Source organism: Salinicoccus albus DSM 19776, from assembly GCF_000385175.1.
Classification (GTDB): domain Bacteria; phylum Bacillota; class Bacilli; order Staphylococcales; family Salinicoccaceae; genus Salinicoccus; species Salinicoccus albus.
In genome coordinates this window covers 1-41,669 of sequence record NZ_ARQJ01000014.1, presented here as the reverse complement: position 1 = coordinate 41,669, position 41,669 = coordinate 1, and the positions used below count along the sequence as shown (strand labels likewise).

Below are 41,669 nucleotides of genomic sequence, written 5' to 3'. Positions count from 1 at the left end.
AAAGAAGCTCGGCATAGGAAAGGATTTAGCCAGACTGACCGCATATTGCGGTGACAGATATATTTGGGTCGCTACGAAAACGTGTCTTAAAAGAGCTATATCAAAAGAAAAACTAGCCCAAGCCGGGCTAGTTAACTGTCTAGAATATTATAATACTATTAATAGTTAACAACGTGAATTGAACCGCCGTATACGGAACCGTACGTCCGGTGGTGTGAGAGGGTAAGGCTATCTTACCCTACTCGATTGACAAAATTTAATGAAATAAATTAGATAAAATAAAGTATAGCATATTTAGCAATATTTGGTATAATTGTACTCGATTACATAAGTTAGTGACTTTTATGCAGGAGGTTATTTAATGAAAGAAAAATTGAATGTCCTATTAGACTTTTGGAAGAGTAAGCTCGGGAGAGTATTTGTTATTGTATGCGCCGCATTTTTACTGTTGCTCAGCATCAGTCTGCTATTGTACATTTCAAATTCTGTCCAGCTGGCAAATGCCCAGGGTGAGAGTGATACTTTATCGGCCGAGAACGAAGAGATTAATCAGGAGCTGGAAACAAGTAACAGTGAACGGGAAGCACTTCAGCAGGAATTAGATAACGTCACTCAGGAATTCGAAGCATATAAAGAAAAGATGCAGCCTTACGAGGAAATGGAAGAAGCAGAGGCAGAAAATAGGGAGCACAAAGCTGAAGTGGAAAAAGAAGAAAGAGAGGAAGCAGAAGCAGAAAAGAAAGCAGAAGAAGAGAAAGAACGTAAACAAGCAGAGGAAGAAGCACAAAAGGAGAAAGAGCAGGAAGAAGAAGAAAAGAGGAAGCAGGGGTACGATACAGGCATCACTTTTGAAGATTTAGCCAGAAATCCGGATCAATTTGAAGGGGAAAAGGTAAAATTCAATGGCAAAATCATTCAAGTAATGGAAGGGGATACTTATAACCAGATGCGATTAGCGGTAAACGATAATTACGACACGGTGATCTACATTGAAGTAGCTAAAGAGCTAATGGCGGATGGCCGCATACTCGAAGATGACTATATCACCATCATGGGGACCTCCTTTGGCCTGTTGGATTATGAATCCACAATAGGCGGCCAAATTACAGTTCCGGCAGTTGTTGTGGACGATTTTGAAATGCACTGGGGCCGTCTTCAAAATAAAAGTCAATAGTACGCTTCCTGCATATTCATATTGAAGAATCACACAACCTTTGGTTATATCGGTATGTTCATCGCGGCTGCTCTGCTGGTTCGCTGGGCTTATAACAAATTCACCAGGGAAAAACTGTTGTAGATTAACCGGTATTATATAAGAAGATAGTATGAAGGCTGAGTTCCATTTGGACTCAGCTTTTTAAATTGCAAAAATTTAACAAGTTTATAGAAAGCGCTTACATTTTATGTTATAATAGCATTATATTATCAAAGGGGTGATTTTTTGGGAAGGTTAGATGGTAAAGTTTCAGTGATTACAGGCGGCGCGGGTGGCATGGGAACGACTCATGCTAATCAATTTATCAAAGAAGGGGCTAAAGTAGTGATTGCGGATCTGGGCACTACTAATGGGGAGAAAGCAGCTGAAACGTTAGGTGAAAACGCCATTTTCGTAGAGTTGGATGTTACTGACGAGTCAAGTTGGAAAAGTCTTGTTGAAAAAACAGAAGATACATTCGGACCGATTAATATTTTGGTGAATAATGCGGGCATTGTCGCTTCTGCTTCGATTAAAGAGACTTCCTATGAAGATTACAAAAAAACCATAACAGTCAACCAGGACGGTATCTTCTTGGGTATGAAACATGTACACCCTTCACTTAAAAAAGCAGACAAAGGCTCAATTGTTAATATTTCATCCATTTCCGGGATTGTTGGAAACCCAGATAACAGTGCGTATGTCGCATCCAAGTTTGCTGTACGTGGACTCACCAAAGCGGCAGCTGCTGAGTTCGGCGCAGATAATATCCGTGTGAATTCTGTACATCCAGGCATAATCCGGACAGCTATGACCGAGCAGGAAGATGTCCAGGAAATGGTTCAGGCGATGGTGGAAATGGTTCCGCTCAAGCGTCTTGCTGAACCTGAGGAAATTACGGATTTGGTTGTCTATCTGGCTTCAGATGAATCCAGTTATTCAACCGGGACCGAATTCATTGCTGATGGCGGGTTAACTCAGATACGCTAAATCAGTCAGATAAACTTGATATGAGATGTTAAATAACCTCCTGCATTCCAGGAGGTTATTTAAGTGAGTTTATCTTATGAAGTCAGTTGAATGATCTGAAGCTTCTTTGGATAACTCGTCAACACCTTGGCGTTAACATTTACGTTAATATAGACTTCTTCCAGTACTTTTTCAATTATACTTAAGGCGTCCTTCAGATCATTCTACCAAAATCACAGCACTGGATAATATCAGAAAGGATGGTTGTTATGGTAAATATACCGGCTGGGGATTATAAATACGTTTTAAATGAAAATTTTTCTCCAGAATTTAACGGGCAGGAGTTGTCATATTTCAATACTGATAACATAAAAAAGGTGCTGGACTTTCAGAAAAAACATGAATTGTATACAAACACGCCGCTTGAATCATTGCCAGATCTAGCTGAGTATCTGAATATTGCTGATATCAAAGTAAAAGATGAGTCACATCGTTTTGGATTGAATGCTTTTAAAGTGATGGGTGGCATTTATGCAATAGCAAAATACTTGGCCGATCAATTGGGCAGAGATATTGAGAGTTTATCATTTCAAGAATTGCAATCCCCTGCGGTGAGGGAAGAAATCGGAAATATTACTTTTATCACTGCAACTGATGGTAACCATGGCCGGGGTGTCGCATGGGCAGCGAGAGTACTTGGACAGCAGTCAGTGATTTATATGCCTAAAGGATCCTTGCCATCCCGGTTAGAAGCAGTTCGGGATGAAGGTGCTCATGCTGAAATTACCGATTACAATTACGATGAAACCGTGCGGATGACTGCAGGGCTGGCAGAAGAAAATGGCTGGGTAATGGTTCAGGATACAGCCTGGGAAGGATACGATCAAATCCCGCTTTGGATTGTGCAGGGATATGCAGCGATCGCACATGAAATCATTCAGGAACTGGAGGAAAAGAATGCTGAACCCCCCACTCATATTTTCTTACAGGCGGGGGTTGGATCTTTTGCTGCCGCGATTGCTGCTTACTTTAAACAATATTACAAAGAAAATGCCCCGACATTTTTAATTGTGGAACCCGATCAGGCGGATTGCTATTATCAATCCTTTTCCAGTGTGAATGGAGATATGGAAATTGTAACTGGTGATATGGCTACAATAATGGCGGGATTGGCCTGTGGAGAACCCAATCCTCGTGCTTTTAGAATACTGAGTCAATACGCAACGGCCGCTTTTTCTTGCAGTGATCGTGTATCTGCTTTAGGTATGCGCATCCTGGGTAATCCGCTTAACAGTGATCCACGTATTATCTCAGGAGAGTCAGGCGCAGTGCCATTAGGGTTATTATACCATCTGCGTGCTGGTTCAGAGGAAGATTGTGCAGCGATCAATCTCGATGAGAATGCCAGAGTATTGACCATTAATACGGAAGGAGATACTGATCGCCAACATTATCTGGATATGGTTTGGGAAGGGTTTTATTAAAACAAAGTAAAGTGTAACTTATTATTTTTTGATATTTATACAAGAATACTATAACATGATGTTATGGTAGAAGGAATATTGGGAAATTAGGGAATATTGAATATTTTACTGGTTTTCCCTCGGGCCTCAGCGCTGCTTCACGTATTTTTTTGAGACTAAATGAGAGCGTTATCAAAATCTTTTGTAAGGAGGATACATAAATGTTTGTAGATGAATTTGTGTTAGAGTTTCCTTTTCTCGAGGATATTGTTGGAACGTTGAATAATTTTATCTGGACATACGTGCTGATTGCTCTGCTAATTCTTGGAGGGATATATTTTACAATTCGCTCTAATTTTGTCCAAATTCGAATGTTTCCGGAAATGTTTCGTGTCATCACAGAAAAGAAGAGCGATGGCACAGGGGTTTCAGCATTTCAAGCATTTACCATCAGTTCTGCTGCACGTTTAGGGACGGGTAACATTGCCGGGGTTGCCCTCGCAATCTCAGTTGGCGGCCCAGGTGCGGTTTTCTGGATGTGGGTGATTGCTGCGGTTGGGATGGCTACAGGATTCATCGAGAGTACCCTGGGGCAACTCTATAAGGTGAAAGACGGCGACCGTTACCGTGGAGGCCCTGCGTATTATATTGAAAAAGCATTGGGAAAACGATGGTTGAGCATCATATATGTCATATTGATCGTGATCACATTCAGCATGGTTTTTAATGCGTTACAGGTGAATACGATTACTGATTCATTTGAAACGGCCTTTGGGGCAGACCGTCTCCTCCTCGCACTGATTCTAGCTCTCCCTACTGCGTTTATCATTTTCGGCGGGGTTAAACGACTTGTCAAAGTGACTCAGCTGGTCGTTCCATTTATGGCGATCGCTTATATGGCCATTGCACTTTATGTTGTTGTCATTAATATTGATGCAGTGCCGGGACTGCTTGGTCAAATTGTGAGTGAAGCATTCGGCCTTTCTGAGATGATTGGCGGCGGATTTGGTGCGGCAATTATGGAAGGCGCCCGCCGCGGACTATTCTCAAACGAAGCAGGGATTGGGAGCGTTCCAAATGCGGCCGCGTCAGCGAATGTTTCCCATCCGGCTAAACAGGGGTTATTTCAATCCTTTGGCGTCTTTTTTGACACCATGCTCGTTTGTACCAGTACGGCACTGCTTATACTGTTATCCAGCGATGCGTTGCTTGCAGACGAACAAGGTGCAGCGATTACACAAGCGGCTATGAGTGAGCATGTCGGTGGATGGGCAAGCGCTTTTGTCGCCATCGCTCTTTTGTTCTTTGCTTATAGCTCTGTCCTCGGCAACTATTATTTCGGGGAAACAAATATCGAATTTGTGCGTCCGAACAGTCACTGGCTCACTGTTTATCGCATCGGATTCCTCATTCTCGGGGTAGCTGGCGGCGTTGCTACTGTCGAACTTGCCTGGACTATGGCCGACTTATTCATGGGTCTGATGGCCATTTTGCATATCATCGTTATCCTGTTTTTAACGAAAACAGCAGTCACCGTACTCAAGGACTACACCGAGCAGAAAAAACAAGGGAAAGATCCGAAATTTTACGTGGAAAAGTACCCGGAAATCAAAAATACTGAGTGTTGGGGCGGACAAGAAGAGAGTTCAAGTCCCCATCGGGAGTAACAGGTGTAGTTTTTAGTCAAAAGACTGAACATGGTGCTTCATTTGTTTGAAAGAGAAGCGGATTCAATACTTCATTGGGGAGAATATGATTTTCATTATTGAGAAGGGTTTTTTCCCAATTTACTCCAAAAGTTTTGTACCATCTTCTTGCCATCATCCAAATCCTTATGGAACTTTACTTTCGCATGTTTCCGTTCATTATTGATCTTCGTCAAAGTGTTTAATGAGAGCGCCTCATTGTTCAATATCTGATGGGCGGCCAGCTCCCCCTGGAAAATGGCGATTTTAGCGTTTTCAATCCCTGTAATATTCCCGGCGACATACAGGTTGGGGAGCTCGGTCTGCATCTTTTCGCTGTGAAGCGGGACGTAACCGCCGAGTGCTTCCGAATATATGTGTTTGAGATCCAGCAGGGAGGCTATTTCATTCAATGGTGCCAAGCCGTCGGAGAGGCAGACGAAATCGCAGTCGATGACTCTGTCTGTATCAGCAATCAAGGTGCCTGCTGCATCCGTTTTCTGTACGGTGACGGATTCGACTTTTTCAGTACCGTTGATGCGAATGATTTTTTCTTTGATGGAGATGGGCATTCCCATCGCTTTCACACCGTTTTTAGGAAACAGTTTAACGGCTGTGCTATGGAAAGGCCTGGCCGTTTCTGCAATGCCCGCGGCGAGGGAAAGCGGTTTTGACGGTGCGGATTTGCCGAGCGACATGAGGGTATTCAATGCTTCTCGCGGTGTGTCGCTGTTGATGAGGTTTTCCTGAGGCAGACATATTTTGGCAACTTCGATATCCGCATATCCGAGCTCAAGGCCAATGACCATGGACAAAGGATTAACGCCAACAATCACACCTTTATCGCCGGGTTTGACTCTGCTGAAATTAGTCAGTACCTGGGCGGCGCCGACTGTCATGACTCCAGGGAGATCCCACCCGGGCAAAGGTGTGGATTTTTCCCTGGCGCCGGTGGCAATAATCAGATGTTCGGATTTGAAATTGCCGTTTGTTGTATAAACCGTATAGGTTTCATCGAATTCTACATTATAAACTGAGGTGCTCAGTTTGATCTCAGTCTTCTCTTTGGTATCTTCATACAGTTCATCAGCCATCTTTAGACCGTTCCACCAACTGCCTTTCTCCTCTTCATACAGCTGGCCGAGCAGTCTCCCTCCCGGATGGAAGTACTCATCAATGATCAGTACCTTTTGTGAATGCTGCAATATCCTTGCTGCACTGAGACCGGCAGGACCGGCCCCGATGATAATTGTATCGTACATATCAACGCCCTCCCTTGATACGGTGGGGGAGTTCTGTCTGTTGTTCAATGCTCATACCGTGTCTCACGGGGGTCATACATGCCCGTTGGTTTCTCACGCCATTAATGAGGCATCTGCATTCTGAACAATGGCCGATATTGCAGTACAATCCTCTCGGTTTGCCATCTTTCTCATGGTATCGGAGGGTACGGATGCCATTGGCCAGGAGTGCAGCAGTCAAACTTTCTCCTGCGTTACCGTAGAGCGTCTGATCATTCCAGTTGAACGGCACGGGATTATGTTTTATCTCGCCTAAAATTTTATGATAGGTGATTCTTTCTGTCATCGCTCATCCTCCTCTGAAAGTGCGCCCATCGAAACGGTTCTGATCGGGGGCTGAGATTTTAAATGGACATAGGAAGGCGCCTCCGTGTTTTGATCCCCGGTGAGCTTTTCAAGGAAAGGACCGCAGGTTCTGGAATTACAAAAGCCCATGCCCGCCCGTGATTTCAGTTTGAGTTCCCTGGAATTATTCGTTCCGTTTTCTATGATATCCAAGATTTCCGAATAGTAGACATTTTCACATCTGCATACGATGAAATCATTGTCATTCTGCATAAATATCCCTTCTTTTAAATGATTTACATTTAAATAAGAAAAATATGTGCCAGCTATAAATCGAACTTTTTAATCTTTGCATATAGTGTCGGGCGGCTGATGCCTAAAGCCTGGCTCGCCTGTTCAATATTGTGGCCGTTCTGTGTCAGTACCTGGCTGATATAATCACCTTCTATTTTATCGACAAAGTCTTTCAGTCCAAGATTATCCTCTGTCCCGGGCATCGGCATGTGCTGCGCATGCGCGTCGACTTCTGTTAGATACTGTTCAAAGATGTCGAAATCCAGATTTTCTTCACTGGAGAAAATCACAAGCCGTTCCACCACATTGATCAGTTCCCTGACATTCCCCGGCCAATGATAATTTTTCAGCTGGCTGAGCAGCTGCCGGCTGGCGTATCTGGGATGCGTGCCATACTTCTCTGAGATACGGTGAAGGTAATAAAAGAAGAGGGACTCGATATCGTCAGGACGTTCTCTGAGCGGAGGTATCTGAATGTTGATGACGTTGATTCTGTACAGAAGATCCGCTCTGAAGTCATCTGAAGCCAGCAGATCGGCAATTTTTTTATTCGTTGCAGAGACCAATCTGAATTCCGCCTGCTTTTCCTTATTGCCTCCGAGTTTAAAGTACTGTTTTTCCTGCAGGACCCTTAAAAATTTCACCTGCATATCTGCCGGCATTTCACCGATTTCATCCAAAAAAAGTGTGCCGTTTTCCGCAAGTCCAATTTTCCCTGTGTTACCGCTTCTGTTCGCTCCTGTGAAGGCGCCTTTTTCATAACCGAACAGTTCAGATTCGAATAAATGCCTGGGAATTGCACCGCAGTTAATCGGTATGAAGTCTCCTTTTTCTTTACTCAGGTCATGGATGGCTTTTGCGAACAGCTCCTTGCCGACACCGGTATCGCCGGTAATCAATATCGTGGCATCGGTCTCTGCTGCTTTTTCAATCCGGGATTTCACCCGCTCCATCATCGCACTGCGTGAAATGATATTCCTGAAGCTTTCCCCGTTGTTCAGCTGATTCATACTGTCAGAAAGCACATTCACTTCACTTTTTAAGTCTTCGATCTGTTCTTCCTGTTTCTTCTGTTCAGTTACATCGACTTCCGATACAATCGCCCCTTCCACCCGTCCATCTATACAGATCGGCACGGATTTGATATTCACATATATGTCTTTCGTCGCCAGATGCTGTTTCTTTTCTATCCGTTTGTTCTCCCTCAGGGACTGAAGCATCACCAATTTATCTTCAGCAAATACTTCTGTAATTTTCTTTCCTACGACATAATCCACACTCATATCAAAAATTTCTGCGGCCCTCTCACTCCAGTAGATGACGTTTTCCGCTTTGTCGATAATGGTGAAAGAGTGGTTATGAAAATTGATGAGTTCATTCACTATTGCTTTATCCAGCATAAGATCCACACCTTTCTGTTAAGTTATTGATAATAATTATATATTTCTTAACAGATTGAATCAAATTTAATGGGAGTTCAGTATCTAAGACCCTGGCATATAAATTTCTTATGTATGGATAGAGAAAGCGGGGTGGAAATTTGACGACAGATTTAAGCGATGTTCTGGTTATTGGCGGTGGTGTCATCGGTGCCAGTATTGCCTATTATACCGCGAGGAAAGGGATGAAGGTCACCTTGCTGGAAGCGGCAACTGCGGCAGCCGGCACAAGTTCGAAGTGTGACGGCAATGTGCTGCTGATTGATAAAGAAACTGGTTTTGACAGTTATATGGCGATGAAAAGCCAGGGTCTGATCCAGGATTTATCCGAAGAACTGGAAATGGATTTTGAGTACCGGAGACCGGGCAGTATCTTCCTGTGTGCCAATGAAGATGAACTGGCGCAGGGATACAGGTGGGTGGATCAGCATAATGCCGAAAATGGGGAGCATGAATTTTTCAGAAAACTTTCCAAGGAGGACTTAAACAATGATTCCAAATATTTTTCGGATCATTTGGCCGGCGGCATCGAATGTACGAATGATTCGACATTGAATCCCTATATGCTGACATTCTCGTTACTCAATCAGGCCGGGCACCATGACTTTGATATATATGAGCATACGCCTGTCACCGGCATTAAAAAAGCTGATGATACTTTCCTGGTGTCCGCTCATGAAAAGGTGTTCAAGGCAAAGCAGGTGATCAATGCTGCAGGGGTCTGCGCACCAGAAGTCGCAGCGTATCTTGATATTAAAGTGCCGATCCGGCCAAGGAAAGGGCATATACTGGTTTCTTCAAGAACTGATCTCATGGGGACGAGAAAGATTCAGGAGTTCGGATACTTGATGACGAAATTCGGAAAGGAGCGGAAAGCGCATGAAGAGATGAACCGCTATGGTGTCGCCCTGGTTCATGAGGCGACCCACAGCCAGAATTTCCTGCTCGGCAGCAGCCGTGAATTTGCGGGTTTTGATACGACAGTGAATCATAAGGTCATCAGATTGATTGCCCAACGGGCGATTGAATATTTCCCAGCGATGAAGGACGTCAATATCATTCACAGCTATGCGGGATTGAGGCCATGGACACCGGACCATTTGCCCATCATGTCCGAAACCAGCGTGCCAGGATTTTTTGTTGCCGCGGGACATGAGGGTGACGGCATCGGATTGTCGGCAGTCACCGGGCTGTGGATGTCGCAGATGGTGACCGATTCCCTTGAAGACGATCTCAGCCCGCTTGACATCAACAGATTTCAGGAGGTGGGCGGTTGAAGTATAAAGCGAAACAATTTGTAACCATTGATACCCATACGGGCGGCAATCCGACACGTACGGTGCTGGCCGGGATGCCTGAGCTCGCGGGAGAAACCATACAGGAAAAGATGATGGATATGAAAGAGAATCATGATCATATCAGAAAGTTTCTCGTCTATCCCCCCAGAGGACATGACATCTCGAGCGGGACGATTTTACTGCCGCCGTTGAAACCGCAGGCAGACTTCAGTGTCATATTCATAGAAACCGGCGGTTATCTCCCGATGTGCGGTCACGATACCATCGGTACTTGTACTGCACTCGTGGAAATGGGGTACGTCGACAGGAAAGAACCCTTTACGTCTGTTGTGCTGGATACACCGGCAGGCATCGTAGAAGCTGAATGCGAAGTGGAAAATGGGAAAGTGCAAACAGTCACTTTCATCAGTACGGATTCGTTCCATCTGATGACTGTCTATGTCGATTATAAATCTCATAAGAATGTGAAAGTGGATATCGCCTACGGCGGTAATTTCTACGGCATACTCAGAGCCGGTGATTTAGGGCTGGCACTGGATGTGTCTGAGTCTCAGGAGATTGTTGGCACATCGATGGCTATCCGGGACATTATCAATGAAATCCATGAAGTGAGGCACCCGGAGTTCCCGTTTATCGACAAGCTGACCCATATGGAACTGTATCGTGACGGGAATATTGTCAAAAATACGGTCGTTGTGCCGCCCGGAGGCATTGACCGTTCACCCTGCGGCACGGGCACCTGCGCAAAAGCAGCTACACTATATGAAAATGGAGAAATTATGAGGGATGACGTTTTTATCCATGAAAGTATTACAGGATCACAATTCAAAGCCAGCCTCATCAGCTCTGAAGCTAGAGATGAATTCACATACCACAGGATTTCGATTACGGGTTCAGCATGGATTATGGGCAGGCATGATTTATATATGGATGCGGACGACCCGCTGCAGGCAGGATATTTATTAATACCGGAGATATAGAGGTGGGGAAATGATTGTGAAAGTGGTGAATGGGTTTGATATTCATATATACGGTCAGGTGCTGAGAATCATTGAATTCGATGAAATGAAAGTGAGTCCTGATGGATTTGATCTAAATCAGTTGCTTTTGAATGAACCTCGTGGCAATAAGTATATGAATCTGCTGACATTCAAGGAGACACCTTCGCTGATTCACGTCACGCTGGCGTCGGTGACAGGGGTAGAGAATGAAGATATACTGCTGAAGGTGTGCCTGAGGGCGTTGTTGGATCGGCACAGGATTAAAACGGAAAGTGAATATAGCATAAAAATCAATGGTTCAGTAAAGACATTTAAACATCAGGAATTGAACACAACCGCATTATTTGAAGTGAAGCATAACGGTACAGATTACACAATCAATCATAAACGCATCAAAACTGTTGAGACAGATCTGCAGCTGGAAATTCATAACATCAGTGCAATTAAAGAAGAAATAAATAAGCAGACAGACAGTAACTATGATTATTTGGTACTCGAGCATGACACACAGCATATTGCAGCAAACCGCAATGGGGATATTTTAGCGCACCCCGTACTGGAGGTGCTGTCCTTGCTTAATCATAAATTCGAGTGGCATGAGATCAGCATCTTCAACGGGGCGGATATCAGCATTCAGGATGGCCGGCTCGGGCATCCGTATCATCTCATATCGAATTCTCAATTCTATGTGGATGACACGGATATTTATCAGCAGGGCTTTGTCATCAAATAAATCTTACAAGGGGATGGGAAAATGGCAAGAGAGAAGAAACTGCCAAGTGTCAGGATAATGCTTTCCATAATGGTGTTATTCATCGTCATCATGTTTGGTTCAATCGTTATTTTGGAATTGCCGATCCAGCTGGCTTTGATTGTCGTCTGGTTTATGATCATGGCATTCGGCATCTACTTGGGATATACGTATCTTGAAATGGAGAAAGGACTTTTAAAGGGAATTTACGAAGGGCTGGGCGCCACACTCATCCTGATTTCTGTCGGCGCCCTGATCGGTTCATGGATTGCCGGCGGCATTGTACCGACCATGATATATTACGGGCTCAATATCATCAGCCCGGGGATATTTCTAATGGCAGCGATGATCATTTGTGCGATCACAGCGCTTTCCACAGGAACCTCTTTCGGCTCTGCCGGAACTGCCGGCATTGCCATGATGGGCATTGGTGAAAGCTTTGGTCTGCCGCTACCCCTGGTGGCCGGTGCGGCGATTTCCGGCTGTTATGTCGGCGATAAAATGTCACCGCTGTCTGATACAACGGTCATGACCGCATCACTCTCCAAAGTGGATCTGTTCCGGCATATCAAATCCATGTCCTATGTCTCTATCCCGGCATTTGTCATCGCGGCAATATTGTATTGGATAGTCGGGGTCATCATGTATGACGGCAGCGGTGATCTTACATTAGCTGAAAACACGATCATCGGTCTTGAAGAAAATTTTAACACCTCCTGGTTTATGCTCATACCGGCTGTCATCGTCATCATTATGCTGGCATTTAAACTGCCTTCGATTCCGGTGATATTGTTCGGTGCGCTGCTGGGCAGCTTATGGGCAGCCTGGTTCCAGGGATATGGCTTTATCGAAGCGATTCAGACACTTTACACAGGCAGCGAGCAGAATACAGGCATTGCCTTTATCGACAATCTGTTAAGCCGCGGCGGTATCACGTTCATGCTGGAGGTTATTCTGTTGATCCTTCTGGCGCTCGGTGTCGGGGGTCTGCTCCAGGTCATCGGTGCATTTACCGTGCTCGGGGATGTATTCTCCAAATGGGCTACAAACACAGGTCATCTGACATTAACCACTATGATTGCAGCGTTTTTTGGTGCATTCTTTGGTGGAGCGGCATATGTGACGCCCATCACCGGCACGAAAATAACTGAAGAAAACTATAACCGGAACAATATCAGCCGGACATTAATGTCGAGAAATGTTGAAGCGGGCGGTACCATTACCACGCCAATGGTCCCCTGGGCTGATGGCGGGGTGTATATGGCAGCAACGCTGGGGGTTGCCACACTGGCATATATCCCGTTCTTCTGGTACGGCTTCCTGGTTATTATCATCACTCTGATTTATGGTTATCTTGGATTATTTATAATGGAAAAAGATGAAGAGGAAAGGGAGAGGGATAAAGAATATGAATAAACAATTTGAAGGTGCATTCCCGGTATTGATTACGCCGATGAACATGGATCATTCAGTCAATTACGAGGGCATGAAAGAAAATGTGCGGTATTATCTGGACCAGAATGCTGCAGGGATCGTGATTGTCGGAAGTACAGGAGAGTTTGCTTCCATGGACGAGGCGGAGAAGAAGCAGATTGTCGAGCTGATTGGCCCGATGGTGAAAGATACGGATACACAGCTGATCGTCGGGGTTTCTGATGAACGGACAAGTAAAATCATCGAGTACGCCAGGCATGCAGAAGACAATCATGCAGACGGGCTGCTCGTCATCAACTCATTCTACCAGACACCGACGGAGGAGGAGTCATTCCATCAGTTTAAAGATGTCAACGACCAGGTGAGCACACCCATCATGATGTATAACAACCCATTCACAGCCAATGTGAATCTCGAAAATGAAACGATATTCAAAATAGACCAGGAACTTGATAAAGTGCAGTACATTAAAGAATCCAGCGGTGATATCCTGAAAGTCAGAGCGGTTGCAGACCACTCGGATCTTGGATTATTTTGTGGTTCGGATGATCTGGCATTTGAATCATTTGTGCAGGGCGCCACCGGGTGGGTGTCCGTGGCAGCGAATATCGCACCTAACAGTGCGGCCAGACTCTATGAACTAGTTAAAGCGGGGAAATATAAGGAAGCTAAAGCGCTGAATGAAGATCTGCTGCCGTTATGTGAATTTCTGGAGGATTCTGGGAAATATGTGCAGATCGTCAAAAAAGCGATGGACCTGAAAGGCTTGCATGGCGGCCCTTCCAGGAAACCGCGGCTGGGTCTGAACGAAGAGGAAATCACAAAACTTGAGAAATTGATGCAGACAGTGGATTGATCAGCAAAAATCAGCGGGTAAGTCCGAATTCAGGCTTATCCGCTGATAAACTTATATATGGTTCAGTATTTGATGTTTATACTTGTTTACAGTCCTTCTGGAAATTGAGATTCCTAAATTATGAAGGCTTCTGGATATCTTACTGTCCGGCATCTGGTCAAAATCAGCCAGGTTTCTGATCTGATACATAACATAGCTGACAGAAAGGTTATCCTTGTATTCCCTGGACAGCAGCGACTGAATGGGGAGTGTACCCTGGGGTGCAGCAACAAATTTATTGGTCAAAAGCCGGCTGATTGTCGCGGGGCTTAAACCGGTTGCATCCGCCAGATCATTCTGATCCAGCGGCTTCAGAAAGCCGCTGTGGCCTTGTAAGTAGTCTTTTTGCGTGTGCACAATAATCGTCAATATATCCGTCAAATAAACCCGCCGGGCATTTAAAATCGAAGACATTTCTTCAAAATCCTGCTTGTACTTCTGAATTTTCTTCTCAAAGGCCTCGTCTGCGTTATCAAGAGCCAGCGGCTCAAATTCAATGCCTTCAGACAGATAATCATTGATTGAAATTTTAAACCCCGTCCCATCTTTTATGATCGAGGCGTCAGGCTCAATGAAGGATACATCCTCTGACACAATCGGTGATAAGTCACAGGATTCAGTAATCAGTGTGACATAATCCAGCAGTTCATCCTTGTCCGCACTGAGTCCTTTCAGAAATTCGAAATTCCGATTCCTGATATCTTCTAAATTGGTAGTGAAAACATCAAATAGCATTTCATCATATAACCCCTGTCGCTCTAATTGAAATTTCAAATAATCAAATGTATCGAAACAGCCGATGCCCCGGTACTCATCATATGACTTCAATGCCTCAATCAGTTGTTTCACCAGGGATTCAGAAGTATTTGTCAGCAGGGATATTTCTTTTGTATCCGCTTTTAAAAATCCGTTGGCGTCAAGAGAATAGAGGATATGGTTCATGATGAACTTTTCCTTATCTTTCAACGAACAGTTAAAGCAGGAAAACACTTCAGAAAGCGTGTCAGAAGATTTCTGATCCTTATGATAAGACAGAACAGAAAGCGGTATTTTTTCCTCGTCAATGCAGATTAAAGGATTCTCTTCACACTTTTTCCTGATGTAATCGTTCAGTTCGTGAGCGGAGTATTTGAACAGGCTGATAGAGTGATAGATGTAATTGTTCAAAGAGAGGCCAACTTCATTGGATATGAAATTTTCCAGCTTAATCATATAGACATCCCCTCATGTAATATATGTTTCGATGTTGAATTCATCATAGCATGTGAGGTATATTAGTTCTACACAAGTATACTGATTATTCTAAATTTTACAGTGGGTAAAATTATGTTTATATAAATGGATGAACTGAACCAGCAGGGGGGGAGGTTATAAAATATGAAACGTGTGATAGACAGATTTGTATATAGAGGAAAGACAATGGAGTTTTCAGTAACTGGAGACGGAGAGAATCCAATTATGCTGCTGCATGGCGGACATTCAAACTGTCACGAGGTTTTTGGCCGGGATGTCCTGGTCAACAACGGATTTACGGTCATCATCCCTTCACGAGCAGGGTATGGCAATACCTCAAGAAGTATAGGAAATTCAATGGCAGAGGCGGCAGAATATTATATCAAACTGCTGAATCATCTATCTGTTGATGAAGCCTCAATTGTTGCTGTATCCGCAGGGGGCCCGACGGGGCTGTATATGGCTGCCAAATATCCGGAGAGAGTGAAGTCATTGACATTGCAGAGTGCGGTGACTAAGGAATGGTATAAGACCGAAGATCATTTATATAAAATTTCCCAGGTAATATTTCGTCCGCCTTTTGAACGGTTTACCTGGAAAATGTTATCCGGGATGAATAATATTGCGCCTGACTTTACCTTCAAGATGATGTTTTCCGCCTTCAGCAGCCTTAATTATGAGGAGGCTGCCGATAAAATATCAAAATCTGATGTGGAAAGTGTCCGAAAGATGAATAACAGACAACGCTCAGGGAGTGGGTTTTGATTGATTTGAAGCAGACTGGTGAAATCTCCAATTCATTTTTACAGAATATCAGATGCCCCGTTCTGATCATGCATAGTGAATATGATGCCTCCGTTTCCGTTGAACATGCCTTTTACGCAAATGATCAAATACAAGACAGCAGGCTCTATATTACGCCATCATGGGGCCATCTCATATGGCTGGGAAAAGATAAGCGCAATGTGAATCAAAGAGTGCTGGAGTTTTTGAATAACGAGAAATAGGAATGTTTGGGGATGCAAAATTTATGGAAACCTCAGGCCTCTCTAAGGAGGGTGGGTATTTGTAACTTTCTGTGTTTTCCTTCAACCATTGTGTGATTTCAAGGATACCCACTTTTCCTTGTGCAGCCAATACCGTAAAATCTTCATTTTCCTGATTATTGCGCTTTAGTTTATATCCATTTTTCTTTAAAACCAACCGGCATTCTGAGTTTCAGGTATAAATTTGGGCAACAATTCATACCTTTCAACATTAAATTTATCTTTTGGTATGAGGACAAATTTTAGGTTACAAATTATTTGATTATGATATAATTATACTGTAACTAATGATTAATTTTTGCCGGGTAGAAAATTTAAATAAGTGGTGATCATTTATGTATAAGAACATTTTAGTGCCTTATGATTTTGGAAACTCATTCAAAAACGTTCCAGGGCAATTGGAGAAGCTGACGAAAAACAGTGAGGAAGGTGCAACAATCACTGTATTCAATGTGCTTTCTGAAAGAGAGCTTGAAAGCTACGTCAAGTATCAAGGTAAACATTTTGAAGATCTGACGGCTGACAAGGAAATGGATCTGGTACCTTTTCTCGAGGAGCTGGATGCTCTGGGACTGAAATATGAAACGAAGTTTAAGACTGGGAGAGCCACCAGGGAAATCATCAATGAAGTTAATGCAGGTGATTATGAAATCGTGCTCATGAGTAACCAGCGTTCTGAACGTGACATAAAACACGTCTTGGGGCATGTCACACATAAAGTGGCGAAACGCGTCAACATACCTGTGTTGATCGTCAAGTAGCTCGAGCAGGTAATTATGATTTATAAAGAGGTGGAGACATAATATTCCACAGATCACACTTTCGCTTATTTGAGCTGGTCAAACTCATAGGCGGAAGTGTCTATTTTGGTTATACGTTTATAACTCAACTGATAATCGATGTATAAATACTCAGGCTGCGCTGCAATGCGTACAATTTGTAAGAAAAATGACTATCAAATTGAATTTTGATAGTCATTTTTGTTTATATGCTTATGAGAACCATTCAGGATACAAATTTTCATCCATTTGCTAATTGGACAGTCCCATCTGTTTCATAAAATCAACAACATCAGAGGAAACCCAATAGTCTCTGATCTTTTCATTTTCTATATGGAAAATATCCGTACCTGAGAAAGAAACTTGATCTCCTTCTTCAGCCGTGGCATCGTTCATAGTGCCATTATACTCGCCGGTGAACGTCCAGCGGGCGGAGATATAATTTCCCTCTGAAATAGGACCGATTTCCAAAGTCATTTTCGAATCATTGAAATAATATTTCCCTGAACTTATAATTTCCTTCAAAGCTTCCGGCCCTCTGGTGATTTTAGAATCCCTTCCATCCGTTCTTGCCTGGTGGACCACACAATGGTCATCGACAATATCATCAAGATAGGATAAATCTTTATTCCACGCATTTATCCATCGATTGTAGATCTCTTTATTATTCATAAACTCATCTCCAAAATTATATGTTTCCTTATTCCACGTAAACATTCCAATTAAACGAATGAAATTTTCGTTGACATTTAATACGCATCAGATATTAGTTATAGTATTTAATGCAATGGTAACTTAGATGAGGAAAAGTATAACAGTTAGTATCTATAGATTGGTGTAAAAGCGTAAAACGGTGCCAAAATTGCCTGCACCGGTTTGCCGAGAGTAATACTCACTCAAATCTAAACGATAGTTTAAAAGCGACCTTCCAATATTAATTCTTGGAAGGTCGCTTTAACGTTTTCTTCATTAATGCTGTACTTGCTCCGGCTTCTCAGTGCTTAGTGTACCCTTCTGGGAATGGATCGGGAAATAGAATTTCTTCTAGTAAATTTTAGTCGTTCCGCCGTCGACCATGAATGTCTGACCTGTGATGTAATCGGAATCTTCACTGGCCAGAAACACGGCTGTCCGGCCGATATCAGATTCAGTGTCGCCTAAGCGGCGAAGGGGGATGCTGTTGATCATCTGCTCATAAAGTTCAGGTGAATGTTTGCTCCATGTTTCAACACCCTCTGTCGAAGCAATGGGGGAAATGATATTGACGTTAATATCATCCGGCCCCCACTCATTGGCAGCGACCCTTGTAATTCCGCGGATTGCTTCCTTGGCTGCAGCATATGAAGCCTGTGTTGGCTGGCCATTAATCCCTGCGCCCGAGGCAAAGTTGATCACTTTTCCTTGTGTTTTCTTAAGTTCCGGATATGCAGCTTTCATAAAATTGAATGTCGGATAGAAACCTGTACCGAATGAAAGATCGAACATCTCCAGTGTCGTTTCTGTAAACAGTGCCTGCTTTGAAGCGTGGGCATTATTGACCAGGATATCCAGCCTGCCAAATTTATCGGTTACTGCCTCGACGACCGCTTTAATATTTTCTTCATATGAAATGTCTTTAATGAATAAGGTGCCCTCAGTATAGTGGTTAATCTCTTTCAGCGTCTCCTGTCCTTTTTCTTCATTAATATCGACAATGGCAATATGTGCCCCTTCTTTTGCCATCGCCAGGGCAATCCCGCGGCCGATGCCAGAAGCACTGCCAGTAATGATGCCGACTTTGCTTTCCAATCTCATGCTTCATCATCCTTTATGTGTTATTCGTTTGCCATTAATATGTGATTTCCCCGTCAGTACGAGGTGGAACTGACTTTTCTCAGTCTATAAAACTTTTGAGCCAGCTGATCATTTCGTTGCTGATATTTTCATAGGCATGCATTTCATTAAATATTTCGTGCTGCAGCCCTGCATATATGAACAGTGATTTAAGCTCTGAAGATATTTCCTGATAGAATTCCAATGAATCATCCGGTGAAACCAGACCGTCATCTGCCCCATGCAGAATCAATACAGGATCAACAAAATTCTTCGGTTTTTCTTTTAGGTATTCCACACCTTCTAATACTCTTCGTGTCAAACCGACTGAAATTTGCTGTTTGATCAGTGCGTCCTTCTGATATTCTTCCACAACGCTTTCGATACTGCACAGACCCTCACCGATGGAATTGGTGAAATAATCTTCGTCGTTCAGACTTTGATCCACCCCGGCAAAAAGTTTCGTGTTATAACGTGTCAAAGCCCCGCTGGTGATATAAGCATCAACGGTTCCAGGATACTTTGAGCCATAAAGTGTGACGGCATAACCTCCCATACTGTGTCCGACTAAAAATACTTTACCTGTAAATGTTTTTTTGACAAAACCAACGGCTGCTTTGACGTCTTCCGCGATATCATCCATTGCATTGTAATACACGTCCCTGCCTCCAGAGCGGCCGTGACCTCTGTGATCAAAACGGACAACGTTGAAATCATGTAACATAAAACTGTGTGCCACATGGTCGTAGCGGTCAAGATGTTCAGCCAGGCCATGGACGATGATTACAGTGCCCAGGCCTGCTTCAACTTCATTAATCTTTGCGTTCAGCATCGTGCCATCTGCAGATTCCAAATTTTTAAAATAAGACATTTCTTCACCCCTCCTGACTATAAGTATACTGGAAATTAACCCAATCCTTAATGAATATGTATTTACTAATCATTAATAATCGCTGATATTACAGCGCTTTTAGCTTCAAATAGTATAAAACATCTTAAAATAGAAGTTTTAAGTACTCCCTCATAAAAATAATTCATGCCAGTAAAAGAAATCCCAGTGGAGAGTTGAGAAATTATTTTGATTTATACGCGAATATCCGGCCCGCCAAAACGATGGGAGGCATTGATAGTGTGGTGGGCCGGGCAGATCTGGTAATATACAGAGAAAATACCGAGGGGTTTTATCCGGATAGGAATATGTATGATGGTGCGGGTGAATTCAAAATCACTGACGATGTCGCATTGACAACCGGTATATTTACTAGAAAAGGCATTGGGCGAATCGCACATGCTGCCTTCAAAGCGGCAGACCGTCGCAGGAAAAAAGTGACGATTGTACATAAAGCGAATGTCATCAAACTTGCGAGCGGTTTATTCCTGGACATTTGCAAAGAAGTTGCAGAATCATATCCGGAGGTTGAAGTCGACGACTATCATGTGGATGCAATGGCGGCCCATCTCGTCCGCAGGCCGGGAGGTTTTGATGTTGCTGAAGGATTTACTGAAGCAATTATTGACCGGTTATGATAGAAATGAATTTGGAGCGGGAGCGCTAAAAATAAAGAAGGAACCAGTTCTAAACTGGTTCCTTTCCCTATCCTTATTCCGTCAGCAATGGGTAATACCCTTCTTCAGTGTGTGTTTCACTTCCCACAAGGGGTGGGTTAAAGACACAAACCATGCGCATCTGCGTTCTGGCCCGCAGTCGATGCTTATCGTTTTCATCGAGTATATACATCGTTCCTGGTTTGATTTGATAAACATCTCCGGTTTCAACTTTTTCAATTTCGCCTTCCCCTTCAATGCAGTAAACCGCTTCAATGTGGTTTTTGTACCAGAAAAAGTTATCTGTGCCTGCTTTAATGAGGGTGTCGTTCATGCTGAAGCCGACCCCATTATTTTTCAGTAGAAAGCGGCGGCTCGTCCAGTTTTCACCGGAGGTTTCATCTGCAGTTCCAGCAATATCTTCAAGTGATTTTACGATCATATCTATGTCTCCTTTGTCATTATAGAGTGTCTATTTAATTCGTGGATTATAGTCTAATCAAGCACATGTTTGATACTATCCTCAAGAATTTCCAGGCCTTTTTCCAGCCCTTCCTTCTCAATGATCAGCGGCGGCAGGAATTTGACAACTTCATCGTCTGGCCCAGAAGTTTCCACAATCAGACCGCGCTTAAATGCTTCTCCGCAAATGTCATCTGCCATCCCGTCTACATGAATGGCTATACCTTGCATTAATCCTCTGCCACGGGCTTCAGCTTTCAGTTCTGGATAATTTTTTACCCAAAGTTGTATCTTATCTGTCAATATTTCAGCTTTCTCTTGAACGGATTTGCTTAATTCATCGTTTTCCCAATTGGTTAACGCCTCTGTCGCAGCAAGAAACGCCAGATTATTACCGCGGAATGTTGCGTTATGCTCGCCCGGCTCCCATACATCATATTCCGGTTTAATTAACGTAATCGCCATTGGCAATCCAATTCCGCCAATTGATTTGGAAAGACAAACAATATCCGGATTAATTCCGGCAGGCTCAAAACTGAAGAATGTACCTGTTCGGCCGTTACCTGCTTGAACATCATCAATAATTAATAAAATGTCCCAGCGCCTGCAAATATTTTCTACTTTTTTAATCCATTCTAACCGGGCAGCATTCATGCCGCCTTCTCCCTGGACCGTTTCCAGAATGATGGCTGCCGGCAAAGCGACGCCGCTTCCGCTATCCTCCAGAAATTTTTCCAAATAAGCAAGAGAATCCTGATCTTCTACATAATCATCGAATGGCATAGATACCGCATGATGAAGCGGAATGCCTGCACCATGACGTTTAAATGAATTAGCTGTCACAGAGAGCGACCCGATTGTCATGCCATGAAAAGCATTTGTAAAACTAATCACCGAATCTCTGCCGGTTACTTTCCTGGCTATTTTCAAGGCACTCTCTACGGTATTTGTACCCGTGGGACCTGGGAACATAATCTTATAATCCAGCTCTCTGGGTTTAAGAATCACTTCTTTGAAGCGTTCGAGAAATTCCTTTCTTGCAGTTGTTGCCATATCGAGACTGTGCGTAACACCATCATTTTTGATGTATTCAATTAATTTTTCCTGCATAGTGTCATCGTTATGACCATAATTCAGTGCGCCTGCGCCTGCAAAAAAGTCAATATACTCTTTTCCATCTGTATCCCACAGCTTATATCCTTTAGCTTTTTCGAAAACCGTCGGCCATCCTCTGCTGTAACTTCTTACGGCTGATTCTATTTCTTCAAACGTTTTCATTTTCTTTTCGCTTTCTTCTGTCATTGTCATGAAATCATCCTTTTATCAATATTTTTTAATCTTGAACAGGTCCGATTTTAAACAATAGTTCGTCTTCATGGCCTTCTCCGGGAAATTCATCTGACGAGAAATAATCGCCTACGTCACAATCGGTATCAAGCTTTTTAGCAAGACCTTGAAAGAGGTTCTGTGACGGTTTATTTGATGGGGATACGGTTGCTTCTACATATTCAATCGCTTCGCAGCGATCGCGATTAAGCAGTTGAAACAGCATCTTCGTACCTAGCCCGTTGCCACGTTCGGATTCATTAACAGCTACTTGCCAAATGAACAATGTATTCGGTTTATCCGGATGGATAAATCCAGAAATAAAGCCGACTGTCTCCCCATCTCTCTCCGTTACAATTGAAGTTTCCGAAAATATCTCACACCACATGAGATAGCTGTAAGAGGAGTTAAGGTCAAGCACACCTGTCTGTTCGATTAATGCCCAGACAGCAGCTCCATCGTCTTTACTTGGCTTACGAAAATGAAAATCGCTTTTTATGGCCGTATCACTTGCCAATTCACGAATTCCGCTTTTACTGATTCTCTCACCTCCGAAATTATCTTTGTAGATCGTTCATATTAAAGACTAAATCGAAGGATTGGTTTTGTCAAGCCGCCCCCCTGGCCGTTTTGAGCGGTCTTCATCAGCACATCCAAAGCCTGGCTTGACCCTCAGTAAGATGATAAACTTCTTACATTAAAATGATGGGGGCCCATCGATGAAGCCGTGTAAAACATTCAAATAAAAGAAAATTTATAATATTTAGTGATATATTTGTAGGAAGTATACCGATATGCTAAAGTTTTTATATATTTTATAGAAGGAGTGACCTGAATGGGTTTGAAAGAAAAATTGTTTGAAAAACTTGAATCAAAAGAAGAACAGATGGTTGAAATGCGCAGACATCTGCACCAGAACCCTGAATTGTCCTTTGAAGAGGAGAAGACGGCCAGGTATATCGAAGATTTTTATCAGGGCAAAGAGGTGAAAATGACGACAAACGTCGGAAATGGGCACGGTATCATTGTTGAAATTGAGGGAAAAGGACCCGGGCAGACCATCGGTTTGCGGGCGGATTTCGATGCCCTGCCGATTCAGGAGGCAGCGGATGTACCATTCAAATCCCAAAATGACGGGGTGATGCATGCGTGCGGCCATGATGCACACACCGCTTATTTACTTTCACTGGGTGAATCACTGATTGAATTGAAAGAGGAGTGGAACGGGCGGATCAAATTGATCCATCAGCATGCTGAAGAGGTACCGCCGGGCGGGGCAAAAAGTATTGTTGAGTCCGGTATCCTGGATGATCTGGATGAGGTTTACGGTATCCATGTATTCCCGATGATGGATGTTGGCACCATTGGACTGATTGAAGGCAATTCCATGGCCGGGCGCTCAAATTTTGATCTGACGATCCAGGGCAGCGGCGGCCATGGTGCGATGCCGCATACAACCAGAGATGCACTTGTTGCCGGTTCGTATTTTGTCGCTGAAGCCCAGACAATTGTCTCCCGCCATATGGATCCGATGGATTCTGTTGTTGTGTCAGTGACGGCATTTGATGCACCGGGCGGATATAATGTCATTCAGGATAAAGTGACACTCCGGGGGACCGTACGTTATTTGGAAGCGGAGAATAAAGTGCCCGCTTACGAAGCGATGAAAAAAATTACGGAGGGTATTGAGCGCTCATTCGATGTGCAGTGTACGCTGGATTATGTATACGATTATCCGGTCACTTACAATCATCCAAAAGAAACCAGACAAGTCGAGCAGATTTTAGACCAAAGTAAAGGAGATTATATCAAAGAAATTATTCATCCCAGACCAGCCAGCGGTTCCGAGGATTTTGCCTATTACTTGACCAAAACCCCCGGCACTTTCATCCACGTCGGTTCACGACCGGAGGGGGTGGAAATCCCGTATCCGAATCACCACCCTAAGTTCGAAGTTCATGAAGATGCATTGCTCGTCTGTGCCAAAACATTGGGTGAGGTCGCTTTGAATCGATTGGAAGTATAATCTATTTTAAATGATCGAAGGGGGACAAGTGTATGGCAGGTATGGAACTTGCAAACAGTCCAGTGGTCTGGTTATTTGCTTCAGTCATCATAATCCTGGTGCTCCTGCAGGCAGTGAAGTTTCTGACTATGTCCAGAAAAGCGGCGAATGAGGTTGGTTTAAGCCGCAAGGACACCAATCGTGCGATTAAAACCGGAATTATTACAGCAATCGGGCCCTCCGTGGGTATTATTATCGTTGCAGTGTCTCTGATCTCACTTATTGGGAACCCGCTCACAATGATGAGGATCGGAGTGATTGGTTCTGCACCTATTGAAAGCATGGGTGCACAATTATCAGCGGAAACCGCTGGGGTTTCCCTGAGTGGGGAAGGGCTCTCTCCAGAAGTGTTTAATTTGATCGTCTGGACGCTTTGTATCGGCGGAGCGGGGTGGATGATCTTTTGCTTTTTTGCAACGGCTTCCTTGAGTAAAATTCAAACAAAGTTAACAGAAACCTCGAAAGGTGAATACCTTTTAGGCGTTATCGCTAGCGGTGCCATGATTGCTGTTTTTGGTTCATTGATCGGTGGGGAGATGTTAAAAGGCTCACCCTATATATTTACAGGTGTCGTTGCTATGCTCTCCTCCCTGATCATTAATTATATTTCTGATAAGAAAGAAATTATGTGGCTGAAAGAGTGGTCGCTTGGTTTTTCCATTCTAATCAGTTTAACTGCAGTTTATTTCTTTATATAAGATGGAGGAGGGATTAAATGGAGCAATTCAGATCAAACGCGCACAGATGGGGGCGTATATCCTTAGGTTTGGGCATTCTCATTTCGTTTGCCCTGCCAATATATATTTCATTCGCCATGGGATACCACCCAGGCTTCCAAATGATTCTTTCAAGCCTGCTGACATATGGAGCAGTGATCGGTATCGTCTGGTTTTTGGAACCAATCATGTATTTTCCGGTCCTCGGGGTCTCAGGGACTTACGTTGCCTTCTTTACGGGTAATATTTCGAACATGTGCCTGCCGGCAGTCGCCTCCTGTCAGGATGCTGTCGGTGTCGCGCCAGGGACGGATAAAGGGGAAGTCGTCGGTGCATTGGGGATCAGTGCCGCTTCATTGGTGAATAAGATCATCCTGATTCCTGTTATCCTGGCCGGTTTGTGGCTGCTTACAGTCATACCCGAAAGTGTGCAGGAAGTATTCCCCTATGTGCTGCCGGCCATATTCGGTGCAGTACTTGCACAGTTTGCCAGTAAAACGCCTGTTTACGGCCTCCTGGCACTGATTATTGGCATATTGGTTAACATGGCCGCAATTCCATTGTTTGCAAAAAATGTCTTATGTATCGTTATACTGGTCGCCATTATGCTATTTGCAGATTCAAGGAAAAACAAAAAATATCAAAATGCATAAAATTCTGAGGACCTATAGTTAAGTTGTTACATTAAAATCCCCCGATTCGAAATCGGGGATTTAATCATTAGTACTGCACCAGATATTCTTCTATCTCCCAAGGGGTGATTTGTGAACTGTACATTCTCCATTCAATCATCTTGTTTTCATGGAATTGTTTGGCGATGTGTTGACCCAGAGCCTCCTGGATCACCGGGTCATCGCTCAGTGCTTTCAACGCGGTATATAATGTCGTTGGGAGGTCTTCGACATTTTCTACTTCCCTTTCCTTATGGGTCATTTCATAAATGTTTTCATTTACCGGGCTGTCCAGTTCCAGCTCATTTTGGATGCCATCGAGACCGGCTTTCAGGATAGCCGCTGTGGCAAGGTATGGATTGGCTGACGGATCCAGTGATCTGACTTCCGCCCGCGTGCCCTGTCCTCTTGAAGATGGAATCCTGAGAAGCGGTGAACGGTTTCTGCCGCTCCATGCGATATATCTCGGCGCTTCGAATCCGGATTGAAGTCTTTTATAGGAATTGACAAGCGGGTTGGCAATCGCTGTATACCCTCTGGCATGTTCCAGCAGTCCCGCCATGAAGTGTTTCATTTCCTTGCTGAAACCCATTTCATCTTCGGCATCATAGAAAGTATTTTTACCGTCCTTAAACAGGGATACATTATAGTGCATACCGCTGCCGGGCTTGCCGTATAGTGGTTTTGGCATGAATGTTGCATGCAGGTTATGTTTACGTGCAATGGTTTTAGCAACGAGTTTGAATGTCTGAAGGCTGTCTGAAGCATAAAGGGCATCGCCAAATTTAAAGCTGATTTCATGCTGGCTGGGTCCGATTTCATGGTGGAACATTTCCACTTCGAAGCCCATCTGATCCAATGTTTTTGCAATATCCCTGCGGCAGTTTTCGCCGTAATCGATCGGAGCCAGGTCGAAATAACCACCCTCATCACTCAGTTCAGTCGTCTCTTCACCATCTTTGGTGAGCTTGAACAGGAAAAATTCCGGTTCCGGTCCAAGGTTCATCGCATCATAGCCCAGATGCTCCATTTCTTTAATCACGCGTTTGAGGTTGGACCGCGGGTCTCCGACAAAAGGTTTACCGTCAATGCCGTACACATCGCATATCAATCTTGCAATCCTTTCATTTTCCTGTGACCAAGGGAAAATCACCCAAGTATTGAAGTCCGGCTTTAGGTACATATCAGATTCTTCGACGCGTGCAAAACCTTCGATTGAGGAGCCGTCAAACATCATCTCTCCATCCAAAGCTTTGTCGAGCTGCGTAACTGGAATCTCGACATTCTTGATTGCGCCCAGGACATCTGTAAACTGCAATCTGATATACCTGACTGCTTCATCTTCGGCCATTCTCAAAATATCTTCCCTTGAATACTCGTCCATAAATTATCCACTCTCCTAAATTGTTTAACCGTACATTTATGTATGCTGAATAAATGCACACCTTTTTAACTTTAGCCTAATTTCAGGAAGGTAAACACATTTATACAACTTAAAGATTGATTTTTCCCGATAGAGGCGGTATAATTAGATCAAATTAAAATATATTAAATTTAATATAATTAATTCTGAATCATTTGAAGGAGGTGCAGCCATGGAAGAAAAGAATCGCCGTATAAATGCCTTTACCGTTTTTATGAAATCCTCTGCATCGGTTGAGAAATTGATCAAACAAGATTTTCTGAAAAAAGAGATCAATTTAAATGAGTATGCGATTCTTGAGCTCCTGTATCACAAAGGGGACCAGCCCATCCAATCCATCGGCCGAAAAATTCTGATGGGGGGCGGCAGCATCACCTACGTCATCGATAAAATCGAAGATAAAGGTTTCCTGTACAGAAAGCCGTGTGAGGAAGACCGCCGGAAAATGTTTGCCTGTATTACTGAAACGGGTAAGGCATATATGGATCAGAGAGTGGTTGAACAGGAAGCACTCATCAATACGATTTTTGATGAATGGGACGACGATGAAGTTGAAAATGCCATCCAGCTGCTGAAAAGAGTAGGTATCCATGCTGAAAGTCTGCTGAAGTAGTTTCGAAAATAAGGCTTATGCCGGGAGGTATGAGCTTATATAAAAACAAATATCTCGAATTCGAGATAAAATATCAATGATCATTAAGGAGTTTTATACTATGACAAATGAAAATCTGAAAGGTATCCACCACGTCACTGCCATTACGGACGATGCAAGAAGAAACTATGAATTTATGACGGATATCCTCGGCATGCGCCTGGTCAAAAAGACTGTTAACCAGGATGACATTCATACGTACCACACATTTTTCGCAGATGATGTTGGCAATCCGGGGACGGATATGACGTTCTTCGATTTTCCGAACATCCCGCAGGGAACAAGAGGCACAAATTCAATTTCCAGAACAGGCTTGAGAGTGCCGGACGATGCAGCGCTTGAGTACTATTTGGAAAGATTTGAGTCATTTGATGTAAAAAACGACGGCATTAAAGAGCTGTTCGGTAAAAAGGTGCTGCCTTTTGAAGATACGGACGGACAAAGATTCCAGCTGTTCTCAGATGAAAACAATGAAGGTGTGGCACCAGGTGTTCCCTGGAAAAACGGACCGGTCCCTGAAGATAAAGCCATCTATGGCCTGGGGCCAATTGAAATCACTGTCAGCTACTTTGACGATTTCAAACAGGTGCTTCAGGATATTTACGGTATGACACCTATTACAGAAGCAGACGATGTCACATTGTTTGAAGTTGGAGCCGGGGGCAATGGCGGACAGGTTATTTTAAGGAACGATGAAGGCAAAGCCGGTCGGCAGGGTTACGGAGAAGTCCACCATGTATCCTTCAGGGTCGAAAATCATGAAGTGATTAAGAAATGGGAAGAAAAATATAACCAGATCGGCATCGGCCATTCCGGAAATGTCGACAGATTCTACTTTGAAGCGCTCTACGCGCGCATCGGTCATATTTTGATTGAACTGTCTACGGACGGTCCCGGCTTCATGGACGATGAGCCGTATGAAACACTTGGTGAAAGTCTTGCCCTGCCTCCAATGCTCGAGCCTCAAAGGGAATATATCGAAGCCCAGGTCAAACCATTTGATTCACAGCGTTCTAAAAATCAATAGAGAAGGAACCCTTTAAAAAGGACCCACCATATCAGCGCAATCGTCGGTGACCCGCAGGAAATTTGATAATATAAGGAGGACTTGAACATGGAACACATTTATGAACAAAAGAAAAAAGGGAACCCGGTATTCGTACTGCTGCATGGCACAGGCGGAACGGAAAACGATCTGATCCCTTTGGCGGAGCTGTTGAACCCCGAATATAATGTATTGAGTATTCGGGGCAATGTTCAGGAAAATGGTATGAACAGGTATTTCAAACGTCATGGTGAAGGACAGTATGACTGGGAGGATCTGGACTTCAGAGGTAATGAACTCTATGCGTTCATCGAAGAGAAAGCGAAAGAACACGATTTTGCGCTGGAAGATGTCGTCTTCGTCGGATTTTCGAACGGCTCAAACATTGCGATTAATCTGATGCTCAAAGCGGAAGATAAGTTTAAGAAAGCCATGTTATTCGCACCGCTGTACCCGGCGGATATTGAAGACAAACAAGATTTCAGTGGGACGGAGGTGTTCCTGTCCCTGGGTAAAGGCGACCCGATTGTTCCTGAATCAGAAAGTGAACGGGTCATAAAGTTATTCGAAGACAGAGGTGCAGATGTTTCCACCGTATGGGTGAACGGGCACAGTCTTACCCAGGATGCTGCGCAGGAAGCAAAAGCGTGGCTGGATAAACAATAAATTGATGGGAATGATAAAGAAGACGAGGGTCCCGGTTATCCGGATCCTTCGTCTTCTTTATTGGAAAGATATTTTACAGCGCTGGCAGACACAGCCATCAGAATGGCGATTGCCGTTGACCTTAAGAATATAGGGCTGGTAAGGTCTGGAATCGGGTTTTCGTATATGAGGCTTGGTATGACACAGATCACGAGAAGTACTAAGACCACTATGAATTCCTTGAACAACGGGTATCGTCCGGTTTTATTTTTCTGTTTGCGGTAATCGAATAAGCCGCTCACGATTGCGATGCCAAAAAACAGTACAAATGCGATTGAAAAGATGACTGGAGAATCAATGATATTTGCAAAGAGCACGAAAATGGCAAATGCCGAGATTAAAATGACCATATGCATAATGAGTCCTCCTTCTGAACCTTTTCATCCTCTTCTGTGACTTGAATCAAGTGTATCAAATCCGAGATATGTCTGAAAATTGGATGCTTATCTTAGTTGCGGGCGGACCAAAAAAGTACAAGGGACGTTTGTCGATACTTCAAAATGAAAATTAATGTAACGCCTCCTCCTTTTCTATCCTGTCCCATTCCTCTTTGATTTCCCGCGGGCTCATCGGCTCCAGATGGCCGTGGATATATGTGTCGAAGTCAATCAGGCTGATTTTGCCGATATAGTCATGAAACTGCCGTTTGTCATAGCCGCCGTCAAGTTTGTAATAATCTCCTGTATCCGCATCGCCTGCAAAAAGAACTTTATCTTCCTCAACATGTGCGACCACCCCATCATCGGAGTGCGGGTTGGTGAGGCGGATGACATTTAAATGGACTTCGCCTAAATTGAGCCTGAGTCCATCTTCAAATTCTATGTCTGCCATTTCCACTTGGATCGTTCTTGTGTCGTCATATTCTTTCCTGATGTGAGTATCGCAAAATTCACATTCTTCCCCGGATGCCAGCCGTTCGTCCATGGCTTCGTAGGTCCATTCCCATTCGGATATTTCCTTTAAAATTTCATTGGTCTGTCTGTGTGCAACGGTCAGCCCATTGAAGGCATGCATGGCGAATGTATGGTCCCAGTGCCAATGGGTGATCAGTGCCAGTTTGGGCGTAGGCAGGCCGTTTTGTTCGATTTCATCAAGCATTTCAATCAGATGAGCCGGCGAGTTGCCTGTATCGATCAGTACGCTGTAATCTTCTCCGGCGATATATCCCAGATTTGGCCGGTCTCTTTCTGTGTCGTGTGGAAGGATATGAACGTGTTCTGATATTTTTCTGAGTGACATCATTAGCCTCCTCATGACTATTTCGTATCAGTTTATCATATATAATTGACAATATTGAAATGAAATTCTAATTCCGAGTTAAAAAGTATAATTTTCTGTTGACATGTCTTTCTGCATGATTTATATTTGATGGAACAACTTAATAATTCAGAATTTTCTTATCCAGAGAGGTGGAGGGACTGGCCCTTTGAAGCCTCGGCAACAGACTTTATCAGTACTGTGCCAATTCCAGTAGCTTCATGCTAGAAGATAGGAGGAGAATCGTTAACAGTCTTTATATCGGACCCTCTTCTTATCATCTGGAAGAGGGTTTTTTTACTATCAAAAATTGGAGGTTTACACATGACGAAGAAACAGATTCATCTGAACGGGTTTATCCAGAACTCACCATCACCGCATTCTACAGGACTGTGGAAACACGAATTGGACAAAGGGACGCATCATAATCGATTGGACTATTGGACAGATGCAGCGAAAACATTGGAACGCGGCAAATTTGATGCGATGTTCATCGCTGACGTGCTGGGAGCTTACAGTGTATATGGAGGAAATCACGATGCTGCTGCTAAACACGCGGTGCAGCTGCCCGCACACGATCCCACTCTGGTTATCCCGGCGATGGCAGCTGTGACTGAGCATCTTGGCTTTGCACCGACGGTTTCTACGACTTACGCCCAGCCGTATTCCCTGGCCCGCCAGTTATCAACGCTTGATCATCTGACTGATGGGCGCGTGGCTTGGAATGTTGTGACTTCCTACCTTGAGAGTGAAGCGGTGAATCTCGGCCTGACTGAAAGGCTGCCGAAGGAAATGCGCTATAACCGTGCGGATGAGTTTTTAGAAGTTGTTTATAAGTTATGGGAAGAAAGCTGGGATGATGAGGCGCTGCTTTACGACAGAGAAAAAGACGCATTTGCAGACCCGGACAAAGTGCATCTGATTAACCACGAAGGCGAGTTTTTCAATGTGCCGGGGCCTCACTTGGTTGAACCGTCACCCCAAAGGACGCCGGTGCTTTTTCAGGCCGGCGGTTCCCCGCGTGGACGTGATTTTGCAGCGAAACATGCCGAGGCGGTCTTTACCAAAGGCCATTCACTGGATGCGATCGCCGCTTACGTTCAGGATATCAGGCAACGGGCGGAGGCCTCCGGCAGAAACAGGGATGACGTGAAAGTATTTCCAATGGTGCTGCCGATTGTCGCTTCAACTGAGGCCAAGGCGCAGAAAAAACTTGAAGCACTTCAGGAAAGTGTTAGCTATGAGGGTACAGCTTCATTGTTATCCGGGCATACCGGCATTGATTTTTCCCAGTATGACCCGGATCAGTATATCGAGGATATCGACACTGAAGCGGTACAGGGTAATCTGGATATGTATACGAAAGACCAGGATAAAAAATGGACGCTGCGGGAAGCGGTTAAAAATCATGGGCTGGGCAACGGCACTGTGAAGTTTGTCGGCACGCCGGAACAGATTGCAGACAAAATTGAAGAATGGACGACGATCGGGGACGCCGACGGCTTCAACATCGCCCAGAGCTATTCTCCGGGGACGTTTGAAGAGTTTGTGGATGAAGTGGTGCCGGAACTGCAAAAACGGGGGATCTACCGTACTGAATATGAAGGAGAAACATTGAGGGAGAATATGTTTGGCAAAGGCCAGAAATATATTGCAGAGAATCATCCGGCAAAAAGAGCCGGGGTTACAAACGAATGGAACTGATCTAAGGAGAGATGAAGAGTATGGAACAGGTGACTTTATACACATGGATAGGTTTTATCGCATTTCTGATGCTGATGTTTGTCATCGGCTATTTAAGCTCAAAGCGGATGAAAACGATCAGCGATTTTGCGACCGGCGGCGGGTCACTTGGTCCATACGTCCTGGGACTGTCTTTTGCGGCGACCTATTTAAGTGCTGCTACATTCCTGGGCTATCCGGGCTGGTCCTATGAGTGGGGGCTGTCCAACCTTTGGCTGTTTCTGGCAATGATCGCAGGCGGGCCCATCGGTGTTCTGATGGTAGCCAAAAAGGTGAGAAAATTAAATACGGATCAGAAGTCGCTGTCCTTACCCGACTGGCTCGGAGATTTTTATAAAAGTGATATTCTCCGCGTCGGTACATCTTTGATTCTATTATTCAATATATTTTATATTGCTGCACAGTTTGTGGCTGGTGCCAGAATCTTCGAGCATCTGCTCGGCCTGTCCTATACCACCGGTCTGATTTTTATCACGGTCATCGTCGTCATCTACGTGTTTGCCGGCGGTGCACTGGCGGATATATACACTGATGCGATACAGGCGATTATCATGGCAGTTGCCGGTCTGGTTATTTTTATCTCGGGTATCATCATCTTCTGGCAGGGCAGTATCACCGGTACATTCTCAGGCATTACAGAGAATCTGGGCAGCCAGAACGAGAACCTGGTATCCGTCTTCAATCCGGAATCACTGCATTTCTATTCATTCGGCGCTGTGTTCGGCGCCATAGCAATTCAATGGGCATTTGCTTCCGCCCCCCATTTGTTCAATAAAGTGCTCGGACTTAAGAATGAAAAGGATCTGGGGAAAATGATAGCGACTTATGTCGTTGTGGCATCGCTCTGTGTCCTCGTGCTCTTTGGCGGTTTTTACAGCAGAGCCGCGCTTGGAGGTACAGTGGAAACTGCGGATCTTGCCCTCATGGAATATATCATCTGGGCGTTCCCTGCTATCTTCGTCGCCCTGTTTGGTGTGGTCATACTGGCGGCCGCCCTGTCCACCACTGACGGCATCTTTGTTTCCATCTCGACAGTGTTTGCCAACGATATTTTCCTTAAATTTCTGGTGAAGCGAAACATCATCAAAGTCAGTGATGAAAAAGCGCAAAGAATCGCCTTTCAGATCAGCCGCATGTCCGTCCCCCTGATCGGATTGCTGGCACTGGCGCTGGTCATCCAGCCGCCACAGTATATGGGAGATGTGATGTGGATTGGCATTTCCGGTATAGCGGCCGGTACGATGGGACCAATTCTGCAGGCCGTGTATGCGAAGCGCAGAGCACCGGCAAGAGCGGCCGAACTTTCCATGATTGTCGGGCTGGGATCCTACCTTATACTGTATTTTGCCGGCATCATCCCAAGTACGATGGCAGCTGGAGCGACGGCGACATTTATCGGTATTGCCACAATCAATGTTGCGGCCTGGGTCATCAGGCTGACGTCTAAAGAAACACCTGCAGAGGAGGGAAGCCCTAATGTTCGTTAATGAAATGCTTACGATATGGTTGTATGGATTCATTATCGCAATGGCAATTATCGGATTTTCACTGTGGCGATGGTATTTCAAAGATTGAGTGAAGGGAGATGCATTTTTTATATGCATCTTTTTTTATCGTGAGGGGTATTTCAATTTGAGATATCTGTCATCTTTTTTAGTAATTTTACAATGATTCACCCCGGGCGTATGATTTTATTAACAAATCGAACAAACGGAAGGTGTGTTATTGATGAATCACCATTATGAAGTAATTGTTGTCGGTGCGGGATCCATGGGGATGGCGGCAGGATACTATCTCTCCCGTAAAGGAGTCAGGACGCTGATGATTGATGCATTTGATCCGCCCCATTCAAACGGCAGCCACAGCGGCGATACGAGATTGATCAGGCATGCATGCGGGGAAGGCCCCGCGTATGCACCGCTTGCATTGAGGGCGCAGACACTGTGGGATGATCTCGCAGCAAAGACGAGTGAAACCATCTTCAGAAAGACGGGGGTACTCACTTTTGGACCGGCATCTTCACCGTTTGTCAAGCAGGCGATTGATTCAGGTCACACCTGGGATATGGATATCGAAACGTTGTCAGCGGGGGAAGTGAATGAACGCTGGCCGGGGATGGCCCTTGATGATGCAGATATTGCCTGCTATGAACCGGACGGGGGTGTTTTGTTCAGTGACAATTGTATCCGTACTTTCCGCCGGCTGGCGCTTGACAATGGCGCGGAACTGAAAACGGATGCGCCTGTAACAAACATTGATGTCGCCGCGGATTCAGTCACAGTTGAGACAGACGGGGAAGTATTCACCGCGGAGCAACTGATTGTTTCGGGCGGGGCATGGAACAAAAAGATATTGTCAGATCTAAAGATGAATATTGCCGTTCAGGCGAGCAGACGGACAATTGCATGGTTCAAATCAAACGATCTGCTGTATAAGGCGGACACTTTTCCGGGATTCTTCGGTGATCTCCCCAGCGGTGTGTTTTATGGATTTCCCAGCATTGACGGAGCCGGTGTCAAAGTTGGCCGGTATGATAATGGCGATGATGCTGAGCCGGAATGTATCAATCGTGAGTTCGGTATTTACGACAAGGATGAAGGTGATGTACGCGGATTCCTCGATGCGTATATGCCTGAAGCCAGCGGCCGTATGAATGCTGGCAGCACCTGCCTGTTCACAAACACTCCGGATGAGAACTTCGTTATCGATCTGCATCCGGAACATTCCCATATTGCGATTGCGGCTGGCTTCTCCGGACACGGGTATAAATTCTCCACTGCAGTGGGGGAGATTTTAAGCGAGCTGGTCACCGAAGGCACAACTGAACAGGACATTTCTTTGTTCTCTGCCAAACGGCCCGCACTGTATCCAGAGAGCGTCAGAACATAGGTGCCGCGAAAGGTTTTGAAAGCTGAAGCATTTTTATTGTCTCCCTCTGCTTTCCCTGGGTATAATAGCCAAAATTATCATTCTCGAACGCTCGAGTATCTGGGAGAAGGGATACGATGGAAATCAAGGATCTACGCATATTCAGAAGTGTTGCTTCTGAAGGGAGCATTAGCAGAGCGGCAGTCAGGTTGAGCTATGTGCAATCCTATATCACAACGCGTATAAAAGCGCTTGAAACTGAACTGGATACCAAGCTGCTGCTGCGTCATAGCAGGGGAACGACACTGACTTCGGGCGGTGTGAAACTGTTGGAATACACAGACCAGATTTTGAACCTTGTTGACGATGTCTTTATGGAATTTAATGAGCGGGGCAGTCCTCGCGGCTCTCTCGATATCGGTACAGTAGAAACAATTACCAGGCTTCCTGATATACTGTCTGCCTATCAGATGCAATTTCCTGAAACCAGTCTGTCCGTTGATACGGATGTGACCAGAAATGTGATCGAGCAGGTACTGAGGCGGGAAATTGATTGCGGATTTGTCACAGATTTCAATGCGCATCCTGAAATCAATAAGATCGAACTGCTCAGGGAAAATCTAGTACTGATATCAAACCAGCCGTCGGTCACAGTGGATACTTTAATGCATCAGCCAATGCTCGTATTTAAGCAGGGATGCAGCTATCGGGCCAATCTGGAGAAATGGCTGAATGATGAAGGTGCGGCCATTGGAAAGATGAAAGAGTTTGGCACACTTGAGACAATCATCGGCAGTGTGAAATCCGGCCTTGGCGTCAGCCTTGTGCCCAGACCAGCTGTTCGTCATTATATAGAAGCTGGTGAAATTTTCAGCTATGACCTGCCTGAAAAATACAGCAATATCTCGACGGATTTCATATGGTTTAAAAATGCCCGTCTCTCACATACGATGGATCAGTTCATTCAGACAGTGGGAGAATTCAAAAGTACTTCAAGTTTTGTTTAAATAAAAACTGCCTATCTCAAATAGTGATAACATGCACTTATTTTGTTAATTTACAACAAGGGTTTCAGGGCGTACTATTGAGTTAAAGGAATATTTATCAAATTATGAAAGCGCATACAATTGACGGGAAGAAGGGATCTTATGAAACTGCGTTATGATGTGATTGTATTGGGTGCCGGGGCTATGGGAATGGCTGCGGGTTACTATCTTTCACAAAAAGGTGTAAATACACTGATGATCGATGCATTCGATCCACCGCATTCTCGAGGCAGCCACCACGGTGACACACGCCTGATTCGTCACGCAACTGGAGAGGGAAGCGTTTATGCCCCGATTGCCGTGAGGTCACAGCAATTATGGAATGAACTCGCAGAACAGACAGATGAAACCATATTCCGCAGGACTGGTGTGCTTACATTCGGTGAAAACGATGCGGATTTTGTCAGAAATGCGATTTCTGCGGGACTGACCATTGATACCCCGGTGGAGACACTTTCCGGCAAAGAAATTCACAGACGCTGGCCGGGCATCAGATTGCCCGAGGATTCCATCGGCAGCTATGAACCAAAGGCTGGTGTGTTATTCAGTGAAAACTGCATCCGTGCCTATCGCAGGCTTGCGCTGGAGAATGGTGCAGAGCTGTTGACCCATGCCCCTGTGACAAATGTGGATGTCAAAGAGGATTATGTCACAGTACAAACAGAACACGGAGTTTATTCCGCGGATAAACTTATTGTCTCAGGCGGTGCCTGGAACAAGAAGATACTGGAAGACTTGAACCTCAATATTTCCATCTATCCTTCAAGGCGGACCATCGCCTGGTTTGATGCCGATGACAGCCTGTATAATTCGGAGGATTTCCCGGGATTCATCGGGAAATATCCGGAAGGTCAGTATTACGGCTTTCCAAGTTTTGACGGCGGAGGAGTAAAAATCGGGCGTTATGATGATGGTGAATTTGTGGATCCGGATCAAATCACTATCGGTTTCGGTGCCTATGACAAAGACGAAAGGGATCTAAGAGACTTTCTTGAGGAATATATGCCCGGTGCAGCGGGGGATCTGAATATGGGTAAAGCATGTATGTTCACCAATACACCGGACAGGGACTTCGTCGTTGATTTCCATCCGGGACATTCGAATGTTGTCATTGCAGCGGGATTTTCCGGACACGGGTTTAAATTCGCAAGCGGCATCGGAGAAATACTCTCCGACCTGGTCACAGAAGGACAAACAGATATGGACATTTCGAAGTTTTCTGCGCAGCGGCCGGTGCTGTATCAGGAAAGTACAGAGGCCGGATAAAGCAATTTCTGTTACAGTACGATTCCGGGACCCATCATCGGTCCGGGGATCGGTTTTTATCGTTTTAGGAGTCACTTAGATGCGGATGGTGTTGTCATATTCAGACCGGCAGCATTGTGATAATATGGTAACTGTTAGTTTTCCGGGGTGCTGTGACGGCCGCCGGCATGAATTAATCGTTAAAGGAGTGTTCGGTATATGAGTTTAGATGAACAGATTAAAACGGTTTTGCCGGAGGTGATTTCCTGGAGACGTGCGTTGCATAAGCACCCGGAACTGTCATTTGAAGAACATTGGACCAGTGCCTATGTCGAGGATCGTTTGAAGACATTTGGCAATATAGAAATTTCCCGCCCGACAGAAACGAGCGTGCTTGGCATCATAAGAGGCACCCGCCCGGGTAAAAAAATTGGACTTCGTGCAGATATGGACGGGTTGCCGGTCAAGGAAGAAAGAGAAGATATAGATTTCGTCTCTGAGATCGATGGCAAAATGCATGCATGCGGGCACGACGGACATACTGCAATTCTTCTGGGAGCTGCACAATTACTGTCCGAAAATATTGGTGAATTGCATGGGGAAGTGTATCTGATCTTTCAGCACGCCGAGGAACTTTTCCCTGGCGGGGCTGGAGAAATGGTGGCTGCCGGGATGTTTGATGGGCTGGATTTCATTTATGGCCAGCACCTGTTTACGCCGATTCCAACAGGAAATATCGGGCTGTTCAGCGGACCGAACACTTCAAATTCAGATAGATTCAGATTAAAAATTCAGGGGAAAGGCGGACATGCCTCCCAGCCTGAAAATTCTATAGACCCTGTGATAGTCGGAAATCAGATCATCAATCAGTTCCAGACCATTGTTTCCCGGATGACTTCGCCGCTCGACTCCGCGGTAATTTCGACAACAAACTTCCACGCTGGCGGAGATGCGTTGAATATTATCCCGGATAGTGCCGAGCTTGGCGGCAGCGTCAGGACGCTTACAGATGAAACACGCCATACCGTCAGAGAAAAAATTGAAAAAGCTGCAGCGAATGTGTGTGACCTCTATGGCGCTGATTATGCATTGGATTATCAGGAAGGGTATGCATCGGTATTTAATGATGAGAAGAAAACGGAACAAGTGAGAGAGATGGCCGTTGAAAAATTCGGCGATAAAGTGTTCGAATATTCCACTGTAATGGGGGGAGAGGATTTCTCCGCATTCTCCAGGATTGTGCCAAGCACATTTGCATGGATCGGTGCAGGCAACCCGGATAAAGATATGGAGTATCCGCATCACCATCCTAAATTTGGCATCGATGAAGACAGTTTTATCGATGGATTGAATATGATGGTTTATGTTGCATTTAATATGACAAGATAAATTGACACGAAAATAAATCCCTCATGGAACGCGCGCGTTCCATGAGGGATTCGTTATGCTTTCAGCTTTCTTGGGAAGCCAATAAGGATAGCGATGATACCGCAGATGAGCAGCATGAAAGGATAGATGGAATATGGAATCATCTCAACTGGGGAGATGGCGGCCATGCCGGCTGCAGCGAGCATCTGTCCGCCGTAAGGAATGATGCCCTGGAATGCAGCAGCGAAGATATCCAGTATGCTTGCTGATTTTTTGCGGTCGACCCCATATTCATCGGCGATATCTTTCGCCAATGGTCCGGTGATGATAATGGATATTGTATTGTTTGCGGTACTGACATCAGTTGCACTGACCAGCGAAGCGATACCGAACTCCGCTCCTTTTTTGGAACGGATGCGGCTGGTGATGAAATGGAGCAGGTAATCAATACCGCCATAATGTTGAATCAGGCCGATCATGCCGCCGATCAATATGGCAATGATGGAGATTTCCATCATGCTTGCGATGCCTTCACCTGCCGATGTTACAAACGATACGAAGTTATAGGAGCCGTCAAAGAAACCGACAACTCCGGCGAATATTGTACCGCCAACAAGAACAACGAGCACGTTGACACCTAACAGGGCGATGATCAATACGGCCAGATAAGGCAGGACTTTTATCAGGTCAAACTCCAATCCTGATGCGAGATTAGTGGAATATCCTGCAGATATAAAGTAAAGAATGACCGCTGCAGCAATGGCACCGGGCAGGACAATCCAGAAATTGGTTTTGAACTTATCGACCATTTTAACTTCCTGGGATTGCGTAGATACGATTGTGGTGTCGGAGATGACTGACAGATTGTCACCGAACATGGCCCCGCCAATCACTGTTGCCAGTGCGAGTGCCAGTCCAATTTCCGTCTGGTCAGCAATACCGACTGCGATTGGTGCGAGCGCGACGATCGTGCCTGTGGATGTCCCCATGGATATGGAGATGAAACAGCAGACGATAAAGATCCCCACGAGCAGCAGGCTGCTCGGCAGCAAGGATAAACCTAAGTTTACAGTTGAGTCCACAGCACCCATATCTTCTGCAACCTGGCCAAAAGCACCTGCAAGCAGGAAGATAAGGACCATGAGCATAATGTTTTCCTTGCCGGCCCCTCTGGTCACGATGCCAATCTTATCATTGAAGCGATCTTTCGGTTTGATGAATAGTGCAGCAATAATTGCGATAACCAATGCCACAGGAATCGGCATTGACTCGAAATCACCGGTGATGATCCCTGTGCCTATAAATAGAAGGACAAAGATCAAGAGAGGCAGCAGCGCAATGGGACTTCCTTTTTTCTGTTCCTCGGACATAACTATTCTCCTCGTTAAATATTGTTGGAATAAAATGACCTCTTCCTGAAAAGAAGAGGTCATAAAAATCAGTATCTCTTCTCATCTGCAAGCCGTTACGGACTTCTGGAATTGGCACTGGCTCCCGCAGAGCTGTTGCCGAGGTTTCAAAGGGCCAGTCCCTCCACCTCTCTGGATAAGAGTAATTTATATCATATTTAATTCATTTACTTTAACCCCTGAAGTGAACGTTGTCAATATGTGAGGCATGAATCTTTACTTTTTGACTATGAAATATCTATAATTTAATTATACGAAGTAATGAAATGGAGGCTTGGACCAATGACGGAGTATAAAGTAAAACCTCTGCAGCTTGGCAGTGAAGCGGCAGACACAAAAGTGGAAGTGTTTTTAAACCTGGCATGTCCGTTCAGCATCAACTTTTTCAAGGCAGCAGATAAGGTCATCAAACCCCAGACAGAAGCCGGCCATATCAGTTATACGATCAAACATTTCGATAAGCCGAAAGTCAGGCTGCTGCACGGTGCCATCGCCAATCAGTTTTTAGATCCCGGTGATACTGAGAACACATACAATGTGATGAAAGCTCTTTTTGAAGATCAGGAAGCATGGGTTTCCCAAGGCAGTACAGCCATTCAGCAAAAAATGACTGAAGCGTATGGCCTGAGTGAACAGGCGGATGCGGTGGAGTTGAGCCTCGCAGTGACAGGTGAGACGCTTGAACGCGGCATTAGCAGCGTACCCACAGTATTCATAGATGGGAAAGAACTGGATTTTGATGTTAAACGCGGCCCAACCGCCATTGAAAAAGTACTGCGGGACGCTATTCAGTAGTGGGATTAAGGCACAGCTGGAGATGTTAGTTCATCACCCAGTGTGTCTTTTTTATTTTGAATAAACTCCAATGTACTTTCAGGGTTTTGCATGGCTTGTACCCGATTCCCAATCGAGTATAAGCGGAGGCGTTCTCTTGTATTCGATTCCCAATCGAGTATAAGCGGAGGCGTTCTCTTGTGTTCGATCCCCAATCGAGTATAAGCGGAGGCGTTCTCTTGTGTTCGATCCCCAATCGAGTATAAGCGGAGGTGTTCTCCTGTATTCGATCCCCAATCGAGTATGAGCGGAGGCGTTCTCTTGTGTTCGATCCCCGATCGAGTATAAGCAGAGGCGTTCTCTTGTATTCGATCCCCGATCGAGTATAAGCGGTGGCGTTCTCTTGTATTCGATTCCTGATCGAGTATAAGCGGAGGCGTTCTCTTGTATTCGATTCCCGATCGAGTAT

Annotated in this window: 40 protein-coding genes, 1 pseudogene and 2 riboswitches; of the genes and pseudogenes, 26 read left to right on the top strand and 15 right to left on the bottom strand. The window is 44.7% G+C overall.

What is annotated here, in order from left to right; translation table 11 throughout:
- The first annotated feature begins 361 nt into the window (after window positions 1–361).
- From G343_RS0101300 to G343_RS0101285, 4 genes are all read left to right on the top strand, one after another.
- A complete protein-coding gene (locus G343_RS0101300; protein WP_020006324.1) occupies window positions 362–1,174 on the top strand; it encodes a hypothetical protein in 813 nt (270 codons plus the stop codon).
- Between the two features lie 267 nt (window positions 1,175–1,441).
- Window positions 1,442–2,185, top strand: coding sequence for an SDR family NAD(P)-dependent oxidoreductase (locus G343_RS0101295; RefSeq protein WP_020006323.1), 744 nt, complete (start codon window positions 1,442–1,444; stop codon window positions 2,183–2,185).
- A 248-nt stretch (window positions 2,186–2,433) separates the two neighbouring features.
- Complete coding sequence (dpaL, locus tag G343_RS0101290) at window positions 2,434–3,648, top strand: diaminopropionate ammonia-lyase (protein ID WP_020006322.1); 1,215 nt, start codon at window positions 2,434–2,436, stop codon at window positions 3,646–3,648.
- A gap of 200 nt (window positions 3,649–3,848) precedes the next feature.
- Window positions 3,849–5,294, top strand: a complete 1,446-nt coding sequence (locus G343_RS0101285) for an alanine/glycine:cation symporter family protein (RefSeq protein ID WP_020006321.1) — start codon at window positions 3,849–3,851, stop codon at window positions 5,292–5,294.
- 95 nt (window positions 5,295–5,389) lie between these two features.
- On the opposite strand, the gene G343_RS0101280 is transcribed toward G343_RS0101285, so the two are convergent.
- The 4 genes from G343_RS0101280 to G343_RS0101265 are packed head-to-tail and all read right to left on the bottom strand — an operon-like array spanning window position 5,390 to window position 8,592.
- Window positions 5,390–6,574, bottom strand: a complete 1,185-nt coding sequence (locus tag G343_RS0101280; RefSeq protein WP_020006320.1) for an NAD(P)/FAD-dependent oxidoreductase — start codon at window positions 6,572–6,574, stop codon at window positions 5,390–5,392.
- A gap of 1 nt (window position 6,575) precedes the next feature.
- The gene (locus G343_RS0101275) at window positions 6,576–6,899 is read right to left on the bottom strand and encodes a (2Fe-2S)-binding protein (RefSeq protein WP_020006319.1); all 324 of its coding nucleotides are present in this window, start codon (window positions 6,897–6,899) and stop codon (window positions 6,576–6,578) included.
- The gene (locus G343_RS0101270; protein ID WP_020006318.1) at window positions 6,896–7,171 is read right to left on the bottom strand and encodes a (2Fe-2S)-binding protein; all 276 of its coding nucleotides are present in this window, start codon (window positions 7,169–7,171) and stop codon (window positions 6,896–6,898) included. The genes G343_RS0101275 and G343_RS0101270 overlap by 4 nt, the downstream gene beginning before the upstream one ends.
- A 53-nt stretch (window positions 7,172–7,224) precedes the next feature.
- Window positions 7,225–8,592, bottom strand: a complete 1,368-nt coding sequence (locus tag G343_RS0101265) for a sigma-54 interaction domain-containing protein (RefSeq protein WP_020006317.1) — start codon at window positions 8,590–8,592, stop codon at window positions 7,225–7,227.
- A 140-nt stretch (window positions 8,593–8,732) separates the two neighbouring features.
- Between G343_RS0101265 and G343_RS0101260 the strand changes: the two genes are divergently transcribed.
- The 5 genes from G343_RS0101260 to G343_RS0101240 are packed head-to-tail and all read left to right on the top strand — an operon-like array spanning window position 8,733 to window position 13,971.
- Window positions 8,733–9,908, top strand: a complete 1,176-nt coding sequence (locus G343_RS0101260; RefSeq protein WP_020006316.1) for an NAD(P)/FAD-dependent oxidoreductase — start codon at window positions 8,733–8,735, stop codon at window positions 9,906–9,908.
- A complete protein-coding gene (locus tag G343_RS0101255; protein WP_020006315.1) occupies window positions 9,905–10,909 on the top strand; it encodes a proline racemase family protein in 1,005 nt (334 codons plus the stop codon). Before G343_RS0101260 ends, G343_RS0101255 begins: the two co-directional genes overlap by 4 nt.
- A gap of 10 nt (window positions 10,910–10,919) precedes the next feature.
- Window positions 10,920–11,663 carry a hypothetical protein gene (locus tag G343_RS0101250; protein WP_020006314.1) on the top strand — a complete coding sequence of 248 codons (744 nt, stop codon included), beginning with the start codon at window positions 10,920–10,922 and terminating at the stop codon, window positions 11,661–11,663.
- 21 nt (window positions 11,664–11,684) lie between these two features.
- The gene (gene nhaC / locus G343_RS14125) at window positions 11,685–13,097 is read left to right on the top strand and encodes a Na+/H+ antiporter NhaC (protein ID WP_020006313.1); all 1,413 of its coding nucleotides are present in this window, start codon (window positions 11,685–11,687) and stop codon (window positions 13,095–13,097) included.
- Window positions 13,090–13,971: a dihydrodipicolinate synthase family protein gene (locus G343_RS0101240; protein ID WP_020006312.1), complete on the top strand. Its 882-nt coding sequence runs from the start codon at window positions 13,090–13,092 to the stop codon at window positions 13,969–13,971. Before nhaC ends, G343_RS0101240 begins: the two co-directional genes overlap by 8 nt.
- A gap of 51 nt (window positions 13,972–14,022) precedes the next feature.
- Here G343_RS0101240 and G343_RS0101235 read toward each other — a convergent pair whose 3' ends face one another.
- Window positions 14,023–15,222, bottom strand: a complete 1,200-nt coding sequence (locus G343_RS0101235) for an RNA polymerase factor sigma-54 (RefSeq protein WP_020006311.1) — start codon at window positions 15,220–15,222, stop codon at window positions 14,023–14,025.
- A gap of 165 nt (window positions 15,223–15,387) precedes the next feature.
- On the opposite strand from G343_RS0101235, the gene G343_RS14730 reads away from it, so the two are divergent.
- From G343_RS14730 to G343_RS0101225, 3 genes are all read left to right on the top strand, one after another.
- The gene (locus G343_RS14730; protein WP_245541921.1) at window positions 15,388–16,008 is read left to right on the top strand and encodes an alpha/beta fold hydrolase; all 621 of its coding nucleotides are present in this window, start codon (window positions 15,388–15,390) and stop codon (window positions 16,006–16,008) included.
- Window positions 16,005–16,250: an alpha/beta fold hydrolase gene (locus G343_RS15665; protein WP_245541920.1), complete on the top strand. Its 246-nt coding sequence runs from the start codon at window positions 16,005–16,007 to the stop codon at window positions 16,248–16,250. Before G343_RS14730 ends, G343_RS15665 begins: the two co-directional genes overlap by 4 nt.
- A 374-nt stretch (window positions 16,251–16,624) precedes the next feature.
- The gene (locus G343_RS0101225; RefSeq protein WP_020006310.1) at window positions 16,625–17,050 is read left to right on the top strand and encodes a universal stress protein; all 426 of its coding nucleotides are present in this window, start codon (window positions 16,625–16,627) and stop codon (window positions 17,048–17,050) included.
- A gap of 270 nt (window positions 17,051–17,320) precedes the next feature.
- On the opposite strand, the gene G343_RS0101220 is transcribed toward G343_RS0101225, so the two are convergent.
- The 3 genes from G343_RS0101220 to G343_RS0101210 all read right to left on the bottom strand — a co-directional run bounded on the left by G343_RS0101220 (window position 17,321) and on the right by G343_RS0101210 (window position 19,751).
- Entirely contained in the window at window positions 17,321–17,740 is a 420-nt protein-coding gene (locus tag G343_RS0101220; protein WP_020006309.1) for an ester cyclase, read from the bottom strand.
- Between the two features lie 372 nt (window positions 17,741–18,112).
- A complete protein-coding gene (locus G343_RS0101215; protein WP_020006308.1) occupies window positions 18,113–18,862 on the bottom strand; it encodes an SDR family NAD(P)-dependent oxidoreductase in 750 nt (249 codons plus the stop codon).
- A gap of 79 nt (window positions 18,863–18,941) precedes the next feature.
- Window positions 18,942–19,751 carry an alpha/beta hydrolase gene (locus G343_RS0101210; RefSeq protein WP_020006307.1) on the bottom strand — a complete coding sequence of 270 codons (810 nt, stop codon included), beginning with the start codon at window positions 19,749–19,751 and terminating at the stop codon, window positions 18,942–18,944.
- Between the two features lie 164 nt (window positions 19,752–19,915).
- Here G343_RS0101210 and G343_RS14115 point away from each other — a divergent pair.
- A pseudogene (locus tag G343_RS14115) lies at window positions 19,916–20,368 on the top strand (isocitrate/isopropylmalate family dehydrogenase); the annotation flags it as partial.
- A gap of 112 nt (window positions 20,369–20,480) precedes the next feature.
- Here the strand turns inward: G343_RS14115 and G343_RS0101200 are convergent.
- The 3 genes from G343_RS0101200 to ectA are packed head-to-tail and all read right to left on the bottom strand — an operon-like array spanning window position 20,481 to window position 22,730.
- A complete protein-coding gene (locus tag G343_RS0101200) occupies window positions 20,481–20,867 on the bottom strand; it encodes an ectoine synthase (RefSeq protein ID WP_020006305.1) in 387 nt (128 codons plus the stop codon).
- Between the two features lie 53 nt (window positions 20,868–20,920).
- Window positions 20,921–22,195 carry a diaminobutyrate--2-oxoglutarate transaminase gene (gene ectB, locus G343_RS0101195; protein WP_020006304.1) on the bottom strand — a complete coding sequence of 425 codons (1,275 nt, stop codon included), beginning with the start codon at window positions 22,193–22,195 and terminating at the stop codon, window positions 20,921–20,923.
- 25 nt (window positions 22,196–22,220) lie between these two features.
- Window positions 22,221–22,730, bottom strand: coding sequence for a diaminobutyrate acetyltransferase (ectA, locus tag G343_RS0101190; protein WP_020006303.1), 510 nt, complete (start codon window positions 22,728–22,730; stop codon window positions 22,221–22,223).
- 318 nt (window positions 22,731–23,048) lie between these two features.
- Here ectA and G343_RS0101185 point away from each other — a divergent pair, with 318 nt between their 5' ends.
- The 3 genes from G343_RS0101185 to G343_RS0101175 are packed head-to-tail and all read left to right on the top strand — an operon-like array spanning window position 23,049 to window position 25,647.
- Window positions 23,049–24,239, top strand: a complete 1,191-nt coding sequence (locus G343_RS0101185; RefSeq protein WP_020006302.1) for an amidohydrolase — start codon at window positions 23,049–23,051, stop codon at window positions 24,237–24,239.
- A 32-nt stretch (window positions 24,240–24,271) separates the two neighbouring features.
- Window positions 24,272–24,976, top strand: coding sequence for a DUF5058 family protein (locus G343_RS0101180; protein ID WP_020006301.1), 705 nt, complete (start codon window positions 24,272–24,274; stop codon window positions 24,974–24,976).
- A gap of 17 nt (window positions 24,977–24,993) precedes the next feature.
- Window positions 24,994–25,647, top strand: coding sequence for a hypothetical protein (locus G343_RS0101175; RefSeq protein ID WP_020006300.1), 654 nt, complete (start codon window positions 24,994–24,996; stop codon window positions 25,645–25,647).
- A 67-nt stretch (window positions 25,648–25,714) separates the two neighbouring features.
- Here the strand turns inward: G343_RS0101175 and glnA are convergent, their stop codons facing one another.
- Window positions 25,715–27,049, bottom strand: coding sequence for a type I glutamate--ammonia ligase (gene glnA / locus G343_RS0101170; RefSeq protein WP_020006299.1), 1,335 nt, complete (start codon window positions 27,047–27,049; stop codon window positions 25,715–25,717).
- A 211-nt stretch (window positions 27,050–27,260) separates the two neighbouring features.
- Between glnA and G343_RS0101165 the strand changes: the two genes are divergently transcribed.
- The 3 genes from G343_RS0101165 to G343_RS0101155 all read left to right on the top strand — a co-directional run bounded on the left by G343_RS0101165 (window position 27,261) and on the right by G343_RS0101155 (window position 29,451).
- Window positions 27,261–27,701, top strand: coding sequence for a MarR family winged helix-turn-helix transcriptional regulator (locus G343_RS0101165; protein ID WP_020006298.1), 441 nt, complete (start codon window positions 27,261–27,263; stop codon window positions 27,699–27,701).
- A 100-nt stretch (window positions 27,702–27,801) separates the two neighbouring features.
- Window positions 27,802–28,767, top strand: a complete 966-nt coding sequence (locus G343_RS0101160) for a ring-cleaving dioxygenase (RefSeq protein ID WP_020006297.1) — start codon at window positions 27,802–27,804, stop codon at window positions 28,765–28,767.
- A gap of 87 nt (window positions 28,768–28,854) precedes the next feature.
- Window positions 28,855–29,451: an alpha/beta hydrolase gene (locus G343_RS0101155; RefSeq protein ID WP_020006296.1), complete on the top strand. Its 597-nt coding sequence runs from the start codon at window positions 28,855–28,857 to the stop codon at window positions 29,449–29,451.
- A 35-nt stretch (window positions 29,452–29,486) separates the two neighbouring features.
- On the opposite strand, the gene G343_RS0101150 is transcribed toward G343_RS0101155, so the two are convergent.
- Together G343_RS0101150 and G343_RS0101145 are read right to left on the bottom strand one after the other, a co-directional pair.
- Window positions 29,487–29,846 carry a hypothetical protein gene (locus tag G343_RS0101150; protein WP_020006295.1) on the bottom strand — a complete coding sequence of 120 codons (360 nt, stop codon included), beginning with the start codon at window positions 29,844–29,846 and terminating at the stop codon, window positions 29,487–29,489.
- Between the two features lie 151 nt (window positions 29,847–29,997).
- Window positions 29,998–30,729, bottom strand: a complete 732-nt coding sequence (locus G343_RS0101145; RefSeq protein ID WP_020006294.1) for an MBL fold metallo-hydrolase — start codon at window positions 30,727–30,729, stop codon at window positions 29,998–30,000.
- 155 nt (window positions 30,730–30,884) lie between these two features.
- Window positions 30,885–30,985, top strand: a riboswitch (SAM riboswitch).
- Between the two features lie 86 nt (window positions 30,986–31,071).
- Between G343_RS0101145 and G343_RS0101140 the strand changes: the two genes are divergently transcribed.
- The 6 genes from G343_RS0101140 to G343_RS0101110 all read left to right on the top strand — a co-directional run bounded on the left by G343_RS0101140 (window position 31,072) and on the right by G343_RS0101110 (window position 39,038).
- Complete coding sequence (locus G343_RS0101140; RefSeq protein ID WP_020006293.1) at window positions 31,072–32,451, top strand: LLM class flavin-dependent oxidoreductase; 1,380 nt, start codon at window positions 31,072–31,074, stop codon at window positions 32,449–32,451.
- A 20-nt stretch (window positions 32,452–32,471) separates the two neighbouring features.
- A complete protein-coding gene (locus G343_RS0101135; RefSeq protein ID WP_020006292.1) occupies window positions 32,472–33,977 on the top strand; it encodes a sodium:solute symporter family protein in 1,506 nt (501 codons plus the stop codon).
- 241 nt (window positions 33,978–34,218) lie between these two features.
- Window positions 34,219–35,379: an N-methyl-L-tryptophan oxidase gene (gene solA / locus G343_RS0101125; RefSeq protein WP_020006290.1), complete on the top strand. Its 1,161-nt coding sequence runs from the start codon at window positions 34,219–34,221 to the stop codon at window positions 35,377–35,379.
- A 116-nt stretch (window positions 35,380–35,495) separates the two neighbouring features.
- The gene (locus G343_RS0101120) at window positions 35,496–36,365 is read left to right on the top strand and encodes a LysR family transcriptional regulator (RefSeq protein ID WP_020006289.1); all 870 of its coding nucleotides are present in this window, start codon (window positions 35,496–35,498) and stop codon (window positions 36,363–36,365) included.
- Window positions 36,366–36,506: 141 nt separating this feature from the next.
- Window positions 36,507–37,670 (top strand): N-methyl-L-tryptophan oxidase, encoded by a 1,164-nt coding sequence (gene solA, locus G343_RS0101115; RefSeq protein ID WP_020006288.1) that lies wholly within the window; start codon window positions 36,507–36,509, stop codon window positions 37,668–37,670.
- 198 nt (window positions 37,671–37,868) lie between these two features.
- Window positions 37,869–39,038, top strand: a complete 1,170-nt coding sequence (locus tag G343_RS0101110) for a M20 metallopeptidase family protein (protein WP_020006287.1) — start codon at window positions 37,869–37,871, stop codon at window positions 39,036–39,038.
- Between the two features lie 53 nt (window positions 39,039–39,091).
- On the opposite strand, the gene G343_RS0101105 is transcribed toward G343_RS0101110, so the two are convergent.
- Entirely contained in the window at window positions 39,092–40,387 is a 1,296-nt protein-coding gene (locus G343_RS0101105; RefSeq protein ID WP_020006286.1) for a Na+/H+ antiporter NhaC family protein, read from the bottom strand.
- A 78-nt stretch (window positions 40,388–40,465) separates the two neighbouring features.
- Window positions 40,466–40,569, bottom strand: a riboswitch (SAM riboswitch).
- Between the two features lie 139 nt (window positions 40,570–40,708).
- On the opposite strand from G343_RS0101105, the gene G343_RS0101100 reads away from it, so the two are divergent.
- Window positions 40,709–41,221 (top strand): thioredoxin domain-containing protein, encoded by a 513-nt coding sequence (locus G343_RS0101100; protein ID WP_020006285.1) that lies wholly within the window; start codon window positions 40,709–40,711, stop codon window positions 41,219–41,221.
- Window positions 41,222–41,669 lie beyond the last annotated feature (448 nt).

Bases quoted from the DNA above. Each gene is read 5' to 3' on its own strand.
- G343_RS0101145 (WP_020006294.1), bottom strand. From the start codon at position 30,729: ATGTCACTCAGAAAAATATCAGAACACGTTCATATCCTTCCACACGAC.
- G343_RS0101120 (WP_020006289.1), top strand. From the start codon at position 35,496: ATGGAAATCAAGGATCTACGCATATTCAGAAGTGTTGCTTCTGAAGGG.
- G343_RS0101100 (WP_020006285.1), top strand. From the start codon at position 40,709: ATGACGGAGTATAAAGTAAAACCTCTGCAGCTTGGCAGTGAAGCGGCA.
- G343_RS0101160 (WP_020006297.1), top strand. From the start codon at position 27,802: ATGACAAATGAAAATCTGAAAGGTATCCACCACGTCACTGCCATTACG.
- G343_RS0101155 (WP_020006296.1), top strand. From the start codon at position 28,855: ATGGAACACATTTATGAACAAAAGAAAAAAGGGAACCCGGTATTCGTA.
- G343_RS0101275 (WP_020006319.1), bottom strand. From the start codon at position 6,899: ATGACAGAAAGAATCACCTATCATAAAATTTTAGGCGAGATAAAACAT.
- glnA (WP_020006299.1), bottom strand. From the start codon at position 27,049: ATGGACGAGTATTCAAGGGAAGATATTTTGAGAATGGCCGAAGATGAA.
- G343_RS0101165 (WP_020006298.1), top strand. From the start codon at position 27,261: ATGGAAGAAAAGAATCGCCGTATAAATGCCTTTACCGTTTTTATGAAA.
- G343_RS0101150 (WP_020006295.1), bottom strand. From the start codon at position 29,846: ATGCATATGGTCATTTTAATCTCGGCATTTGCCATTTTCGTGCTCTTT.
- G343_RS0101105 (WP_020006286.1), bottom strand. From the start codon at position 40,387: ATGTCCGAGGAACAGAAAAAAGGAAGTCCCATTGCGCTGCTGCCTCTC.
- G343_RS0101225 (WP_020006310.1), top strand. From the start codon at position 16,625: ATGTATAAGAACATTTTAGTGCCTTATGATTTTGGAAACTCATTCAAA.
- G343_RS0101235 (WP_020006311.1), bottom strand. From the start codon at position 15,222: ATGATTAAGCTGGAAAATTTCATATCCAATGAAGTTGGCCTCTCTTTG.
- G343_RS0101300 (WP_020006324.1), top strand. From the start codon at position 362: ATGAAAGAAAAATTGAATGTCCTATTAGACTTTTGGAAGAGTAAGCTC.
- ectB (WP_020006304.1), bottom strand. From the start codon at position 22,195: ATGACAATGACAGAAGAAAGCGAAAAGAAAATGAAAACGTTTGAAGAA.
- G343_RS0101285 (WP_020006321.1), top strand. From the start codon at position 3,849: ATGTTTGTAGATGAATTTGTGTTAGAGTTTCCTTTTCTCGAGGATATT.
- G343_RS0101220 (WP_020006309.1), bottom strand. From the start codon at position 17,740: ATGAATAATAAAGAGATCTACAATCGATGGATAAATGCGTGGAATAAA.
- G343_RS0101270 (WP_020006318.1), bottom strand. From the start codon at position 7,171: ATGCAGAATGACAATGATTTCATCGTATGCAGATGTGAAAATGTCTAC.
- G343_RS14730 (WP_245541921.1), top strand. From the start codon at position 15,388: ATGAAACGTGTGATAGACAGATTTGTATATAGAGGAAAGACAATGGAG.
- dpaL (WP_020006322.1), top strand. From the start codon at position 2,434: ATGGTAAATATACCGGCTGGGGATTATAAATACGTTTTAAATGAAAAT.
- G343_RS0101280 (WP_020006320.1), bottom strand. From the start codon at position 6,574: ATGTACGATACAATTATCATCGGGGCCGGTCCTGCCGGTCTCAGTGCA.
- G343_RS0101210 (WP_020006307.1), bottom strand. From the start codon at position 19,751: ATGTCTTATTTTAAAAATTTGGAATCTGCAGATGGCACGATGCTGAAC.
- G343_RS0101265 (WP_020006317.1), bottom strand. From the start codon at position 8,592: ATGCTGGATAAAGCAATAGTGAATGAACTCATCAATTTTCATAACCAC.
- solA (WP_020006288.1), top strand. From the start codon at position 36,507: ATGAAACTGCGTTATGATGTGATTGTATTGGGTGCCGGGGCTATGGGA.
- G343_RS0101215 (WP_020006308.1), bottom strand. From the start codon at position 18,862: ATGAGATTGGAAAGCAAAGTCGGCATCATTACTGGCAGTGCTTCTGGC.
- G343_RS0101250 (WP_020006314.1), top strand. From the start codon at position 10,920: ATGATTGTGAAAGTGGTGAATGGGTTTGATATTCATATATACGGTCAG.
- G343_RS0101175 (WP_020006300.1), top strand. From the start codon at position 24,994: ATGGAGCAATTCAGATCAAACGCGCACAGATGGGGGCGTATATCCTTA.
- nhaC (WP_020006313.1), top strand. From the start codon at position 11,685: ATGGCAAGAGAGAAGAAACTGCCAAGTGTCAGGATAATGCTTTCCATA.
- solA (WP_020006290.1), top strand. From the start codon at position 34,219: ATGAATCACCATTATGAAGTAATTGTTGTCGGTGCGGGATCCATGGGG.
- G343_RS0101200 (WP_020006305.1), bottom strand. From the start codon at position 20,867: ATGATCGTAAAATCACTTGAAGATATTGCTGGAACTGCAGATGAAACC.
- G343_RS0101185 (WP_020006302.1), top strand. From the start codon at position 23,049: ATGGGTTTGAAAGAAAAATTGTTTGAAAAACTTGAATCAAAAGAAGAA.
- G343_RS0101140 (WP_020006293.1), top strand. From the start codon at position 31,072: ATGACGAAGAAACAGATTCATCTGAACGGGTTTATCCAGAACTCACCA.
- G343_RS0101135 (WP_020006292.1), top strand. From the start codon at position 32,472: ATGGAACAGGTGACTTTATACACATGGATAGGTTTTATCGCATTTCTG.
- G343_RS0101180 (WP_020006301.1), top strand. From the start codon at position 24,272: ATGGCAGGTATGGAACTTGCAAACAGTCCAGTGGTCTGGTTATTTGCT.
- G343_RS0101110 (WP_020006287.1), top strand. From the start codon at position 37,869: ATGAGTTTAGATGAACAGATTAAAACGGTTTTGCCGGAGGTGATTTCC.
- G343_RS0101240 (WP_020006312.1), top strand. From the start codon at position 13,090: ATGAATAAACAATTTGAAGGTGCATTCCCGGTATTGATTACGCCGATG.